Genomic DNA, 57,671 nt, shown 5'->3' with positions numbered 1-57,671 from the left:
GTTCAAATCGACACTCCAGAAGAATACCAAGGATCTGTTATCCAAAGCCTTTCTGAACGTAAGGGTGAAATGTTGGATATGATTTCAACTGGTAATGGTCAAACTCGTTTGGTCTTCTTAGTTCCTGCGCGTGGTTTGATTGGATACTCAACTGAGTTCTTGTCAATGACTCGTGGTTACGGTATCATGAACCATACCTTTGACCAATACTTGCCATTGATTCCAGGTGAAATTGGTGGTCGTCACCGTGGTGCCCTTGTTTCTATCGATGCTGGTAAGGCTACAACTTACTCAATCATGTCTATCGAAGAACGTGGTACGATCTTTGTCAACCCAGGTACTGAGGTTTATGAAGGAATGATTATCGGTGAAAACTCTCGTGAAAATGACTTGACAGTTAACATCACTAAGGCAAAACAAATGACCAACGTCCGTTCAGCTACTAAGGACCAAACAGCTGTTATTAAGACTCCTCGTATCTTGACGCTTGAAGAGTCTCTTGAGTTCTTGAACGACGATGAGTATATGGAAGTAACGCCTGAGTCTATCCGTTTGCGTAAACAAATCCTTAACAAGGCAGAGCGTGAGAAAGCTAACAAGAAGAAAAAATCAGCTGAATAAGAGCTAGAAAGAGATAAAGATGGTTTATTTAATCATAGGACTCCTCTTATTACTACTCTATGTATTTGCGACACCACAAAGCATTAGAGGGACAGTCAATATCGTCCTTGTCGTCTTTGCTTTCGTAGCACTCTTGATTTTGCTTATGTTGTCTATCCTGCAAATTTTTCAGCTACCGACAGAATTCTTTATCGCAATCACCATGCTCTTTCTAGCATACTTTAGCTTGCGAGATATTACCCTCATGTCGGTTAGTAAAAATAAAAGAAGATAAAAAGAGAGTTTTGGCTCTCTTTTTGCTTATTAGAATGCTGAATCTGAGCATTTTCGTTTAGAATTATTTCCATAAAAATGGTAAAATAGTAAGAGTAGAAATGGAGTTCGAGACATGAAAGTAATAGATCAATTTAAAAATAAGAAAGTCCTTGTTTTAGGTTTGGCTAAGTCTGGCGAATCTGCAGCTCGTTTGTTGGACAAGCTAGGTGCCATTGTGACAGTAAATGATGGGAAGCCTTTTGAGGACAATCCAGCTGCCCAAAGTTTGCTGGAAGAAGGGATCAAGGTTGTCACAGGTGGCCATCCTTTGGAACTCTTGGATGAAGAGTTCGCCCTTATGGTGAAAAATCCAGGTATCCCATACAGTAATCCTATGATTGAAAAGGCTTTGGCCAAGGGAATTCCAGTCTTGACTGAGGTGGAATTGGCTTACTTGATTTCAGAAGCGCCAATTATCGGTATCACAGGTTCGAACGGTAAAACAACCACAACGACCATGATTGGGGAAGTTTTGACTGCTGCTGGGCAACATGGTCTTTTATCAGGAAATATCGGCTATCCAGCTAGTCAAGTGGCCCAAACTGCGTCAGACAAGGACACGCTTGTCATGGAACTTTCTTCTTTCCAACTCATGGGCGTTCAAGAATTCCATCCTGAGATTGCAGTTATTACCAACCTCATGCCAACTCATATCGATTATCATGGTTCTTTTGAGGAATATGTAGCAGCCAAGTGGAATATCCAGAACAAGATGACAGTGGCTGATTTCCTTGTCTTGAACTTTAACCAAGACTTGGCAAAAGAATTGGCAAGAAAAACACAAGCTACAGTTGTACCATTCTCAACACAGGAAAAGGTTGATGGAGCTTATTTGGAAGATGGTCAGCTCTACTTCCGTGGGGAAGTGGTCATGGCAGCGAATGAAATCGGAGTTCCAGGTAGCCACAATGTGGAAAATGCCCTTGCGACGATTGCTGTAGCTAAGCTTCGTGGTGTAGATAACCAGATCATCAAAGAAACTCTTTCAGCCTTTGGTGGTGTCAAACACCGTCTCCAATTTGTGGATGAAATCAAGGGTGTCAAATTCTATAATGATAGCAAGTCAACCAATATCTTGGCTACTCAAAAAGCCTTATCAGGATTTGACAACAGCAAGGTCGTCTTGATTGCAGGTGGTTTGGACCGTGGTAATGAGTTTGACGAATTGGTTCCAGACATTACTGGACTCAAGAAGATGGTCATCCTGGGTCAGTCTGCCGAACGTGTTAAACGGGCAGCAGACAAGGCAGGTGTGGCTTATGTGGATGCGACTGATATTGCAGATGCGACCCGCAAGGCTTACGAGCTTGCGACTCAAGGAGACGTGGTTCTTCTCAGTCCAGCAAATGCCAGCTGGGATATGTATGCTAACTTTGAAGTACGTGGCGACCTCTTTATCGGCACAGTAGCGGAGTTAAAGGAATAATATGAAAAAAATTGTCTTTACAGGTGGGGGGACGGTTGGACACGTTACTCTCAACCTTTTGTTAATGCCCAAGTTTATCGAAGATGGCTGGGAAGTTCACTATATTGGGGACAAGCGTGGGATTGAACACCAAGAAATCCTCAAGTCGGGTCTTGATGTCACCTTCCATTCTATTGCGACTGGGAAATTGCGTCGCTATTTCTCTTGGCAAAATATGCTGGATGTCTTCAAAGTTGGTTGGGGAATTGTCCAATCGCTCTTTATCATGTTACGACTTCGTCCACAGGCTCTTTTTTCAAAGGGTGGCTTTGTCTCAGTACCACCTGTTATCGCTGCGCGTGTGTCAGGAGTGCCTGTCTTTATTCATGAATCGGACCTGTCTATGGGATTGGCCAATAAAATCGCCTATAAATTTGCGACGAAGATGTATTCAACCTTTGAGCAAGATTCAAGTTTGTCTAAGGTCGAGCATGTGGGAGCGGTGACCAAGGTTTCAAACCAAAACACTCCAGAACCAGATGAATTGGTGGATATTCAAACCCACTTTAATCCCAAATTGCCAACTGTATTGTTTGTCGGTGGTTCTGCAGGTGCTCGTGTCTTTAACCAATTGGTGACAGACCATAAGAAAGAGCTGACAGAGCGCTACAATATTATCAATCTAACTGGAGATTCTAGCCTGAATGAGTTGAGCCAAAATCTCTTTCGTGTTGACTATGTGACCAGTCTCTATCAACCCTTGATGGAATTGGCTGATATTGTTGTGACACGTGGTGGTGCCAATACGATTTTTGAGCTCTTGGCCATGGCAAAATTGCATGTTATTGTGCCACTTGGTCGTGAAGCTAGTCGTGGAGACCAGATTGAAAATGCAGCCTACTTTGTCAAAAAAGGCTATGCAGAAGAGCTTCAAGAAAGCGATTTGACCTTGGACAGTTTAGAAGAGAAGCTTTCTCACTTACTAAGTCACAAGGAATACTATCAAGCCAAGATGAAGGCTTCAAAGGAATTGAAATCTCTAGCAGATTTTTATCAATTGTTGAAAAAAGATTTATCATAAGGAAAGTAAATGTCAAAAGATAAGAAAAATGAGGGCAAAGAAATCCTCGAAGAATTTAAAGAGTTATCAGAATGGCAGAAACGAAATCAGGAATATCTAAAAAAGAAGGCTGAGGAAGAGGCGGCCCTAGCTGAGGAGAAGGAAAAGGAAAGACAGGCTCGAATGGCTTCAAAATCTGAAAAGTCAGATGCAACCGAGGAGCAAGAGAGTGAATCTGATTCAAAAGACTCAAAATCAGCTAAGAAAGAGTCTGAAGAAAAAGTAGAAGAGTCAGAAGACGTCAAAAAAGAAGTACCCAAAGAAGAACCAAAATCTAAAGAGCCAAAGAAACAGAATAAACAGGATAAAAAAATAGAGAAAAAGCCTGTAAAGGAAAAACAGGTCAAACCGAAAATTCCAGGAGTTCATATCTGGCGGGCTATCTCGATTTTGTTTCTCAGTCTGCTTTTATTGGTTGTCTCTGCCTACTTGCTCAGTCCTTATGCGACCATGAAGGATATTCGTGTTGAGGGAACAGTGCAAACTACAGATGATGATATTCGACAGGCTTCAGGCATTCAGGATTCGGATTATACGATTAACCTTCTGCTAGACAAGGCAAAATATGAAGAGCAGATCAAGTCTAACTATTGGGTTGAATCAGCTCAGCTTGTCTATCAATTTCCAACCAAGTTTACAATCAAGGTCAAGGAATATGATATTGTGGCCTACTATGTTTCTGGAGAAAGTCATTATCCAATCCTTGCAAGCGGTCAGCTTGAGACCAGTGCGGTAAGTTTGGTGAGTCTGCCAGAAACTTATATATCAGTTCTCTTTAATAACAGCGAACAAATCAAAGCCTTTACGTCAGAACTTGCTCAAATTAGTCCAGAACTCAAGGCGGCTATCCAGAAGGTGGAATTAGCCCCAAGCAAGGTTACATCAGATTTAATTCGATTGACGATGAATGATTCGGACGAGGTCTTGGTTCCCCTTTCTGAAATGAGTAAGAAATTGCCTTATTATAGTAAGATTAAGCCACAATTGTCAGAACCGAGTGTGATTGACATGGAAGCTGGAATTTACAGTTACACTGTGGCGGATAAATTAATTATGGAGGCTGAGGAGAAAGCCAAACAAGAGGCTAAGGAAGCTGAGAAGAAACAGAAAGAGGAAGAGAAGAAAAGGCTAGAAGAACAGCAGAAAAAATTGGAAGAAGATAAGAAAAAGCTGGAGGAAGAGAGCAATCGAAATCAAATAAGTCAGCGTTCATCGCGTCGCTAGGCTTAGCTTTTCTTCTATAGCTCTTTAGTTGCCATGGTAAGTGTCTAGAGTTTTGAGAAATGTAGAAAGCATATAAGTATATGCAATCCTTTCGTGTACCTGCATTTATTTATATGTAATTTTGGAGTTTCTCAAAAATCACGACACATACCGTGACCATGTTTTTACTTGACAAGTGCTAGTAGAAATAATAGAATAGAAAAAAACCTTTAAAGCAGTCCAGAGAGGCAGCTAAGGTTAGACGGTGAAAGGGTGGAGACTACCCATTTTTCGTGGAACCTTGCTGTTGGCAGGTTCCTTTTTTTGTGGCTTCTGTTGGCCAGACTCTCTCACTAGCAAAGGTAAAAGGAGAAACCTATGCGAGAACATCGTCCAGTCATTGCTCTTGATTTTCCTAGTTTTGAGGCGGTCAAGGAATTTTTAGCTCTTTTCCCAGCAGAAGAAAGCCTTTATCTCAAGGTAGGGATGGAGCTTTATTACGCAACGGGGCCTGAGATTGTGTCCTACTTGAAAGGCCTGGGTCACAGTGTCTTTTTGGATCTCAAACTTCATGACATTCCCAATACAGTCAAGTCAGCCATGAAGGTTCTGTCTCAGCTTGGTGTGGATATGACTAATGTTCATGCTGCTGGCGGTGTAGAGATGATGAAGGCTGCGCGTGAAGGTCTTGGAAGTCAAGCCAAATTGATTGCTGTCACTCAGTTGACCTCAACGTCGGAAGCCCAGATGCAGGATTTTCAAAATATTCAAACCAGCCTGCAAGAGTCTGTCATTCACTATGCTAAGAAGACAGCTCAAGCTGGCTTGGATGGTGTCGTTTGCTCAGCTCAGGAAGTAGAACTCATCAAGCAGGCTACCAAACCAGATTTTATCTGTTTAACGCCAGGAATTCGTCCACAGGGAGCTGCGGTTGGAGACCAAAAACGCGTGATGACGCCAGCGGATGCCTATCAAATCGGTAGTGACTATATCGTGGTGGGACGTCCCATTACCCAAGCTGAGGATCCTGTTGCAGCTTATCATGCCATCAAGGATGAATGGACACAGGACTGGAATTAAAGAACTAGATTATAAAAATAAAAGGAGAATACCATGACACTTGCTAAAGATATCGCTAGCCACCTATTGAAAATTCAAGCCGTTTACCTCAAACCAGAGGAGCCTTTCACTTGGGCATCTGGCATCAAGTCACCGATTTACACGGATAACCGTGTGACGCTTGCCTATCCAGAAACTCGTACCCTAATTGAAAATGGCTTTGTGGATGCTATTAAAGAAGCCTTTCCTGAGGTAGAAGTCATTGCAGGAACTGCAACAGCAGGGATTCCACACGGAGCTATTATTGCTGACAAGATGAATCTGCCTTTTGCCTATATCCGTAGCAAACCAAAAGACCACGGTGCTGGTAATCAAATCGAAGGCCGTGTAGCTCAAGGTCAAAAAATGGTAGTGGTTGAAGACCTCATTTCAACGGGTGGTTCTGTTCTCGAGGCCGTAGCAGCAGCCAAACGCGAAGGAGCTGACGTTCTCGGTGTTGTAGCGATTTTCAGCTATCAATTGCCAAAAGCGGATAAGAACTTCTCAGATGCAGGTGTCAAACTTGTGACACTTTCGAACTACAGTGAACTCATCCACCTAGCCCAAGAAGAAGGGTATATCACACCAGAAGGCTTGGATCTCCTAAAACGCTTTAAAGAAGACCAAGAGAATTGGCAAAATGCCTAAAACATAGAAAATCAGGTAGTCACTAGGGTTACCTGATTTCTTTTTGTGATGTTATTGGATCTTATACTCAATGAAAATCAAAAAGCAAACCAGGAAGCTAGCCGCAGATTGCTCAAAGCACTACTTTGAGGTTGTAGATAAGACTGACGAAGTCAGTCACATATATAATCTAAGGTGAAGCTGATGTGGTTTGAAGAGTATTACTTGGTTTATATTGTGAACAATGATAGGGAGAGTAGATAACGTAGATATTATGACATAAGAATAAATATTAGAACTAGATAAATGTGTTACGAATATTAGAATCGGGAGTTTCTTCGATAAATTCAACGATATCATTTGGAAGACAATCTAAAATCCGACATAGCTTTTCTAAAGTTAGTAAAGTTATGTTTTTATTTTTCTTTAGGCTGTCAAGAGTTTTATTATCAACTCCGGATTTTAATAACTTGTATTGAGAAACTTCTTTTTTCTTCATTGTAGCCCAGAGTGGGTTAAAACTGATTATCGTCATCAACTCCTTTTACTTAATTATAAGAAAAAAGTATCTGACTTCATATTGTGTATATATCCACAATATGATAAAATAACAAGGAAAGGAGACTTATGGATGAATAAGAATGATATTATTTCTCAAGAGGAGAATGAGTTAGATTATTTTTTAGGAATTATTCCGGATGAATCTAAGTCAGATTTGTTTGATGAATGGACTATTTGGGAAGCCTATGTAAAAGGGAGGTTACCAAATAAACATTGGTCTGAAGTTTTTGATAATGGTGCATACCATTCACTTGATGTCATTACTGCAGAAGGCAAAAAATATGAATATTATCCTATCGCTAATCCGCAATCATACCAGACTGTTTTACAAGAATATCTTTTGACAATAGAAGAGTCTAAACGTAGTAGAAACTTAATAGTTGAAGCTGCTATTTGGTCTAAAAGAGTAGAAGATCTGACTAAGTATTTTTATATAGTAGATGGAAAACATGTTTCTCTTATCAACCCGAAATTAAGTGTTTTGGGATGGATTTTCAGAATTTTAGGTTCATTGTTCTTAGTTGCCTATATAGATAGACTTGGTGAATTTTCTAGTTCTGGTTTAGGAATCTTAAGTAAACCTTTTGAATACTCCCTTTGGGTGGGAGCATGGGTTCTGCTATGGTCTCCAATTTATTTTGCTTATCAACGAGTGAAGCATGAAAAACCAATAGCAGATCAAGTAAAAAAACATAAGGATGAAGTTGCTCAAGCTAGAAACTATTGTATGGAGAAATTGAATAGTATTCCATTTGTTTATGCAAGGCAACAAGCAGGGTTAGATATTCATTTTGATGCTTTTGCTTATATGGTTAATGTAATTGATCAAGGTAGAGCCTATGACCTAGGACAAGCGCAAAATATGTATGAAGATATGATGAGGACAGAGCAATTAAATTATCAGTTTCAAGAATTACAAAGAAAAGTTGATTACAATAACAAAATGACAACAATTAATACATTTACAAATTTAATGAAATAATAGATTAGGAGAAATAAGATGTTTGGAAAACCGAAATATGAAAGTGATATTGATAAAACAGTTAGAGATATGTGGTGGGGTTTTGCCATTTTTATAACTGTAATGTACTTTTTAGTCAAAGCAACTTATTATGTCGCATTGCCGTTTTATACTTTATTTACTCATTTGTTTGAAGAAAAAGTCCAACAAAAAGAATATCTAAACTGGATGCGATTTTTACCTTTGACTTGGTTTATGAGTGGAGAGACCAAAGAAATGAGACGAGCTGCTGTGAGCTGTACTATACTGCCGATTTCGCTACCTTTATTTTTAATTTTTAATTATCTATATAGTATTAAAGTAATTGGCGATAGCTTTTCCATTTTTATTTTGATTTTATTTACATGTAGCCTAGGAGGCATTATAGGTACTGTTAGAAATTATCGTTTTTCTAAAAAATATATTAGATAGTGTAAGTATGTAAAAATATAATCAGTGAAAAGTCAGGAAAATAAAGATGGATAGACAAAATACTAATGAAAAAAAGACTTTGAAAAAAGGTAGAAGAGGTTGGGTAATCTCAGCAGCAATTGTAGCGCTTTTAGGAATTTCAGCTGGAACAGTTATGTTGCAAAATCAATCGAGTCAAAATCAAGGGCAATGTGAAAGTGTTACCGTTTCAGACTCTTCTTCAAAAGAAAAAGAATACACAACAACTGGTACTATTAAAGAAACAGAGAAGAGTTTTCTACCTAAAGTAGATGCCAAAGAGGAATTGGCTAAAGCATTTGTAGCTACTAAAAAAGTTGGTTCTGAAGATTCGATTAAATCTCTCGATAAATCATATGAAAAATTATCAGAAATAACGAAGGTAGAGGAAAAGCTTAAGTCACAGGTAAGAACTGAGGGTGAAGACGCAGTTGAGCAAGTTTCTAGATTAGAAGTAGCTAATAAAGATAATAAAATATTGGAAAAATCTGATAACCTAACTAAAAAGGTTGAAGTTAAAGATGATAAAGGCATCCCAGCAGTTCAGCCTAAACTGCCAGAATTGGTAATTATCGAAAAAGGCACTCCAGAAGTTCAACCTAAACTGCCAGAATTGGTAATTATCGAAAAAAGAACTCCTGAAGTTCAGCCTGCATTGCCTGAAGCTAAACCAGAAAAAGATAAGGTCTTAGATAAAAAGGAAGAGAAAAAAGAAGTTGAAACTAAAGTTACAACTCCAACTGTTCCAGAAAACAAAGACCAAACAACTGGTACTCTAACTAAAGAAGAAAAAACTTTAGAAGAGAAAAAAGATAAGGTTGAAGGTAGTAACCAAGCAACTTTACCAGGAAACAAAGAACAAGTTGAAACTGGTAAAACTAATACTGTAGTTGGTGAAAAAACAACTGAAGAAGTTATTAAACCTGCTACTCCAGCAAAACCAGAAGTGCCTGCTAAACCAGCAGAAGATGGAAAACCAGCTGTAGAAACTCAGCCAGCCATTCCAGCCCAGTCTGAAGTTAAAAAAGTTGTAACTACTCGAACTGAAGTAGAAACTTCTGTAATTGAACCTGGAGTCCAACATGTCCCAGATGCAAATCTTAATGTTGGTGAAACTCAAGTTGTTCAAGAAGGTGTTGCAGGAAAAACAGAAACAACTTACACAATTACCATTGAAAATGGTGTAGAAGTTAGTCGTACAGTAACAGGAACACAAACAACTCCTGCAGTTGATAAAGTTATCCATATTGGTACTAAAACTTCTAAAGAAATGGTTCGTACTACAAAAGAAGAGGTGGTTCGTACTCCTATTCTTCCAAGTACAGAATACGTTCCAGATGAAAACTTGGATGCTGGAGTAGAAAAAGAAGTGGAAGCCGGTCAAAATGGTGAAAAACTTGAAGTTTTCACTGTAACACTTGAAGATGGTGTTGAAACTGGTCGTACTCTTGTTTCATCTACTCAAAAAGAGGCAAAAAATCGAGTTGTTCATGTCGGAACAAAAGTTGCTAAGAAAAACATTGAAACTGTAACTCGTGAAAACCACAAGGTTGAACATAAAGTTACTAGCAACACAAATCCAGACCTTCCGAAAGGTGAGAAAAAAGTAATTCAAGCTGGTAAAGATGGTTCTTATGAACTTGTTACTACAGTTGTAACCACTCCAGACGGTACGGAAGTTTCTCGTGATGAAAAACGAGAAAATGAAGTTCCAGCAGTTGATGAAATTGTAGAAATTGGAACTGGTGAAAACTTGGAAACAAGTCGCACTTCTCGAACAGTTGAAGTAAATTACGAAACTGAAGAAGTTAAAGATGAGACATTAAATGAAGGAAAACGTGTAGTAGAAACTAAGGGTCAAAAAGGTTCTTATACTGAAACTACAATTGTTTACGGAAATGGTCGTTCATCTGTGGTTAAAAGTGATGAAGTAAAACCGGTTAAAGAAGTTGTTCGAGTTGGAACACATAAAGTTTTAACTGAAAACAAAACTCGAGTTGAGCGCAAAGCTGGAGAAAACTTCAATACTGTTGAAGTTAAAAGCGATAAACTTTTCAACGATCAACGAGTTGTTAAAACTAAAGGTAAAAACGGTGAAATCATCGAAAACTACAAAGATTACTATGAAGATGGCAAACTTGTTAAGAGTGAGCTAATCAATACTGAAACTGTTCCAGCAGTGGATGAAGTAGTCGAAGTTGGAACTAAAGAACGTTACACTTATGCTAACGAAGACAAAGTTATTACTGCTGAAGGTGAAAAACGAGTTGCTGATCCTGAACTTTTTGAAGGTGATGAGCGAGTTGAAGATGCGGTAAATGGTAAGGAAACTTACAAAGTTAAGTACATCAATGATGAAAATCAAAACCGTACAGAAGTAAGTCGTGAACTGATTAACACTGTTCCAGCAAAACAAAAAGTTGTTCATTATGGAACTAAGAAATTGATGTCTGAAGTTACTGAAGAAGAAACTGAAACAATTTCTCATGGTTCTCGTACTGAAAATGATTCTAACCTTTTCGAAGGTGAAACTCGTACTGAAAACGGACGTGATGGATTCAAACGTTATCGTAAAGTTATTTCAGTAAACAATAAAACTGGTGAACGAACTGTTAAAAGTCGTGAGCTAGTTGAAATTCAAGATGCAGTTGACACAATCACCTTTGATGGTACTAAGAAAAAACGTGTCGCTGACCCAACAGATGTTGTAGTTCCAACAAGTGATGAAAACTATGACATTGATGGCACTTGGAAAGACGTTAAGAGCCTAGGTGAAAATGGTTTGGATCCAAACAATGAAGATCACCGTAGTGCTAAGTATCTACACGACAATCTTTCTCAACCTGATAAAGACCGTGTGGCGGTTGATACAACAGATGATGAAGCTGAACTTCCTCGAGACAGTGGACTTATCTCAGTTTGGAAAGCATCTCGCCTCTCTCAAGCAGAACTTGATAAACTTGAACAAATTGTAGATAATCGTAAACTTAATGAACACTTCATGGAACTTCTTAATGAAGAACGTACTCGTAAAGGTTTGACTCCTGCAACAATTGCAGCGGATGATAGCGAACTAACTCTAGTTGCCAATATTCGTGCAAATGAAATGGCAGATCACGGTTCATTGCGTTACCAAGGTAAGAAGGAAGGTAAGCACAAACGACCTGATGGTTCTCGTTGGTCAACTGCTTATGATCCAGAATTCTACAAACAAACAAATGCAATGACGGAAAATGCAGCAGAAACAACTACTGTTTGGGATATTGTGAGTCTTACAAATGAAAAGGCACTAGCTCACTACTTCTATACTGTATGGAAACACTCTAAAGGTCACTATGCAGCTATGATGATGGGAGATGGTTATAGCCCAGCAAACAAGAATGTACAATTCCGTGTAGCTCTTGGGTTCGCAAATCATTCATTGACTTCTGATAATCCAACAAACGTTGTGGCAATAATGGAAATTGCATCTATGGTGGACTAGATAGAAAACGAACAAGATAGAGATTCTGATTACCAGAATTCTAGTCTTGTCCGTTTTTCTTTTTAAAACTTAGTCGACTTTTCCACCTTCAACAACTAGGTCATCTGCTTTAGCAGCGTCACCGTAGGTTGGGTGAAGTGTTTTTTCATAGGCCTTGTGGAAGAAGTTTTCCTTGCCTAATTTTTCAATATCTTTATTGATGAAGTCTAGCAGTTCTTGGTTGCCTTTTTGAACTGCTGCCGCAATGGTATCTGGATTACCGAGGGAAGTAATTCCTACTTCAAATCCTTTGTTTTCAAGCGCCCAAGCTAGGACTTCAGTATTGTCAGTAGAGAAGGCATCTCCACGTCCGTCAAGAAGGGCTTGGTAAGAGTCACTGTATTGGTCGTATTTTTGAAGTTTTACTTCTGGGTGATTTTTCTCAAAATAAGTTTCAGCGGTCGTTCCTTTTGTAACAATTAAGGTTTTACCTTCCAATTGTTTGACATCTGTAATAAGACCGGTCTTAGGCGATACGACTCCAAGAGAAACTTTCATGTATGGAAGGGCAAAATCAACTTGTTTCTTGCGTTCGTCAGTTACTGTAAAGTTGGCAAGTGTGATATCAACCTTGTTTGAAATCAAGTATTCCGCACGGTTGGCAGCATCGACTGAAACGTATTTAACCTTCACGCCAAGGTCCTGTGCCAGTTGGTTTCCAAGTTCAATATCGTAACCTTGGTAAGAACCGTCATTGTCAACGTAACCAAACGGTTTCTTGTCCCCGAATACGGCGATTCGCAGTTCACCGCTTTTTTTGATTTCATCGATTGTGCGAGCCTTGGCAGTGGTTTTACCAGACGATGAACCAGCGTTTCCACCTGAGCTACAAGCTGTGATAAAGATAAGGGCAAAGGCAAGTGCTAAAACAGTTAAAAGTGGTTTGAGTAGTTTCATAAAAATCTCCTTTATAGATATGAGCCAAATTGGCTAAAGTCAAAGACGTTTAAAAATTCCTGAGCTCGTTTGGTTTGAGGATTGGTAAAGAAGGCTTGAGCCGTTCCTTTTTCAGCGATTTTCCCTTGGTCGAGGAAGATAATGCGATCGGCAATGGCTTGGGCAAACTGCATTTCGTGGGTTACTAGAATCATGGTGCGCCCTTCTTGAGCTAAATCATTGATAAGTTCTAGAACCTCACGCACCATTTCTGGATCCAGCGAAGCAGTCACTTCGTCAAAAAGGATGATTTCTGGATGCATGAGGAGAGCACGGACAATTGCAACCCGTTGCTTCTGTCCACCAGATAATTGACGCGCAAAGCTATGTTGTTTATCCAGTAAACCAACACGTTCCAGTAGTTGCAGAGCTTCTTCAGTTACTTCCTTCTTGTCGCGTCCCTGAGCCTTGATAGGACCTAGGATGAGGTTTTGTAGGACATCCAGATGGGGAAAGAGTTCATAACTTTGAAAGACCATGCCAATCTTTTGGCGAACTAGGTGAAAGTCTTTTTTATTTTCAACGATAGACTGACCATCCAGCAGGATATCTCCACCTTGAATACTTTCTAAGCCGTTGAGACAACGAAGGAGGGTACTTTTCCCACAACCAGAGGGTCCTAGAATGACGACAACTTCCCCTTTATTGATTTGTAGGGATAGACCTTGGAGGATGGGATTGTCTCCGAAGGATTTTTTGAGTTCCTTGATTTCTAAGATAGTTTCAGACATTTAGTTCCTCCAATGTTTTTCTAGGTGAGTGGATAGTTTGGAAATAGGAAAGCAGACTGCGAAATACAAGATCAGAATGGTTCCATAAATCCAAAAAGAAGCAGTTGGGATAGTCAGGCGATTGCTATCGATGATTTGCTGTCCAACCTTGGTCACTTCAACTACCCCAATCAAGACAACCAAGGAAGTGGTTTTGATCATCCGAGTGACAAGGTTGATGGCTTGTGGTAGCAATCTTCTCAAGACCTGTGGGATGATGATGTGGTAGTAAAGTTGAACATTTGTCAAACCTAGTGCCTGTCCACTTTCAAACTGATGCTTAGGGAGGGAAGTGATGGCTCCACGGACCAAGTCCCCCATTTCAGCTGTTCCCCAGAGGGTAAAAACGATAATAGCTGAAGTCTCACCTGAGATATTAATATTAAAGTTTCGAGCCAAGCCGAAATAAACGATAAAGAGCAACACCAGCTGGGGCATGATACGGATAAATTCCAGATACAATCGTGTTAAAAATCGTATGATTCTAGAATGGGAGGTCATGATGATTCCCATGACTGTTCCGAACATCATGGATAAGAGGACAGACAGGATAGAAATGCCAATTGTGACACCTAATCCCTGTAAGATTCTCAGGAGATTATTTCCCTGAAAGAGTACTTGGATTCCCGAATCCTGCATGGCGGAGCCTCCTTTCTATCCAGCTAAAGACTAGTGAGATGGGTAGAAGCATCATCAGATAAGCAACTACCAACATAGTTAGCGCAATGTCTGTCTCATAGTAGAGCCCAATCAAGTCCTTGGCGACGTACATGAGGTCGGCCAAAGCTACTGCTGAGAAAACAGAGGTTTCCTTGATGAGGAAAATGACATTGGCACTAAAAGACGGTAGGGCCACCGCTGTTGCTTGCGGAAGAACCACATAGCGAAAGACCTGTAGAGGTGTCAGACCGATTGCTAATCCAATCTCCTGCTGGGTTTGACTGACGGATTCCAGCCCACTTCGGAAAGATTCTGCCATATAGGAGCCTCCTAAAAAGACCAGTCCTAAAGTGGCACAGACTTCTGAAGATAGGACAATCCCGATTCGGGGAAGACCGAAGTAGAGAAAGAAGAGTTGAATCAAAAGGGGCGTGTTGCGTGACAATTCAATGTAGGCTGTCGCCACTTGCGCCAGAACAGGGATTCGATAATGTCGGATGATACTAACGATTAAACCGAGCAGAAAGGATCCCAAAATTCCCCAAACTGCAATATGCAAGGTCAGAAAGAATGCCTTTTGATATAGTGGTAGATATTGTTCAACAATGGACCAATCCAAAAATAGAACCTCCCATCTAGAAATAATACAGTTATTGTAGCACTTAAAATCTCCTTTGAATAATATGTATTTTTTATTGCTGTTATAGGGATTTTTTATCATAGTCCTAGAATTTCTGAAATTTTCAAACAAAATATTTGAAAAATTTTGAAAAAAGAGTTAAGATATTTTTGTAATATACAAAGTAAACGCTTACTTATTAAGGAGGGCATTTTATGTCATACAAAACAAGCAATGCAGAAGGTCATGTAGATTTCATCAATACATATGATTTGGAGCCAATGGCGCAACAAGTTATTCCTAAAGCAGCATTTGGCTATATCGCTAGTGGGGCGGAAGATACCTTCACTTTACGTGAGAATATTCGTGCCTTTAACCACAAACTCATCGTTCCTCATACTCTTTGTGATGTTGAAAATCCAAGTACAGAGATTGAATTTGCAGGTGAAAAATTGTCTTCACCAATCATTATGGCGCCTGTTGCAGCTCATAAATTAGCAAATGAACAGGGTGAAGTGGCGACTGCGCGTGGTGTTCATGAGTTTGGTTCCCTCTATACAACTAGCTCTTACTCTACTGTTGACCTTCCAGAAATTACAGAAGCCCTTCAAGGGACACCTCACTGGTTCCAATTTTACTTTAGTAAAGATGATGGTATTAACCGCCACATCATGGACCGTGTGAAGGCTGAAGGCTACAAAGCGATTGTCTTGACAGCAGATGCGACTGTAGGGGGTAATCGTGAGGTGGACAAGCGTAATGGTTTTGTCTTCCCAGTTGGCATGCCGATTGTTGAGGAATATCTACCAGAAGGTGCTGGTAAATCAATGGACTTTGTTTACAAATCAGCTAAACAACGCTTGTCTCCACGCGATGTAGAATTTATCGCTGAATACTCAGGACTTCCTGTTTATGTCAAGGGACCACAATGCCGTGAGGACGTTGAACGTTCGCTTGCTGCAGGAGCTTCTGGTATCTGGGTGACTAACCACGGTGGTCGCCAAATTGACGGTGGACCAGCTGCCTTTGACTCACTTCAAGAAGTAGCAGAAGCAGTTGATAAACGCGTGCCAATCGTCTTTGACTCAGGTATTCGTCGTGGTCAACACGTCTTTAAAGCCTTGGCTTCAGGAGCAGACTTGGTAGCTATTGGTCGCCCTGTTATCTATGGTTTGGCTCTTGGTGGTAGTGTTGGTGTGCGTCAAGTCTTTGAACACTTAAATGCGGAATTGAAGACAGTCATGCAGTTGTCTGGAACTCAGACTATTGAAGATGTTAAACACTTCAAACTTCGTCACAATCCATACAACCCAACCTTCCCAGTTGACCCTCGTGACTTAAAATTGTATTGATAAAATAGCTTGCCTCCACATAATGTGGAGGTTTTTGCTTGTATTTTAAAAGTTTCAATGAGGGAAAATGTATCAAAAACTATAGAAATATATTTTTCAGTCAAATATCTTGCTAGGGCTTTCATTTTTTGCTATACTGGTGCAGTAATTAAATAATAAAGACATTTGGGGTGCTTTAGGCTGAGATGATACCCATTGAACCTGATACAGTTAAGACTGGCGAAGGGAAATGTGAACAGTTTTTTTCGTATGTCGAAATGAACAATCTAATCTTGTAAGCTAAACTCTAATTCTTGATTGTAATTGGAGTTTTTTTGTTTATATAAACTGGATAGGCTTGTTTATACTCAATGAAAATCAAAGAGCAAACTAGGAAGCTAGCCGCAGGCTGTACTTGAGTACGGTAAGGCGAAGCTGACGTGGATTGAATTTGATTTTCGAAGAGTATTAGGTATCTCTCTGCAAATGCCCTCGATGTTCTTTAAAAGTATCAGGTGGAATTACGATTTTGCTTTGTATTTCTTGGTGTTTTATTAATTACTAATGAGTAAAGAGAGGAGAAGTAAATATGGAAACACAAGACTATGCATTTGAGCCAGGTTTGACTGTTGGAGAATTATTAAAAAGCAGTCAGAAGGATTGGCAGGCTGCAATCAATCATCGTTTTGTTAAGGAACTTTTTGCGGGGAGAATTGAGAATAAGGTCTTAAAAGACTACCTAATTCAAGATTATCACTTCTTTGATGCCTTCTTATCCATGCTGGGTGCCTGCGTAGCCCACGCAGACCAGCTTGAATCCAAGCTTCGTTTTGCCAAGCAACTAGGCTTTCTTGAAGCAGATGAAGACGGTTATTTCCAGAAGGCTTTCAAAGAGTTAAAAGTATCTGAGAATGATTATCTGGAAGTGACCTTGCATCCTGTAACAAAAGCCTTTCAGGATCTAATGTATTCGGCAGTGGATTCATCAAACTATGCCCATCTTTTGGTCATGCTGGTTATTGCAGAAGGTCTCTATTTAGACTGGGGTTCTACAGATTTGGCTCTACCTGAAGCCTACATTCATTCGGAATGGATTAATCTCCACAGAGGTCCTTTCTTTGCAGAGTGGGTTCAATTTCTGGTTGACGAACTTAATCGTGTCGGGAAAGGTAGAGAGGATTTGACAGAACTTCAGGAACGTTGGAATCAAGCGGTTGCTTTAGAATTAGCCTTTTTTGATATTGGCTATGACGCCTAGAGAAGGTTTAGGATATTTACAAATTTGATGAGGTAAATTATTCAATGTAAATAAAAAAATTTCTTAACGAAAGATAGAGATAAATCGAAATCAGTAGATCGTATAAAGTGAAAAGGAAGGATTTCAATATGACAAGTTTAAAATTATTAAAAGAAAAAGCACCATTGGTTATCTGTATCACTAATGATGTAGTAAAAAATTTCACAGCAAATGGATTAGTAGCACTGGGTGCATCACCAGCTATGAGTGAGTTTCCTGCAGATTTAGAGGATTTGTTAAAGTATGCTGGAGGTTTATTAATAAACATAGGAACATTGACAGATGAAAATTGGAAATTATACCAAGCTGCTTTGAAAATTGCAGAGAAATATAATGTCCCAGCAGTTTTAGATCCTGTAGCCTGTGGAGCAGGAGAATATAGAAAAAAAGTAGCAGATGATCTAATTAACAATTACAAACTAGCTGCGATAAGGGGAAATGCTGGAGAGATAGCCTCTTTAGTAGGGATAAATGTGGCATCTAAAGGAGTAGATAGTGCGGGCGTAGATAATATTGACGAAATTGCTCTAGCAGCAAATGAGAAGCTCAATATTCCTATAATAGTAACAGGTGAAGTGGATGCTATTGCGGTTAATGGAGAAGTGGTAACGATTCATAATGGTAGTGCCATGATGCCAAAAGTTATTGGGACTGGATGTTTATTAGGTGCTGTAGTAGCAAGCTTTATCGGACTTGAAAAAGGTCAAGAATTGAAATCATTAGAAACAGCAATGTTGGTTTATAATATCGCTGGAGAAATGGCAGAAAAACGTCCAAATGGACATCTTCCTGGAACATTTAAAGTTGAATTTATAAATGCCTTATATGAGATTACAGATGAAGATGTAAAGGAATTCAAAAGAGTGAAGTAAGATGTTTCATAAAGAATTACTAAAACTATATTTTATTTGTGGAACGACTACTTACCAAGGAAAAGATCTATATACGGTCGTTGAGGAAGCCTTAAAAGGTGGTATAACCTTATTTCAATTCCGTGAAAAAGGGGAGGGAGCCTTAGAAGGTAAAGAAAAAGTCGAATTAGCAATTAAACTACAGGATCTTTGTAAAAAATACAATGTTCCGTTTATTGTTAATGATGATATTGATTTGGCGATGGAAATTGACGCTGATGGCGTACATGTAGGACAAGATGATCTTGGAGTTGATGAAATTAGAAAATTGATGCCAGATAAAATAATTGGTCTTTCTATAAAAAACGAGAAAGAATTTCAACAATCAAAAGTTGAATATGTCGATTATGTTGGTGTTGGTCCTGTATTTGATACCCAGTCAAAAGATGATGCTGGTGGTGCTATAGGTTATGAAGGTCTTAAATTGATGAGAAAACTATTGCCACGAATGCCCTTAGTTGCAATTGGTGGGATACAGACGCAACATATTAAAGACATTATGAAGACCAATGTTGACGGTGTTTCAATCATTTCAGCAATATCGTATGCAAAAAATATAGAAAAAACTGTTCGAGAAATGAGTGAACAATAGGTATCTATCTAACCAAAGAAAGATCTGCTGTATTTCCAGTTCAATTTCTTGAACTAGAATAAATCGTTTGTTATAATATTTATATAATTAAATAATAAAGACATTTGGGGTGCTTTAGGCTGAGATGATACCCATTGAACCTGATACAGTTAAGACTGGCGAAGGGAAATGTGAAATGGTTTTGTATTTTTAGAAACTAACCATCTAATCTTGTAAGCTGAACTCTAATTCCTATCTGTAATTAGAGTTTTTTCTTTTACGAAACTGGATGAAGATGATACAAAGCATTTAGGTAGCTCACCTTGTATGCCCCACTTTTCTTTAAAAAAGGAGTTTTTTATGTTGAAAAAATGGCAGTTAAAAGATGTTATCTTACTTGCTTTCTTGTCTATCTTTTTTGGTGGCGTTTTTGTGGGTTCAGGTTATCTGTTTGATATCCTCACCCTGATTTTAGCACCTCTTGGCTTGCAGGCCTTTGCCAATGAAATCCTCTTTGGTCTCTGGTGTATGGCTGCGCCTATTGCTGCAATCTTTGTTCCAAGAGTCGGAAGTGCAACGATTGGAGAAGTGCTAGCTGCACTTGCTGAAGTCCTTTATGGTAGCCAATTCGGTCTAGGTGCCCTTTTGTCTGGCTTGGTTCAAGGTTTGGGAAGTGAACTTGGTTTTATCGTAACCAAGAATCGCTATGAAAGTTGGCTCTCTCTAACTGCCAATAGTATTGGGATTACGCTTGTTAGCTTTGTCTATGAATACATTAAGTTAGGTTACTATGCCTTCTCCCTTCCTTTTGTCCTTTCCTTGCTTGTAGTACGTTTTATTTCCGTCTTTTTCTTCTGTACCATCTTGGTTCGTGCCATTGTCAAACTCTATCATCAGTTTGCAGCTGGAGGCAAGGCATAGATGGGGCTGGAACTACGAGCGATTCAGTCACCAATCTTCCCTGAGCCGCTTGATTTTACTTTTCATGCGCAAGCCTTTACCTTGTTAGTTGGGAGCAGTGGTTCAGGAAAATCCAGCCTCTTTCAAATGATTGCCCAAGTCAGTTCTCTTCCCTATAGCGGTCAAGTCCTGATAAATGGGAGCGAGGTCAGTCAGCTTTCTATCATCGAACGTGTCCAGACGGTTGGTATTCTCTTTCAAAATCCCAATCATCAATTTACCATGGAGAACTTGTTTGAGGAGCTGATTTTTACCTTGGAAAATATTGGGCATCCCGTTCAGGAAATTGATTCTAAAATAGCAGATGTGGTTCGACAATGTCGCTGCGAGAAGATCTTGCACCGTCCCATCCATCACTTATCAGGTGGGGAAAAGCAAAAGGCTGCTTTGGCTGTTCTCTTTGCTATGAATCCTAGGGTCTATCTCTTGGATGAGCCCTTCGCTTCCATTGACCGCAAGAGTAGGATAGAGATATTGGAGATTCTAAAAGAGTTGGCCTCTAATGGGAAGACAGTTATTTTGTGCGACCATGATTTATCTGACTATGAAGCCTATATCGACCATATGGTGGAGCTAAGAGACGGACAACTAACGAAAATAAATCAAATCCCTGCCTCTGAAATGACACAGGCTGTTTCAAAGGAGATTGCTTCTAGCCCAGAACTATTCCATATGGATCGAACAACTTGTGAGCTGGATAAGCATCCCCTCTTTTCAATTGCGGATTTCACATTTTACCAAGGGATTTCCTGTATCTTGGGTGATAATGGTGTCGGGAAATCAACCCTCTTTCGATCTATTCTTCAATTTCAAAAGTATAAGGGGCGCATTACCTGGAAGGGGACAGTCCTGAAAAAGAAAAAGAGTTTGTATCGTGACCTGACGGGTGTTGTTCAGGAAGCTGAGAAGCAGTTTATCAGAGTCAGTCTGCGAGAGGAACTGCAATTAGATAGTCCAGACTCTGAAAGAAATCAGCGGATTCTCCAAGCTTTACAATATTTTGATCTGGAGCAGGCATTTGATAAGAGTCCCTATCAATTAAGTGGTGGCCAGCAAAAGATTCTTCAGCTCTTGACCATCTTGACCAGCAAGGCGTCTGTGATTTTGCTAGATGAACCTTTTGCAGGTTTGGATGATAGAGCCTGCCATTATTTTTGCAAGTGGATTGTGGAGGAGAGAAATCAGGGAAGAAGTTTTCTGATCATTAGCCATCGTTTAGATCCCTTGATCTCTGTGGTTGATTATTGGATTGAGATGACTAGTCAGGGTCTCAGTCATGTGAAAAAAGTGACAATTACCAAACCACTCACATCTCAGAGTAGCAATACTCAAGGGGAGGTGAGATAGTATGGTCAAAGTAGCAACCCAGACACCGATTATCAGTCTCTTCTTGCTGATTTTATCCTTGGAAACATCTTTCATTCCTTCGATTGCTCTTAATCTCTCGGTAGTCGCATTTTGCATTCTCTTTATGCTCTATTACCGGCGATTTAAAGTATTGGCTTGGATGATTCTGCTCGCCATTTTGCCATCCTTGGCCAACTACTGGGCAGTTCAGTTACATGGGGATGCTTCGCAGGCAGTCATGCTTGGAACGAGGGCCTTTGTGACCGTTTGTATTGGTCTTGTCTTTGTTTCCTCTATTTCCCTAAAAGAGCTTCTCTTGTACTTGGCTCAAAAGGGGTTATCACGCTCTTGGGCCTATGCCTTGATTGTGGTATTCAATTCCTTCCCCCTTATCCAGCAAGAAATCAAGTCCCTCAAGGAAGCTTGCTTATTACGCGGTCAAGAACTACATTTTTGGTCGCCCTTGATTTACAGCAAGGTTCTGATGACAGTCTTTAGGTGGCGCCATCTTTACCTGAGAGCCCTATCGGCGCATGGATATGACGAACATGCACAGGCGGAGAATCGCTATCGGACTTTTTATATTCCTCAAAGGACACTATTCATCTACCTGCTTTTCTTTTTATTGCTTCAAACCAGTCTATTTTTATAAAGGAGTTATTATGGAATTTACAGATATTGCGATGGAATTATCCAAGGAAGCTTGGCAGACTTCCTTTCATCACCCCTTTGTTTTACAGTTGCAAGAGGGAAATTTAGACCTGTCCATCTTTCGCTATTACTTGATTCAGGATGCCTACTATTTGAAGGCCTTCTCAGAAGCCTATCACCTCTTGGCTGATAAGACTTCAAATCAAGAGATGAAAAGACTCTTGAAACAAAATGCTCAGAGTCTAGTGGAAGGTGAGTTATTTATCCGCCAACAATTTTTCAAGGAATTGGAAATCAGCGATCAGGAAATGGATGAGCATCCAATCGCTCCAACCTGCTATCATTATATCTCTCACATTTATCGGCAATTTGCAGAGCCAAACTTGGGTATTGCCTTTGCAAGCTTGCTGCCTTGTCCTTGGCTATATCATGATATAGGCAAATCACTTAATCTTAAACCATCACCAAATCCTCTCTATCAACAATGGATTGAAACGTATATTACGGATGAATTGGAGCAGCAGATCAGAGAGGAAGAGGCTCTGGTCAATCAACTCTATCGAGAAAGTGACGAGACAGACAAGAAAAAAATGCTAGATGCCTTCCACATCAGTGTTCATATGGAAGCTAAGTTTTGGGAAATGGCCTACCAACACCAGACATGGAAGAGCGATTTACAGTCTTTAGAAACAGGAGAAGAATAGAAACATGAGAAAGCACCAATTACAAGTTCACAAATTAACCATTTTATCCATGATGATTGCCCTTGATGTAGTCCTTACGCCTATCTTTCGGATTGAGGGAATGGCACCGATGTCCAGTGTAGTCAATATTCTAGCTGGAATCATGATGGGACCTGTTTATGCCTTGGCTATGGCTACAGTGACAGCCTTTATCCGTATGACGACTCAAGGGATTCCGCCTTTAGCTCTCACAGGAGCGACTTTTGGAGCCCTTCTAGCAGGTCTCTTTTATAAGTATGGTAGAAAATTTTACTTTTCTGCTTTGGGAGAAATTTTGGGAACAGGTATTATTGGTTCTATTGTTTCCTATCCTGTTATGGTACTCTTTACAGGATCGGCCGCTAAGCTTAGTTGGTTTATCTACACTCCTCGATTTTTCGGTGCAACCTTGATTGGTACAGCGATTTCCTTTATTGCCTTTCGATTTTTAATCAAGCAGGAATTCTTTAAAAAAGTTCAGGGATATTTCTTTGATGAAAGGATAGACTGATGCAGGCATTTACAAATCCTTTTCCTCTGGCAACGACTTCCCTCATTCACTGTATTACCAATGAGATTTCTTGTGAGATGCTAGCAAATGGGATTTTGGCTCTGGGATGTAAACCAGTTATGGCAGATGATCCCCGTGAGGTTCTTGATTTTACTAAGCAAAGCCAGGCACTCTTCATCAATTTGGGGCATTTGTCAGCTGAGAAGGAAAAAGCAATCCGTATGGCAGCTTCTTATGCAGATCAAGTTTGTCTTCCAATGGTAGTAGATGCGGTTGGCGTAACAGCTTCATCCATTCGTAAGAGCTTAGTTAAAGACCTTTTAGACTATAGACCTACGGTCCTTAAAGGAAACATGTCGGAAATCCGAAGTCTTGTTGGCTTAAAATACCACGGCGTTGGGGTCGATGCGAGTGCTAAAGACCAAGAAACTGAGGATTTACTTCAAGTCTTGAAAGACTGGTGTCAGCTTTATCCTGGTATGTCATTCTTAGTTACTGGCCCCAAGGACCTCATCGTTTCGAAGAATCAGGTCGCTGTACTGGGAAATGGCTGTGCAGAATTAGACTGGATAACAGGGACAGGAGACTTGGTTGGAGCTTTAACAGCTGTTTTTCTCAGCCAAGGAAAGACTGGATTTGAAGCTTCCTGCTTAGCAGTCTCTTATCTCAATATCTCTGCTGAGAGAATAGTTGTTCAAGGGATGGGATTGGAAGATTTTCGTTACCAAGTACTCAATCAGCTTTCGCTCCTCAAAAGAGATGAAAATTGGCTAGAAGCCATAAAAGGAGATGTTTATGAATAGAGAAGCACTTAGACTGTATCTGGTAACCAATCGCTACCAAGATTCCTTGGAAAGTTTTCTTGAAAAGATTGAGACGGCTTGCCGTTCAGGTGTTACCATAGTCCAATTACGAGAAAAAAATCTCACAACCAATCAATACTATCAACTAGCCAAACAAGTCAAGGAAATAACAGATGCCTATCAGGTACCCTTGATAATCGATGATCGCTTGGATGTCTGTCTCGCAGTTGATGCTGCTGGTCTGCATATCGGAGACGATGAACTACCAGTTTCGGTTGCCCGCAAAGTCTTGGGCCCTGACAAAATCCTCGGTGTCACAGCTAAAACTGTAAAAAGAGCCCTCGAGGCAGAAGAAGGAGGTGCGGATTACTTGGGGACAGGAGCCATTTTCCCGACTACGACCAAGGAAAATGCGCCTATCACCCTGATTTCAACCTTGAGGACAATTTGCCAAAGGGTCGCCATTCCAGTAGTTGCTATTGGAGGCTTGACGTCAGAGAATATTGACCAGCTTGTTGACACTGGCATAGCTGGTGTAGCTGTAGTGCGTGATTTGATGCAGGCAGAAGATATAGAGACAAAAACGCAAGCCTTTTTGACAAAGTTGGATGGCATTATTTTCTAATTAATACTCAATGAAAATCAAAGAGCAAACTAGGAAGCTAGTCGCAGGTTGCTCAAAGCACAGCTTTGAGGTTGCAGATAAAGCTGACGTCGTTTGAAGAGATTTTCGAAGAGTATAAAAACTCTCTAATTCCCTTAAAGTAGGAACTAGAGAGTTTTTTTAATCTTTAAAGCTTGTATGGTTAACTGGGCCAGAACCATGACCGAGTTGAGGGGCGTCTTGGATGGCTTTCGTGATAAAGGCCTTGGCCTTATCAACTGCATGGTAAAGACTTTTGCCCTTGGCTAGTTCAGCAGTAATCACTGCAGCAAAGGTACATCCAGTACCATGAGTGTGACAGGTTTGAATTCGTGGGCTTTCCCAGACAAATTGTTCATCCTTGGTAAAGAGGAAATCCTTGGCACCACCTTCGAGATGGCCACCTTTAATGACTACAGATTGAGGACCAAATTCTTTTAAAATCAGGCGACCGGCACGCTGCATGTCTTCAGGATCATGGATTGAAAAACCAACAATCTCTTCTGCCTCAGGAAGATTCGGAGTGATAATGGTTGCAAGGGGAAGTAGGTTTGTTTTTAGGTAAGTTCTGGCACTGGTATCAATCAGGGTGTCACCGCTTGTTGCGACCATAACAGGGTCAAGAACATAGGGACAGTCCAACTTTTTAAGATAGGGTTGGATGATTTCCATAATTTCGGTAGTTGCCAACATCCCAGTTTTTACAGCCTGAGGCTTGATATCCGAAAAGACACTCTCCAATTGGGCTTTCAACATTTGAGGAGAAACGTGCTCGATTAATTGAACGCCTCTGGTATTTTGAGCGACAAGACTGGTCACAACGGCCATTCCATAGACATCTCTAGCTTGGAACGACTTTAAATCAGCCATAATGCCAGCACCACCACTAGGGTCAGTCCCTGCAATGGTCAAAGCAACGGGTAAATAAGTCATCTAAAACCTCCCAACCAACTGAAGTTTGTATTCTTAAGAACAAGCTAGTCCGTTTCAGGAAGGCAATAGAAGACTGCTAGTCCCCATTATCATTTCCACTTCCATCAGCTAGCATTACCTAGATTGAGTCAAAGGGTCTAACAGTTGTTAATCTCAGCTTTACGCACCCCTAGTGGTTGTTTTCTTTTTTCTTTAGTATAGCATATTTTTATAGTTTATATAGTAAGATTTGACTGAAAATCCTTTATCAAATGGTTAAAATTCAAATTTTCAAAGAAAAGATTAATTTCATAGTTGACAAATGTAGATTTTGAGAGTATACTGATAATTGTAATTGACAAATGTAGATTTAGGAGGTGTGATGATGCAGATTTCAGATGCAGAATGGCAGGTCATGAAGATTATTTGGATGCAAGGAGAGCAGACAAGTACGGATTTGATCAGGGTTCTGGCGGAGCGGTTCGACTGGTCCAAGTCGACCATTCAAACTCTTTTGGCTCGTTTGGTTGAGAAAGAGTGCTTGACTCGGAAAAAAGAAGGCAAGTCCTTTGTCTATTCAGCTCTTTTAACTTTAGACCAAAGTCGGGATTTACTTGTCCAAGATATCAAGGACAAGGTTTGTTCTCGTAGGATTAAGAACTTGTTAGCTGATTTGATTGCTGAATGTGATTTTACTCTGGCTGACTTGGAAGACTTAGAAGCTGTGATTTCTAAGAAGAAATCAAGTGCTGTAACAGAAGTAAGATGTAATTGTATGTAAAGGAGACGTCATGTTAAATAGTATTGTAACCATTGTTTGTATTGCCCTTATCGCGTTTATCTTGTTTTGGTTTTTCAAAAAGCCTGAAAAATCTGGACAAAAAGCCCAGCAAAAAAACGGCTACCAAGAGATTCGAGTGGAAGTCATGGGGGGCTATACGCCTGAGTTGATTATCCTCAAGAAATCAGTGCCAGCCCGCATTGTCTTTGACCGTAAGGATCCTTCACCCTGTCTGGACCAAATTGTTTTTCCAGATTTTGGTGTACATGCGGACCTGCCAATGGGTGAAGAGTATGTAGTGGAAATCACGCCTGAGCAGGCTGGAGAGTATGGTTTCTCTTGTGGCATGAATATGATGCACGGCAAGATGATTGTAGAATAGGAGAATGATATGACTGAAATTGTAAAAGCAAGTCTTGAAAATGGTGTTCAAAAAATCCGTATCACGGCAGACAAAGGCTACCATCCAGCCCACATTCAACTGCAAAAAGGAGTTCCTGCTGAGATCACCTTTCACCGTGTGACACCTTCAAACTGTTATAAGGAAATTCTGTTTGAAGAAGAAGGCATCTTGGAACCAATCGGCGTAGACGAGGAGAAAGTCATTCGTTTTACACCTCAAGAATTAGGCCAACATGAATTTTCTTGTGGCATGAAGATGCAAAAGGGAAGCTATACAGTCGTTGAGAAGACTCGAAAATCTCTATCACTTTTACAGCGTTTTTGGATTACTAGTATCTTTACTGTGCCTCTTGTGATCCTCATGATTGGGATGTCGACAGGAGGAATTAGTCACCAAGTCATGCGTTGGGGCACCTTTTTAGCCACAACACCGATTATGCTAGTAGCAGGTGGTCCTTATATCCAAAGTGCTTGGGCTAGTTTTAAAAAGCACAATGCCAACATGGATACCTTGGTTGCTCTGGGAACCCTAGTGGCCTATTTCTATAGCTTAGTTGCCCTCTTCGCTGGTCTCCCCGTTTACTTTGAAAGTGCTGCATTTATCTTCTTCTTCGTTCTTATGGGAGCCGTTTTTGAGGAGAAAATGCGGAAAAATACTTCCCAAGCTGTGGAGAAATTACTTGACTTGCAGGCTAAAACTGCAGAAGTCTTGCGTGAGGATAACTATGTTCAAGTCCCTTTGGAGCAAGTCAAGGTAGGTGACCTGATTCGAGTGCGTCCCGGTGAAAAGATTGCGGTTGATGGTGTCGTAGTAGAAGGTATCTCTAGTATTGATGAGTCTATGGTGACAGGTGAGAGTCTGCCTGTGGACAAGACAGTTGGAGATACCGTCATTGGTTCAACCATCAATAATAGTGGAACACTTGTTTTTAGAGCAGAAAAAGTTGGTTCAGAGACTGTTTTGGCTCAGATTGTGGATTTTGTGAAGAAAGCTCAGACAAGTCGTGCGCCGATTCAGGACTTGACGGATAAAATTTCAGGGATTTTTGTTCCAGCAGTTGTCATTTTAGGGATTGTGACCTTTTGGGTTTGGTTCGTCTTGCTCAGGGATAGTGTAGTTGTGCTTGGAGCGAGCTTTGTGTCTTCGCTTCTCTATGGAGTAGCAGTTCTGATTATTGCCTGCCCTTGTGCATTGGGACTTGCAACACCGACAGCCCTTATGGTGGGGACAGGTCGCAGTGCCAAGATGGGAGTTCTCCTCAAAAATGGAACGGTTCTACAGGAAATCCAGAAAGTCCAAACTATTGTTTTTGATAAGACAGGAACTTTGACGGAAGGGAAACCTGTGGTCACAGATATCATCGGCGACGAAGTAGAAGTGCTTGGATTGGCAGCTTCCTTGGAAGAAGCTTCTCAACACCCATTGGCTGAGGCTATTGTTAAGCGAGCGACTGAAACTGGACTTGAGCTTCACACTGTGGAAAATTTCCAAGCCTTGCACGGAAAAGGTGTTTCAGGGCAAATCAATGGAAAACAAGTTTTGCTTGGAAATGCTAAAATGCTGGATGGCATGGATATTTCTAGCACTTATCAGGAAAAACTAGAACAACTGGAAAAAGAAGCTAAGACAGTTGTGTTCTTGGCTGTTGAGAATGAAATCAAAGGCTTGCTTGCTCTGCAAGATATTCCTAAGGAAAATGCTAAGCTTGCCATCAGTCAGTTGAAAAAACGAGGTCTTAAAACAGTCATGCTGACAGGAGACAATGCTGGTGTGGCGCGTGCCATTGCCGATCAGATCGGAATCGAAGAGGTCATTGCAGGTGTCTTGCCAGAGGAAAAAGCTCATGAAATCCATAAACTACAAGCGTCTGGCAAAGTAGCCTTTGTTGGGGATGGTATCAATGACGCTCCTGCCCTTAGTGTAGCAGATGTGGGGATTGCTATGGGAGCTGGAACAGATATTGCCATCGAGTCAGCAGATTTGGTGTTGACAACTAATAACCTCCTAGGAGTGGTTCGTGCTTTTGACATGAGTAAGAAAACCTTTAATCGAATTCTGCTCAATCTTTTCTGGGCCTTTATCTACAATGTCGCCGGAATTCCGATTGCAGCAGGAGTCTTTTCTGGTGTTGGACTGGCCCTCAATCCAGAACTAGCTGGTCTAGCCATGGCCTTTAGTTCTGTATCTGTTCTGACTAGTTCACTCTTACTAAACTTTAGTAAAATCGACTAAAAGTGGGCTTACTCGCTTTTTATTATAAAACAGAATTTAAAAACGTTTTCAAACTGTACTGTAATAGAGAATAAAAACTTCTGAGCAGATTCTTAGTAAACTAAAATTAAATGTGGTAAATTAGAATTGTAATAAATTTACTAAAAGCGTTTTCATAATTTATATGAATGTTTCTTAGTAAATTTAAAAATATTTGAAGGAGAGTTATCATTATGACTCAAGGGAAAATTACTGCATCTGCAGCAATGCTTAATGTATTGAAAACATGGGGCGTAGACACAATCTACGGTATCCCATCAGGAACACTCAGCTCATTGATGGACGCTTTGGCTGAAGACAAAGATATCCGTTTCTTGCAAGTTCGCCACGAAGAAACAGGTGCTCTTGCAGCGGTTATGCAAGCTAAATTCGGCGGCTCAATCGGGGTTGCAGTTGGTTCAGGTGGTCCAGGTGCGACTCACTTGATTAACGGTGTTTACGATGCAGCTATGGATAACACTCCATTCCTAGCAATCCTTGGATCACGTCCAGTTAACGAATTGAACATGGATGCTTTCCAAGAATTGAACCAAAACCCAATGTACAACGGTATCGCTGTATACAACAAACGTGTAGCTTACGCTGAGCAATTGCCAAAAGTTATTGACGAAGCTTGCCGTGCTGCAGTTTCTAAAAAAGGTCCAGCTGTTGTTGAAATCCCAGTAAACTTCGGTTTCCAAGAAATCGACGAAAATTCATACTACGGTTCAGGTTCATACGAACGTTCATTCATCGCTCCTGCTTTGAACGAAGTTGAAATCAACAAAGCTGTTGAAATCTTGAACAATGCTGAACGTCCAGTTATTTACGCTGGTTACGGTGGTGTGAAAGCTGGTGAAGTGATCACTGAATTGTCACGTAAAATCAAAGCACCAATCATCACAACTGGTAAAAACTTTGAAGCTTTCGAATGGAACTATGAAGGTTTGACAGGTTCTGCTTACCGTGTTGGTTGGAAACCAGCCAACGAAGTGGTCTTTGAAGCAGACACAGTTCTTTTCCTTGGTTCAAACTTCCCATTTGCTGAAGTTTACGAAGCATTCAAGAATACTGAAAAATTCATCCAAGTGGATATTGACCCTTACAAACTTGGTAAACGTCATGCCCTTGACGCTTCAATCCTTGGTGACGCAGGTCAAGCAGCTAAAGCTATCCTTGATAAAGTAAACCCAGTTGAATCAACTCCATGGTGGCGTGCAAACGTTAAGAACAACCAAAACTGGCGTGATTACATGAACAAACTCGAAGGTAAAACTGAGGGTGAATTGCAATTGTACCAAGTTTACAATGCAATCAACAAACATGCTGATCAAGACGCTATCTACTCAATCGACGTAGGTGACACTACTCAAACATCTACTCGTCACCTTCACATGACACCTAAGAACATGTGGCGCACATCTCCACTCTTTGCGACAATGGGTATTGCCCTTCCTGGTGGTATCGCTGCTAAGAAAGACAATCCAGATCGCCAAGTATGGAACATCATGGGTGATGGAGCATTTAACATGTGCTACCCAGACGTTATCACAAACGTTCAATACGACCTTCCAGTTATCAACGTTGTCTTCTCAAATGATAAATATGCCTTCATCAAGGACAAATACGAAGACACAAACAAACACTTGTTTGGTTGTGACTTCACAAACGCTGACTACGCTAAAATTGCTGAAGCTCAAGGAGCTGTTGGATTTACAGTAAACCGTATCGAAGATATCGATGCAGTTGTTGCAGAAGCTGTTAAATTGAACAAAGAAGGTAAAACTGTTGTTATCGATGCTCGCATCACTCCACACCGTCCACTTCCAGTAGAAGTACTTGAATTGGATCCAAAACTTCACTCAGAAGAAGCAATCAAAGCCTTCAAGGAAAAATACGAAGCAGAAGAACTCGTACCATTCCGTCTCTTCTTGGAAGAAGAAGGTTTGCAATCACGCGCAATTAAATAATTCCTTCGTGGAACTTAAAAAGATCGGAGTAATCCGGTCTTTTTATGGAGGATAGTAAATGAATTTAAATCAATTAGATATTATCGTTTCAGATGTTCCCAAAGCCTGTGCTGACTTGGAGCGTATTTTGGATAAAAAGTCCGATTATGTTGATGACAGTTTTGCTCAGTTTACGATTGGCAGTCACTGTCTGATGTTGTCCCAAAATCATTTGGTTCCTTTGGAATATTTTCAGTCAGGAATCATTCTTCATATCGAGGTTGAGGATGTAGACCAGAACTACCAACGATTAAAAGAGATCGGTGTCGAGATTTTACACGTCCCTTGTGAAACGGATTGGGGAACAGAGTCCTTATTAGTTAAAGGTCCTGCTGGTCTAGTGCTTGATTTTTATCGTATGAAATAGGACATAGTAGAGTTTGATCGCCAATAAAACTTATAGCATAAGAAGGGATTTATTCACTATTTTTATAAAATTTTCTCCCTACTTTATAAGATGTTAAAAAGAGTTCAATTCGAATTCTTTTTTTGCTATAATGAGGGGAGAAAAATCAGACAGGAGATTAAGATGTCAGAACCATTATTTTTACAATCAGTTATGCAAGAAAAAATCTGGGGTGGAACCAAGCTACGTGATGAGTTTGGCTACGACATCCCAAGTGAAAAAATAGGGGAATACTGGGCCATCTCAGCTCATCCAAATGGAGTTTCAAAGGTGGCAAATGGTCGTTACGAGGGAACAGATCTAGCTACTTTGTATGCGGAGCACCGTGAATTGTTTGGCAATCGTCCTGAGCCTGTATTTCCGCTTTTGACTAAGATTCTGGATGCCAACGACTGGCTCAGCGTCCAAGTTCACCCAGACGATGCTTACGGACTCGAGCATGAAGGCGAACTTGGAAAAACAGAATGCTGGTACATCATCGCTGCGGATGAAGGTTCAGAGATTATCTACGGTCACAATGCCAAGTCAAAAGAAGAACTCCGCCAGCAAATTGAGGACAAGAATTGGGATACTTTGTTGACAAAAGTACCAGTTAAGGCTGGAGATTTCTTCTATGTACCAAGTGGCACCATGCACGCTATCGGGGCAGGTATCTTAATCCTTGAAACCCAGCAGTCTAGCGATACCACCTATCGTGTCTATGACTTTGACCGTAAGGACGACAAGGGGAACTTGCGTGAACTTCACCTTGAAAAATCCATTGATGTATTAAACATTGGTGAGCCAGCAAATAGCCGTCCTGTAACTGTCAAAGCAGATGATTTGCGTTCAACTCTCCTTGTATCCAATGATTTCTTTGCAGTTTACAAGTGGGAAATTACTGGAAAAGTTGACTTCGAAAAGACAGCTGACTACAGCTTATTCAGTGTCTTGGCTGGTCAAGGTCAACTGACTGTTGACGGAAAAAACTATCCAATCCAAAAAGGTAGCCACTTTATCCTACCAAGTGATGTTGAAACTTGGACTCTGGAAGGGCAAGGTTTGGAATTGATTGCTAGCCATCCATAAAAAAAAGAAAGGGCCTGAGTTCACTACTCAAGTCCTTTTTGATTACATAAATTGGGCGATAAAGACCACGATGATGATGATTGGAATAATAAAGCGAAGAAGGAAGAGCCAGACTTGGAACAGTCCCTGTTTCCATGCTCTTTCATCGAGATGGAGTTCCTCCATAGCAAGAGCCTTTTTGAAGATGTAGCCTGTAAAAAGTGAAAGGCAGAGGGCTCCAAATGGCATGAGAAGATTGGAAACCAAGAAGTCCATAGCGTCAAAGAAGGTTTTACCGAAAATGTGAATATCTGCCATGACACCGTAAGAAAGGGCTGAAGGAATACCAAAAACAAAGGTCAAGATTCCTAAAATAGTACTCCACTTAGTACGTTTGCTGTTGTCCTGATTGGTGATATTGCCTACATTGATTTCCAACATAACGACAGAAGAAGTGACTGTCGCAAAGAGGAAGAGCAAGAGGAAGAGGATGTAGAAAATGGTTCCCAAAGGCATCTTGTCAAAGAGTTGAGGTAAGACGATAAATAGCAAGCTTGGTCCCCCTTCAGACTGGATATTGAAGGCTGACATGGCTGGGAAAATGGCGAGACCTGCCATGATGGACACCGAGATGTTCATTGCTACGATAGAAATTCCTGACTGGACTAGATTGGTTTTCTTATCCAAATAAGAAGCATAGGTCAGCATGGCTGTAACCCCTAGTGAGAGGGCAAAGAAAGATTGTCCCAGAGCATAGAGGAGGCCAGCACTGGTCAGTTTTGAAAAGTCTGGTTTGAGGAAGTAGAGAACGCCTTCCATGGCATTTGGCAAACTGAGAGAGCGCCCGATGATGACGACAAAGATGATAAAGAGTAGGGGCATCATAACCTTAGATGCTCTTTCAATCCCTTTCTGAACACCACGTGATACAATAAAGATATTCAACAGGATAAAGGCTGCTTGAGCTCCTAGGGCAATGACTGGATTGGAAATGATTGAAGTAAACAACTGAGCGTAATCACTCGTTTCACCAAGTTGGAACAATTTTCCAAACTCAATACCCAGATAAACCAGAATCCATCCTCCAATAACACTGTAGAATGATAAGAGGATAAAAAGGGCAAAGGCACCAATCCAACCGATAAAGTTGTATTTGCTATTCTTGCCTAGTTTTCCAAAGGTTTTAATCCCAGAGACACCAGCACTTCGGCCAAGGGCAAATTCAGCTAGCAAAAGAGGGAAACCGATTAGAATAGTGGAAATGAGAAAGACCAGTAAAAAGCCTCCACCGCCATTAGCAGCAGTCATGTAGGGGAATTTCCAAACGGCACCAAGTCCGATGGCTGAACCAGCAGATGCTAGGATAAATCCCAGTTTAGAACCCCATTGCGATTTTTCAGACATAGTTAAACTCCTAAAATTAGTGTTACAAAAGAAAAAGCTACTGCCCTTGGCAAATAGCCTCATCAGTACTCAAAGTGAGCGTTTCTTTTGATTGATAGACTTGACTATCCTATCATGTTTTCTAAGGTCTGTCAAGAAAACCATTTTCAAGTTTTCACACCTTTCTCAAAAAATTTAAAAAAATTCACAAAAACGCTTGACTCTGACCCAAGGGGAGGGGTTATACTATCAATGTAAGGAGAAAATCATGTACCATATAAAAGAAGCTGCGCAGCTTTCGGGCGTATCTGTCAAGACTCTGCACCACTACGACAAGATAGGACTTTTGGTTCCTTTAAAGTCGGAAAACGGTTATCGAACCTACAGTCAGGAGGATTTGGAACGCCTTCAGGTCATTCTTTACTATAAATATCTAGGCTTTTCTTTAGAAAAAATAGCAGAGCTATTAAAGGAAGAAAGGACAGATTTGTTGCCTCATTTGACTAGGCAGTTGGACTATTTGACTCGAGAAAGGGAACATCTGGATACCTTGATTTCCACCTTGCAAAAAACCATTCAAGAACATAAAGGAGAAAGACAAATGACCATTCAAGAGAAATTTGCAGGATTTAACTACCAAGACCATCAAAAGTACCACCACGAGGCGGTAGAGAAATATGGACAAGAAGTCATGGACCAGGCCATCGAGCGCCAAAAAGGTCACGAAGACGAGGCTACGTCTGCCTTCAATCAAGTCTTTCAAGCCTTGGCACAAAATCTTCAAGCTGGTCTACCGATAACAGCGTCTGAAAACCAAGAAGAAGCAGGCAAACTCTTGCAAGCCATCCGTACTTATGGATTTGACTGCTCTATTGAAGTCTTCGGCCATATTGGTAAAGGCTACGTCTATAACCCAGAGTTTAAGGAAAATATTGACAAATTTGGACTTGGTACAGCCCAGTACACATCAGATGTGATTGCCCACTATGTCCAAACTCAGACAAAATAAAATCGGAGGAGTATTCTTCCGATTTTTGCTAAATTCAAGCACTACTTGCTTAATAATTTTTCTACTACATTTAGTTTTCGCATGGTCAAATCTACATTGAAAAGCTTTTCAAGATAGTTGGTATGGAGTTTCTTTTGTTTTACAGTTCTAGGGAGATAGAGGTAAAGACAATGGTTACCGATACAAATTTCTTCTTCACCGTAATCAATTTTCAATTTTTCTAAAGGGAGACTTTGAATAGATTCTTGATAAAAAATCACGTGTATACGGTCATAAAGATAGTGTTCTCCAAACGGGTTTTCTTGGACAATTTTTTTAAAATCACTTTTGTTCTTGATTACCATTTTTAAGTCAGCACCAATATTTTCATTTATTAGAGTATGAACACGTTCTCGTATTGTTTCTAAATCTAAGTCACTTTCAAGAATGATATTCCCACTTTGAATATAGGTTCGAACTTGTTGAAAACCAGCTTCTGTTAAGATATCTACTAGATAAGACATTTTAGGGATAGCATTTTTTCCATTAGGAGTAACTCCCCTTAACAAAATAATATGTTCCAAAGTAGTTCCTTTCTTTTGGGGCTGATTTAGCCTAGCCATTGAATAATTTAGATTGGGTTTGATCCAGCCACCCAACCAGTGCAGAGAGCGGAAGTGATGTTAAAGCCACCTGTGTGGGCATTGATATCCAGTACCTCGCCCGCAAAGTGGAGGCCAGGTACCAGCTTGCTTTCCAGAGTTTTAGGGTTGATTTCCTTAAGACTGACGCCACCCTTGGTAACAAAGGATTTAGCTAAGGACATTTTACCAGTAACAGGAATTTTAAGTCCTTTGATGGACTGGAGAAGTTGTTCTTGTTCCTTTTCAGTCAACTGTTTGACTTTTTCAGGATATCCTTGCACAAGAAATTCTGCCAAGCGTTCTGGAAGCAAAGTTTTTAAGGCATTTTTTAGAGATTTTTCCCGATTTTCTTCTAGAAATGCAGCCAAGTCATTTTCAGAAAGTTGAGGCAAAACATCTAGCGAGAGAATCTCCCCACCCTTGACAAAACTAGACATACGCAGAGCAGCAGGACCTGACAAACCAAAGTGGGTAAAGAGTAAATCATGAGTGATGACATGCTTACCATAACTTAGGGTCACATCGTCCAGAGAAATTCCCTGCAAGGCTTTGTGTGGAAAATCTGTCAACAAAGGACTTTCAGCGGCCTCAAGCTCGGTGATGGTGTGTTTGAAATGGCGGGCAATCTCATGACCAAAACCAGTCGAACCAGTAGAAGGATAGGATTTACCACCTGTTGTGACAATGAGTTTCTCACAAGTGAAGGTTTGATCCGAGGACTTAAGGACAAACTGGTCATCTATCTTTTTAACCGAAACAATTTCTGTTTGAGTAGCAACTTGGCCACCTAGTTCAGTGATTTTCTTTTCTAAGGCCTCGATAATGGTTCGAGATTTGTCGCTGGCTGGAAAGACACGGCCGTGGTCTTCGACCTTAAGTTTAACACCATTTTCTGTAAAAAAGTTAATGATATCATGATTATCAAACTGAGAGAAGACACTGTAAAGAAAGCGTCCGTTCCCAGGGATGCCAGCTAGTAGGTCATCTAGAGTTCCGTTATTGGTTACATTGCAACGTCCCCCACCAGTCCCAGCTAATTTTTTTCCAAGTTTCCGATTTTTTTCGATGAGGAGGGTTTTCTGACCATAAAAGCTACTGGAAATAGTAGCCATCATGCCAGCAGGACCTCCACCGATGACAATAGTATCAAAATGTTTCATAGCTCTATTGTACCACAAAAAAACAAGAGATGATGGTCACCTCTTGTCAAGAATGCAATTAATCAATTTCATATCCCATCAGCAAACCACCATCTTCTGCATAAAAACTGCAGAGACCAGATGTTGGGAGAATTTTAATATCCGCCTGTGGGAAATTTTCACGGATTCGGTCTGAAAGCTGTTGGCAACATTTTTCGTTATTGCGTTGAGCCATGACAATACGACCACCAGCATATCCAGCTTTTATCAACTCTTCATAGGCTGCCTGAACTGATTTCTTTGGACCTCGTGCTTTTTGTAGTAATTCGAGGGTTCCAGTTTCACTAGCTTCTCCGACCATACGAATGTTGAGAAGGCCAACGACTGTACCGATAAGCTTGCTCAAACGGCCGTTTTTCACCAAGTTATCGACTTTGGCTAGAACAAAGAGCAACTTGGTTTTTTCTTGATAAGCTGTGATAGCTTTAACCACTTCTTCAAAAGATAGGCCCTGGTCAATTAAGTCATTTAATTTTTCTACGAGCAAGTCAACTTCACCGCCAGCAGACAAACTATCAATTACATGAATCTTAGTGTCAGGATGTTCTTCCAGATAAATATTCTTGGCTAGTTGAGCACTATTGTGACTGCCAGAAAGAGTACCAGTGATGGTTACTAGGAAAATGTTTTTGGCTCCTTCAAATGCTCGCAAATAATCATCTGGGCTTGGACAAGCTGATTTTGAAGCTTCTGCAGTTGCATACATGGTTTCCATCATATGGTTAATATCAAGATTGGCGTCATCAACAAAGACCTGATCAGCTACTTGAATGGTTAAGGGGACGCTTACAAAGGTCGTGTCAATAGCTGGTTTTGCCAGTTGACGATAATCACAACCAGAGTCAGCAATAATCTTCCAAGTCATAGAAATTCTCCATCTTTGCCATTTATACATTGACAAAGGTTCTGTCTTTTTTTACAATTATATCATGAAAGCCCTTGAAACAAAAGCCTTATCCGTCTGTTGTGACAAGTAGAAAGAAAATGTTATGTCTGAACGTAGAATCTCTGAAAAATCTCTTGAAAATCTCAGAAAATCAAACCAAGAATCCAATTTATTAACTAGAGAAGCTATTGAAACAGCCCTCTTGCAGCTCTTGGAAAAAAAGGACTTGACCAAGATTAGTATTTCTGAATTGGTCAAACGTGCAGGCGTTTCGCGTGCGGCCTTTTATCGTAATTATGATTCCAAAGAGGAAATTTTAGAGAGTGTCTTTAAACGGAGTGTCCACAATATCATGGAACAGTTGCATCATTATGATTTAAAGACAGACCTTTATCTGGTCTGGGTTCACCTTTTCCGAGAAGCAAGAAAGGAAGCCAGAGTGATTCAATTGGCCTTGGATTACCATCTGGAAAAAATCTTTGTCCAAGCCATGCAGGAATTTCTAGAAAAATACCATGGAAAATCAAAAGGTGTCAGCTCTTATCTTCATTCCTTCTGGAGCTCGGCCATCGTCTCTGTCCTACTAAAATGGATCAAGGATGGCATGAAGGTACCTGCTGAAAAGATTGCGGATTTACGGTTACCATTTTTTAAAAAATAGAGAAAAAGGAGAAAAGAGATGACTGAAAAAAGACTAGCCTGGGATGAGTATTTTGCAGCCCAAGCCCTACTAATTGCCAATCGTTCCACTTGTAAACGTGCCAAAGTGGGCGCGATTCTGGTAAAGGATAATAAGGTTATTTCTACTGGTTACAATGGTTCGGTGTCAGGAACCGAGCATTGCATTGACCACGAATGTCTGGTCATTGAAGGACACTGTGTTCGCACCCTTCACGCTGAGGTCAATGCTATCCTTCAAGGTGCAGAACGTGGTGTTCCCAAAGGCTTTACAGCCTATGTGACCCACTTTCCTTGTCTAAACTGTACAAAACAATTGCTGCAGGTCGGCTGCAATCGCGTGGTTTATATCAACCAGTATAGAATGGACGACTATGCCCAATATCTTTATCAAGAAAAGGGAACAGAATTGACTCATTTACCACTTGAGACAGTACAGGCCGCTCTTAAAGAGGCTGATCTAATGTAAAAATTATCAAAAATAAATGGTTTAGAAAGATTTTTAAACCGTTTTTTGGTATAATAAGAAGAATAAATTGAAAGAAGGAACTCCAAAAATGGGAAAAATTGAAGTTATTAATCACCCGCTGATTCAACACAAATTGTCAATCTTGCGTCGTACAGATACTTCTACAAAAGCTTTTCGTGAGCTAGTAGATGAGATTGCAATGTTGATGGGGTATGAAGTACTTCGTGATCTTCCACTAGAAGATGTGGAAATCGAAACACCAATTACAAAAACAGTTCAAAAACAATTGGCAGGTAAGAAATTGGCCATCGTTCCAATCTTGCGTGCAGGTATCGGGATGGTCGATGGGCTCTTGAGCTTGGTTCCAGCTGCTAAAGTTGGCCACATCGGTATGTACCGTGATGAAGAAACACTTCAACCAGTTGAGTACTTGGTGAAATTGCCTGAGGACATTGACCAACGTCAAATTTTTGTCGTAGATCCAATGTTGGCAACAGGTGGCTCAGCAATCTTGGCTGTTGACTCCCTTAAAAAACGTGGCGCATCAAATATTAAATTTGTCTGCCTTGTATCAGCACCAGAAGGTGTAAAAGCCCTTCAAGAAGCTCATCCAGATGTAGAAATCTTTACAGCAGCCTTGGATGAACGCTTGAACGAACACGGTTATATCGTTCCAGGTCTTGGAGATGCTGGGGACCGCTTGTTCGGTACGAAATAACATTAAAAAGAGATTAACTTGGAATAGGATTTCTAGTCGTGAAAGGAGGTTGAATTTTTGTTTCTGTCTGATGAAAACAGAGCAAAAATTTGACCTTTTTTGACCAAGATATTATAATAGTCTTATCTTCAGTCATTTGACAAACAAAAATAAAACTCAAAAGGAGAAATGAATGATTCCTGTAGTTATTGAACAAACAAGCCGTGGAGAACGTTCCTACGATATTTACTCACGTCTTCTCAAAGACCGCATCATTATGCTAACAGGTCCTGTTGAGGACAATATGGCTAACTCTGTCATTGCCCAATTGCTTTTCTTGGATGCCCAAGATAGTACAAAAGATATTTACCTTTATGTCAATACACCTGGGGGTTCTGTTTCAGCTGGTTTGGCAATCGTTGATACCATGAACTTTATCAAGGCAGATGTCCAAACCATCGTTATGGGAATGGCTGCATCTATGGGGACAGTCATCGCATCAAGTGGAGCAAAAGGCAAACGTTTCATGCTTCCAAATGCAGAATATATGATTCACCAACCAATGGGCGGTACAGGTGGTGGTACCCAACAAACTGATATGGCGATCGCTGCAGAACACTTGCTTAAAACTCGTAATACCTTGGAAAAAATCTTGGCTGAAAATTCAGGTCAGTCAATTGAAAAAGTCCATGCAGATGCAGAACGCGATAATTGGATGAGCGCTCAAGAAACACTTGAATATGGCTTCATTGATGAAATCATGGCTAACAATTCATTGAATTAATGTTGATAGAAGGCAAACTCGACGGGGTTTGCTTTTTTTGGTATAATAGGGAGAGATTTCTTAGAAAGAGGATTTATCATGTTTGAAAAAGTCAATCGATCTGGCTTGATTATCTATCTTTACTATAATCGTGATGCAAAAAAACTGCAGGATTATGGAGATATTACCTATCATTCCAAGAAACATCGTTACTTACAACTCTATGTTCCAACTCAAGAAGTGGAGCAATTGGTCGGGCGCTTGAGCAAGGAAAAATTTATTAAAAAAGTTAGAGCTTGTCATATCCAAGAGTTGGAAACACCTTTTGTGGGCAATCTTTATCGAGAGGAAAACGTTATCATCGACAAAGTTCAAGAAAAGTGTTGACAATTTTCTGATAATTCGGTATATTCTTAACATGCTATTTATTTAAGAAATAAGGAGACAAAAAAGATGAAGAAAAAATTTGCCCTATCGTTTGTGGCGCTTGCAAGTGTAGCACTTCTTGCGGCTTGTGGAGAAGTGAAGTCTGGAGCGTCAAACGCTGCTGGTAACTCAGTAGATGAGAAGACAATCAAAATCGGATTTAACTTTGAAGAAACTGGTGCCGTAGCAGCCTACGGAACATCTGAACAAAAAGGTGCTCAACTTGCCGTTGATGAAATCAATGCAGCAGGTGGTATCGACGGAAAACAAATCGAAGTAGTTGATAAAGATAACAAGTCTGAAACAGCTGAAGCAGCTTCTGTTACAACCAACCTTGTAACCCAATCTAAGGTATCAGCAATCGTAGGACCTGCGACATCTGGTGCAACTGCAGCTGCGGTAGCGAACGCTACAAAAGCAGGTGTTCCATTGATTTCACCAAGTGCGACTCAAGATGGATTGACTAAAGGTCAAGATTACCTCTTTATTGGAACTTTCCAAGATAGCTTCCAAGGAAAAATTATCGCAAACTATGTTACTGATAAATTGCAAGCTAAGAAAGTCGTTCTTTACACTGATAATGCCAGTGACTATGCTAAAGGTATTGCTAAATCTTTCCGCGAATCATACAAGGGTGAAATCGTTGCAGATGAAACTTTCGTAGCAGGTGATACAGACTTCCAAGCAGCCCTTACAAAAATGAAAGGGAAAGACTTTGATGCTATCATTGTTCCTGGTTACTATACTGAAGCTGGTAAAATTGTAAACCAAGCGCGTGGTATGGGAATTGACAAGCCAATCGTTGGTGGTGATGGATTCAACGGTGAAGAGTTTGTACAACAAGCAACCCCTGAAAAAGCATCAAACATCTACTTTATCTCAGGCTTCTCAACTACTGTAGAAGTTTCAGCTAAAGCAAAAGCCTTCCTTGAGGCTTACCGTGCTAAGTACAATGAAGAGCCTTCAACATTTGCAGCCTTGGCTTATGATTCAGTTCACCTTGTAGCAAACGCAGCAAAAGGTGCTAAAAACTCAGGTGAGATTAAAGATAATCTTGCTAAAACAAAAGACTTTGAAGGTGTAACTGGTCAAACAAGCTTCGATGCAGACCACAACACAGTCAAAACTGCTTACATGATGACCATGAACAATGGTAAGGTTGAAGCAGCAGAAGTTGTAAAACCATAATAGAAAAATGTTGAAATAGGGAATGAGCCTCTGACTCACTCCCTGTTTCGATGTTTAAGAACCTATCAAAAAGTGAGGGGAAGCCCTCGGAATTATAAATAGAAAGAGTGAATCTTATGCTCCAACAACTAGTAAATGGTTTGATCCTAGGTAGTGTTTACGCGCTGTTAGCCCTAGGATATACCATGGTTTACGGAATTATCAAGCTCATCAACTTCGCCCACGGTGATATTTATATGATGGGAGCCTTTATCGGTTATTTCTTGATTAATTCTTTCCAAATGAATTTCTTTGTAGCGCTTATTGTAGCTATGCTAGCGACGGCCATTCTTGGTGTCGTGATTGAGTTCCTTGCTTACCGACCTTTGCGTCACTCTACTCGTATTGCTGTTTTGATTACAGCTATTGGGGTTTCTTTCCTATTGGAGTATGGAATGGTCTATCTGGTTGGTGCTAATACCCGTGCCTTTCCTCAAGCGATTCAAACAGTTCGCTATGATTTGGGACCAATTAGCTTAACGAATGTACAGTTAATGATTTTGGCGATTTCCTTGATTTTGATGATTTTGTTACAAGTCATTGTCCAAAAGACTAAGATGGGGAAAGCCATGCGTGCAGTATCAGTAGATAGCGATGCGGCGCAATTGATGGGGATCAATGTAAACCGTACCATCAGCTTTACCTTCGCTTTGGGTTCAGCTCTTGCGGGTGCGGCAGGTGTTCTGATTGCCCTCTATTATAACTCTCTTGAGCCTTTGATGGGGGTTACTCCAGGTCTTAAATCTTTCGTTGCCGCTGTACTTGGTGGTATCGGAATTATTCCTGGTGCGGCTCTTGGTGGTTTTGTGATTGGTCTATTGGAAACTTTTGCGACAGCCTTTGGAATGTCAGACTTCCGTGATGCCATTGTTTATGGAATCTTGTTGTTGATCTTGATTGTCCGTCCAGCAGGTATCCTTGGTAAGAATGTGAAAGAGAAGGTGTAAACGATGAAAGAAAATTTAAAAGTTAATATTCTATGGTTACTCCTTTTGTTAGCTGGCTATGGCTTGATTAGTGTACTGGTTTCAGTCGGAGTACTCAACCTATTCTATGTACAGATTTTACAACAAATTGGAATTAATATTATTCTGGCTGTTGGTCTCAACTTAATCGTTGGTTTTTCAGGACAATTTTCACTTGGACATGCTGGTTTCATGGCGATTGGTGCCTATGCCGCAGCTATTATTGGTTCTAAATCACCAACCTACGGTGCCTTCTTTGGAGCCATGCTTGTAGGTGCTTTGCTTTCAGGAGCAGTTGCCTTACTTGTCGGAATTCCAACCTTGCGCTTGAAAGGGGACTATCTTGCGGTAGCAACTCTCGGTGTTTCTGAAATTATCCGTATCTTTATCATCAATGGCGGAAGCCTTACAAATGGTGCGGCAGGTATCTTGGGAATTCCTAATTTTACAACTTGGCAAATGGTTTACTTCTTTGTCGTGATTACAACCATTGCAACCTTGAACTTCTTGCGTAGTCCAATTGGTCGTTCAACCCTCTCTGTTCGTGAGGATGAAATCGCTGCTGAGTCAGTTGGGGTTAATACGACTAAAATTAAAATCATCGCCTTTGTCTTTGGTGCTATTACTGCAAGTATTGCAGGGTCACTTCAGGCAGGATTTATTGGATCTGTCGTACCGAAAGATTACACCTTTATCAACTCAATCAACGTTTTGATCATTGTTGTATTTGGTGGACTTGGTTCCATTACAGGTGCCATCGTTTCAGCTATTGTTCTTGGAATTTTGAATATGCTTCTCCAAGATGTCGCCAGCGTGCGTATGATTATCTACGCATTGGCCTTGGTCTTGGTAATGATTTTCAGACCAGGTGGACTCCTTGGAACATGGGAATTGAGTCTATCACGTTTCTTTAAAAAATCTAAGAAGGAGGAACAAAACTAATGGCATTACTTGAAGTAAAACAGTTAACCAAACATTTTGGCGGTCTAACAGCTGTTGGAGATGTGACTCTTGAATTGAACGAAGGGGAACTGGTTGGACTAATCGGTCCAAATGGAGCTGGGAAAACGACCCTTTTCAACCTCTTGACGGGTGTTTATGAGCCAAGTGAGGGAACAGTAACCTTAGATGGTCACCTTTTGAATGGAAAGTCACCTTATAAGATTGCTTCTTTGGGACTTGGACGTACTTTCCAAAATATCCGTCTCTTTAAAGATTTAACCGTTTTGGACAATGTTTTGATTGCTTTTGGCAACCATCACAAACAACATGTTTTTGCTAGTTTTTTGCGCTTACCAGCTTTTTACAAGAGTGAAAAAGAATTAAAGGCTAAAGCCTTGGAATTACTTAAAATCTTTGATTTAGATGGTGATGCAGAAACTCTAGCTAAAAATCTTGCCTACGGCCAACAACGTCGTTTGGAAATTGTTCGTGCCCTCGCTACGGAACCTAAAATTCTCTTTTTAGATGAACCAGCAGCAGGTATGAACCCACAGGAAACAGCGGAATTGACTGAGTTAATTCGTCGTATAAAAGATGAATTTAAGATTACGATCATGCTGATTGAACACGATATGAATCTGGTCATGGAAGTAACAGAACGTATCTACGTACTTGAATATGGCCGTTTGATTGCACAAGGAACTCCAGACGAAATTAAGACCAATAAACGCGTTATCGAAGCTTATCTAGGAGGTGAAGCCTAATGTCTATGTTAAAAGTTGATAATCTTTCTGTGCATTACGGTATGATCCAAGCAGTCCGTGATGTAAGCTTTGAAGTTAATGAAGGAGAAGTAGTTTCCCTTATCGGTGCCAATGGTGCAGGTAAAACAACTATTCTCCGTACCTTGTCTGGTTTAGTTAGACCAAGTTCTGGAAAGATTGAATTTTTAGGTCAAGAAATCCAAAAAATGCCGGCTCAGAAAATCGTAGCAGGTGGTCTTTCACAAGTACCAGAAGGACGCCACGTCTTTCCTGGCTTGACTGTTATGGAAAATCTAGAAATGGGAGCTTTCTTGAAGAAAAATCGTGAAGAAAATCAAGCTAACTTGAAGAAGGTTTTCTCACGCTTTCCTCGTCTTGAAGAACGGAAGAACCAAGATGCAGCCACTCTTTCAGGGGGGGAACAACAAATGCTTGCCATGGGACGGGCTCTTATGTCAACACCAAAACTTCTTCTCTTAGATGAACCCTCAATGGGACTTGCCCCAATCTTTATCCAAGAGATTTTTGATATCATTCAAGATATCCAGAAACAAGGAACAACCGTCCTCTTGATTGAACAAAACGCTAATAAAGCACTCGCAATCTCTGACCGAGGCTATGTATTGGAAACAGGGAAAATCGTTCTATCAGGAACAGGAAAAGAACTCGCCTCATCAGAAGAAGTCAGAAAAGCATATCTAGGTGGCTAAAAAGGTCCAAGGAACCTTTTTAGTCGGCAGATGTAGATTACGTAAGCAATCTTCGCATAGTCTAGGAGACTAGTTTAGGTTGCAAATAAAGATTACGAAGTAATCCTCATTAACAGTCCAGGGAACCTTTTTAGTCGGCATATTTAGATTGCAAACAAATCTACATCTACACTGAAAGATGAATTTCCAATAATTGAAAAAATCGAATGAAACGCTTCTTATCTTCATCACAGAGCTCGATTTTAGAGCTCTTTTTGCTAGCTTATTCATACTTTTATGAATTTTGAAAAAGAAATGTAAGCGTTTGATAGATTTACAAAAAGATTGTATAATAGGGATAAGAACAGAAAAGGAGAAGTCTCATGGCAGTTAAAGATTTTATGACCCGCAAGGTAGTGTATATTAGTCCAGATACAACAGTATCTCATGCAGCAGATTTGATGAGAGAGCAAGGATTGCACCGCTTGCCTGTTATCGAAAATGATCAATTGGTTGGTTTGGTGACTGAGGGAACCATTGCCCAAGCTAGTCCATCCAAGGCAACAAGTCTTTCTATCTATGAGATGAATTATCTTCTAAATAAGACAAAAGTAAAAGATGTCATGATCCGCGATGTTGTCACTGTTTCAGGTTATGCGAGTCTAGAGGATGCAACTTATTTGATGTTGAAAAATAAGATTGGTATTCTTCCTGTTGTTGATAACCATCAAGTATACGGAGTTATTACTGACCGTGATGTTTTCCAAGCCTTTCTTGAAATTGCTGGTTATGGTGAGGAAGGAATTCGTGTGCGTTTTGTTACAGAAAATGAAGTTGGTGTACTCGGAAAGATTGTTTCTTTGATTGTAGAAGAAAATTTGAATATCTCACATACAGTAAATATCCCACGTAAGGATGGTAAGGTGATTATCGAAGTTCAAATCGATGGTTCAATTGATTTACCAGCCTTAAAAGAAAAATTTGAAGCAGAAAATATTCAAGTAGAAGAGATTAGTCGAACTTCTGCTAAAATTTTGTAAGAATGGAAGCCGTAAGGCTTCTTTTTTCATGAAAAGAGAATTAGAGAAAAAAATGGAAAGAAATGAATGAAAATCTGAAATATTACCTTTTGATTTAGAGTAAAGATAATTTAAAATTTAAAGATTTTTAAATTTTCTAAATATTGACAGAAGTAATAAATCGAAAAAATTATGATTTGAGTTTTAAATCGTAACAATTATGTTGTATTTTATAAGTAACTATTTATTGTATTCTATATGACTTTAATTATGGATTAATACTATAAATTTTTTTCCAAAAATCCTTGATTCGTATATAAAATAATGTTATAATAAAATAAAAAATATAGGAGTAAAAATATGTCAGGACAAATTCGTGTATCTCCAGAAACCCTCCAATCACGTGCACGTGATTATGGAAAAGCTGCAAACGATATCAGAGTTATTTTGAGCAATCTTCAACGCTTGCAGGATACCTTGCGTTCGGAATGGGAAGGTGCTGCGTTCCAAGGCTTTGATCAACAATTCTCTGAATTGAAACCAAAGGTTGAAAACTTTGCTGATTTAATGCAACAAATCAATACACAACTTGATAAGACTGCTCAAGCGATGCAACAAAATGACCAAGACTTATCTAGAAACTTTGGTCTTCAATAATCTAAAGTTGAGGTTGAGGAGAAATCCTCAACTTTTTTACTATATTTAATTAAGGAGAAAATGTGAGAAAGAAAGTTTTATTTAGCTTAGGGATGCTATTGTTATTTGTTACAATGATAGTATCCTTCTTTGCAATTGTAAAACCAACACCTATCAGCCGAACGAACTCAGATTCCTCGGTGCGACAAGCCCCTATCAAAGTAGCTATTGTTAATGAAGATACGGGTAAGGTATATAATGGACAACCGATTAACATTGCGAATACTTTAGTAAACTCGTTCATAGCTAAAAATAATTACAAAGTAGAAGTTGTTTCTCGGTCAATCGCTGAAAACGGTCTAAAAAATGAGACTTATCAGTTGATGATAGTCTTGCCAAGTAAATTTTCAGAAGAAGCTTTAGCAATTGAATCAACTTCCCCTGTTCAGGCGAAGTTTCAATATCAAATTCAATCAAGTGATCAACTGACTGTCAAACAGGCTGAACAAGCAGTAGTAGCTTTCAAAGAGCTCTTTAATAAGGATTTGATTAATATTTATTTCACTAGTATTATCGGGAATTTGAAAACAGCACAAGGCCAGGTTGCTGATGTGGTTACAAATGAACATGAGTCACTAACGTCCTTTAATAATAAGTTAGTGGATCCTCTTGTTCAATATGGTCAACAGTTTAATGGGTTGAGTTCATCACCGAATAATCTCTTATCATCGTATTCGTCATTTAACAAGACCTTGTTAAATACAAATGATGCCTTTAAATCAATTGATTCTGTTAATAAGACATATGAGGGAACAATAAATGGAATAGATAAGCAACAAAAAAAATGGAATACTTCCTTGGATGATAGAGAAAAGTCTTTGGCCAACTATGATAAGGAATTTTCTAAATTATCAGTTAAGGAACAATTAACTCAATTAGTTGCTATAAACACTCAAGTTACTGAGAAGTTATCAGAGCCAGCTATTTGGAAAGAAACTACTGATAAGGCTTCTTCCTATAATCAAGATATCGCAAAACTTCTCGAAAGCTTGAAGAATAATAACAAGGAAATTGATGATACCTTATCAAATTATGATACAAAGATTAGAGGAGCAGTAGAGTCTTCCTTGGCTAAAAACCCCTCAGCGGTAGATGGAGCTAATAAAACTCTTGGAAGTTATATCAAGTCGTTAAATAATAGTATGCAAAATCAAATTACTAGTAAATGGCCAAGTGTATACTACGATGATGCAACTATAAATAATCTCTCTTTGTCAGATGCTGATAAACAACATTTGAAAAATATTAGTGCTTTTATAAGGTGGTATAGTAAGAATATAGGGAAAGATTTGCCAACTTTGCAATCTACAACACTTGAAAATGAAGAGTTCTCTCAGTTAAAGAATGACATTAAATCTAAGAGCACAACAAAACGTGATCTAACATTGCCTTCATTTGAAGGGAAAATTTCAAAATTAACGTTAACAGTACCAAGCGGATACTATCTTAAAGAATCAAACTATGGATTTTCTGATCTTGGAGGAGGGAGTTATCAGGTATCTATCCCTAGTGAAGCATCTCCAGGTATGACTATTTCATACACACTAGGAATCAAGAATGAAAATGATCTCAATGTCTTATCACCTGTGCTTGTTAAGTATCAATTAGATACGACAGAAGATGTAAAAGTTATAAAGGAAGATGCTCCTTATGTAGAAAAAGATAAAATAGAGAATGAGACAGTTCATGCTGCGCCTGTTAGTCCAGCTACTGCTGTAACGTCAAGTTCCTCTACGTCTGATGTGCAGAAACCAACAGAAATTATCACAATTACGAAGACCATCACGACTACTAAGATAAATCAAACAGAAAAAAAAGTTTTGAATCGTCATTATGAGATGCAAGACATTATTTCTAACTGGGAGTACAACCCTACCAAGCTAACTCAAGCGGTTTATAAAGATGTTGAGGCGTATCTACAGTTATCAGGACTTGTTACTGCGTATTACGGCTTAGATTTATCTAAAAATACGTACACAGACACTACGTTTGTTCCGGCAGAAAGTTCTCTTGCTGCCTTAGCAAATAATGGTGACCTCAAGACTATTGTGACCAATCTAATCAAAGCAACTACAGTAGAAGCTCTAAAATCAGATTTGAAGATTTCTGATAAAAAATTGACGGATATTCAGTCTCGATTAGCCAATGCTGAGAAATTAACCTCTAACATTGAACAGCTGAGAACAACAACCAAAGATTTAATGACCCAGTTAAGTCAGTTAATTGAACAGACCAAATCAGTGGATAAAACGATTAAAGGTAAACCTAGTTTTGTTGAAACAGAAAAAGTAGATAATACTAGTATGGTTAATGTTAGTATGGATATGAACAGGGACCTAGGTACACTGATGTCAGCTAGTAAAACCTTGATGGACAATACAAAAGCAAACCAAGCTGTTTCTGAGACGATACAAGCTACTATGACTCAGTTGACGAATGATGTTAATACATTGGAAAAAGACGGAAAATCATTAAGTGCACGCGTTTCTGAATTGAAAAATATCATGTCTAGTGAATATGGTTCAAACGAAGAATTCCTTAAAAACTTTTCTACTGTTTTGAGCAATACTAGAACGGGTAATACCAAAAATGATGCAGTCTATGAATATTTGTCGAATCCTGTTGATGCTTCTAAAATTGGGAATGTCGTATCAGCTGCGACCAATAGACCGTCACAGACGAATCGTCAAGATGAGAGATCAGGACTCCTTGTTATCTTAATCAGCTATCTTGTTAGCCTAGTTGTTGCCTATCTTTTCCAACATGCAGATAAAGAAGAATTGCAAAAATTAATCAGTTTGAAGGACCGTTTGTCATGGAGAAATTCTTCTGGACCAATGTTCTTCCTAAGTGTGATTTCAGTAGCTGTTGGTTCTATAATTGCGATTGTTTCTGGAGTTAAACTTGCTTTCTCTGTAAGTCAATTAAGCTGGTTTGTAATGCTTCTTGTCTTGGTGAGTCTAATGATGACATATAGTCTGAATATCCTTCTTGATAAACTAAAAAGTCTTGGATTTTTGATAAGCATAAGTCTATTACTGCTTTATATCATTTCAGCAACTCAATTATTTGATGAATATTATGTGAATCCAGCTCCTATTTTAACAACTCTTTCTCCGTTAACATATCTTGAAGGTGTAGTGAGATTATTCATTAATCAGCAAAACGGAGTTGTTCAGTCAGTAATGGTAATTGTTGTTCTAACAATTGCTTTGGGACTTGTAAATATTTTCTTGTATCGCCAAGTTAAGGATAGCAAGTAATATGAAAAAAAACATTGTCTTTATCTTTCTATTGTTTTCAATTTTTACAAAAGGTAGTGTTGCTTTTGCAAACGATGGATCTTTGCAAATAGATACGTCTTTAGATAAGAATACCAAGAAAACAGAGATTCAGTACTTTGAACAGGAGAGTAATTTGACAAAGTTATTTCATCCTGAGACATATAAATTGATTGATACAACTAAAAAATTGGATAAAGAAAAGTATCAATTAGTTAAAACAAACTTATTTAGCACTAAAGTGGAATCGGAGAATATCGTTAATGAGTATCAGTCTGCTTTATTTACCAATCAGATTCAAATCAACCACAGTGATAAAAAGACTGTTTCACTTAAAAACGTAAAGTCTCCTGTTTCTTGGACTGCAATTTTATTGTTTATACTAGGGATGATTGTCACAATTTACTCGCTCTTTTATAAAAAGTTACATATAGCTAAACAATAAAGTCGATAGAAAAATACATAAAGGGAGATACAAAATGTATCTCTTTTTATAAATAGAAAGTTCTTTAATATTCATGTTTTGCGTGATATAATAGGCATAGCATAATAGATTTAGGAGTTTTATATGGAAGAGTACATCAATATTAGTCTGGATTGTTCGCCTTTTTTATCTAAAATATTAGATTTAAGGGTCCCTACTGAGTTAACGATTAAAGAATTGATACAAATCGTCTCAGATACTTATGGTATTGGAATTAAGGTAATGAATCCAAGTGTAAGAAATCAACAGTCAGGAGAAATTCTTGCTAGTACGAGCAGTCTAGTATTAGTGAAAGACGGAGTTTTATTAAACCTGGAAAGAATATAGTAAGGGAGTCAGGTATGGAAGTTCAAAAAATTGAATTAGTAGTTGGAGATATCAAGGGAAATCGTGAAATAGCTTATGCTTTATTAACAGCAATACAACCTTATTTTGTGAATCAAAATGTTATTGAGGAAGAAGGTAAACTAACGATTGAAAGTCTATTGACTGATGAATATTATTCTTGGGATAAGCTGACTACGATGATTGAGGAAGAAAAATTACGTCATCTGATCAATGTTGGTCAATTATTTAACTCGCTGAAGGATTCAATTTATACTTATGAATTATCACCTAGTAATTTAGTGTTTTCACGAAATGGGAACCCTCTATTCATTTTTCGTGGTGTTAAAGGGCAAGTGCCTCCCTATGATGCATTGAAGCTGGAGGCGTTTACAGTTAACTTTAAAGCTATGATAGTATCTCTATTAGATAAAAAGGTAAGTTATGAAAAATTAGTGGAGGGACAGTCGCCATTTTATAAAGGAAAACTGTTTTGTGAGACTATCATGAAGTCTGAAAACTTGGATGAAATTATAGCATTACTACTAGAAAAATACTTAGAAGAAAAGGAACAAAATAAAGAAAAATTCTCACGTGTTCCTAATAAACTTGTGTCGCGGTTGAAGTGGACTACCATTATTGCATCATTTATTGGAGTGCTATCAATTGTTGGAGTGTTTTACTTTGCATTGTTCGCTATGCCTAATCAACAAATGATTTCAGATTTACGTTTGGCTTTTGTAAACCAAGATTATTCATCGGTTGTATCTACTGTTAAAAATACAGATTCTAAATCACTTAGTCAAGATGATGCTTATATGGTGGCTTATTCCGTCATTAAAACAGAGCCTTTAACAGAAGCGCAAAAGACAGAGCTATCCAAAATATCAAGTCAATCAAGTACAGACTATCTTCGTTACTGGGTCTTAATTGGGCAGTCGAAAGTTGATGAAGCTATAGATATTGCAAGTTACTTAGATGACCCACAATTATTGATGTATGGTCTTACCAAAAAGGTTGATGAAGTTCAGAGAAATCCTAACCTCACATCTGAACAACGTACTGAGCAACTAAACAATTATAAGAGTAAATTGGAAGAATTGAAGAAAAACTACCTAACACCAGAGGCGAATAAGTCGAATACGCCTTCAACTTCAACAGAGTCAAGATAGGAGTGGTCTATGAATTATTTATTTTTTGAAGACAATGTTTATCCACTCTATACAGGAAATACCTATCAACTGGGGCCTTCTATAGCTTCTAATATCTATCTTCCTATTCTTGAAAATGTGGTGTTGGAAGTCAAGGAAACGGGAGTTGAACTGCTCGGAGAGACTTATTCTTATGGGTATCATTTGGTTTCCATAGCTGAAGATATAAGTGTATCCTTATTGATTATTAAAAACACCGAGTATTACCTTCTTCCCGAAAAAATACTATATTTATCAGATAAGAAAGAAGCGACTATTCGCTTAGTTGATTTTCCTATAGAAATCATTTTGAGCTTTGATGGGACAAATAAGACGATTTATAGTGCTAGTCCATATTATCTTAATGGTGAAAGAAGAACAGGGACGCAAAATATTCAAGATATGGACCAACTTGTTTTTGAACAAGGTCTAGCTTTATCCGTTCAAAAACAAATCTTATCGATTCATTCACTATTTTCTATTGAGACGAGCTTACTGCCTTTTTCTGAAGTAATGGTTGAGGATCGTTCAAAAGAATTTCATCGCTCTCCACGGATTATTCTGAGAGAACCCGAGGATAAAGTAACGATTGCTTCGGCACCAACAGATGATGAAGGTAACAAACAATCGTTACTAAGATTGATTATTACCCCTTTGGCGATGATTGTCTTTACGATACTAACGGTTTACTTCACACGTAGTGGTGGCATGATGTTCATGATGATGGGGATGTCTGTCATTACTATTGGAACTTCCATTCATACTTATTTTTCTGATAAAAAATCACATAAGGAACTTCAAGAACAGAAAATTGTTGATTATATGGAATATTTGGAAACCAAATATTCACAGTTAGCTGACTTACATGACGAACAAGTTGGAGCTCTGTTTTATCATTTCCCTGATACAGTTCATATTTTGGAAATGGTAGAAAAGACTGATCGACGAATTTATGAGAAAACACTCTATCACTTCGATTTCTTATCTTATCGCTTAGGATTGGGCGAAGTTAACTCTAGTTTTTCTATTGAGTATTCAGATTCTGAATTAACAAAATATAATGTAGCTGCTAACCAAAAAATTCAAGAACTACTTTCCTACTATCGTGTGACTAAGCAGGTACCTATTACACATACATTAACAAATCCTACGGGTTATATCGGGACACGGCAAATAGTGATTGAACAAGTTCAACAGATGATGATGCAATTAGCGACTTTCCAAAGTTACCATGATTTGCAGTTTATTCCAATTTTCCGAGAGGAAGAGTTTGAGTTATGGAATTGGAGCCGATGGTTACCTCATACGAAAATAAAAGCACTAAATAGCCGTGGTTTTGTTTACAATCAACGTACTCGAGATCAACTATTAACGTCGCTCTATCAAGTTATTAAAGATAGAAAGTTAGATAGTGAGCAGGATAAAGGGAAAGAAAAGCAATACAGTCCTCATTATATTCTCTTTCTTACAGATTTAAGCCTGATGTTGGATCACAACATTATGGAGTACATCAATGAAGATTTATCCCATTTAGGGATTCATTATGTATTCGTAGAAGAAGTACTTGAAAGTCTACCAGAACACGTTAAGACAGTTGTTGACTATCGAGGAGATAAAAAAGGTACAGTATTACTTCAGGATGGCAATTATACAAATAAAGAAATTATGCCTCTTCCTCCTATAAGTTTATCGGAAAAGGAAAACTTTGCGAGAAATCTTGCGGGTATTCATCATGTTCAGACTTTGCGTAATTCGATTCCGAATAGTATTACCTTCCTAGAGATGTATGGAGTCAATAAGGTAGAGGAACTAGAACTTTTAAAACGATGGCAAGACAATGAAACTTTCCAAACAATGGCTGTTCCTCTAGGAGTTCGAGGTAGAGATGATATTCTTTATCTAAACATCCATGAGAAGGCGCATGGACCTCATGGATTGATTGCTGGTACGACGGGATCAGGGAAGTCTGAGCTTATTCAGTCCTACATTCTATCTTTAGCTGTGAACTACCATCCGTATGAGGTTGCTTTCCTCTTGATTGACTATAAAGGTGGAGGGATGGCTAATCTCTTTGCAGACCTACCTCATGTTGTTGGTACGATTACAAACTTGGATGGCAACCAGGCCAATCGAGCTCTGGTATCTATCAAAGCTGAACTTAAGAAGCGTCAGCGTATTTTTGCAGAAAATGATGTCAATCATATCAACCAGTACATGAAACTCTTCAAAGAAGGGAAGGTCAAAGAACCATTACCACATCTATTAATCATTAGTGATGAGTTTGCAGAGTTGAAGGCGAATCAACCTGATTTCATGGACGAATTGGTCTCTACGGCTCGTATTGGTCGATCATTGGGGGTTAAATTAATTTTAGCAACCCAAAAACCTAGTGGGGTTGTCAACGATCAAATTTGGTCGAACTCTAAGTTTAAAATAGCTCTTAAAGTACAGGATGCTGCAGATTCTAGAGAAGTAATCAAAACACCTGATGCCGCAGAAATCACCCAGACAGGTAGAGCCTATCTTCAAGTCGGAAACAATGAAATCTATGAGCTATTCCAAAGTGCTTGGTCAGGCGCGGATTATAATCCAGAAGGACGAAATCATGTTCAAAAAAACACAACTGTGTATGAGATTACAAGTAATGGTCAATACAATGCCATTAATAAAGATTTGAGTGGTTTAGTCAATAAAAAAGAAGCAAAGGCTGTTCCAACAGAATTAGACGCCATTGTAGAAAAAGCCCGTGAAGTCTTTGATGGTCTTCATATTCATCAGGTAGCCAGTCCTTGGTTGCCACCACTTGAAGAGAAGATATATGCTAAAGATACACAATCGACTAACTACAAGGATTATTGGGGACGTTCAGAGGCGTTGCAACCTATTTTAATTGGGTATCAAGATATTCCAGAAAGACAGGAACAATCTCCCCTTTACTTCAATATGGAACAAAGAGGTCATATTTTGTTGGTTTCTAGCCCGGGATTCGGTAAGTCCACTTTTCTACAGAACTTTGCGATGGATGTGATTCGTAAGCACACACCAGAACAGGTCCATTTCTACCTCTATGATTTTGGTACCAGTGGCTTAATCTCTATTTCAGATTTTCCTCATGTTGCAGATTATTTCACCTTGGATGAAACTGAGAAAATCATGAAATCCCTTCGATTCTTGAATAGAGAGATAAAAACTCGGAAACATGCTCTTTCGCAAGCAAGAGCCACAAATCTAAGGCAATACAATCAGTTGTCAGATGAGAGTTTTCCAACTATTTTCATAGAGATAGATGGTTTTGATAGTGTAATGGATGCCCCGTTTGTCGATGCCTTTTATGATACTTTAAATGTCATTTCTCGAGATGGTGCCTCTCTAGGGATCTATCTGGTTGTAACACTTTCTCGTCTCAATGCGATGCGTCTACAGCTACAATCGAACTTTAAGACCAAGATTTCTCTCTTCTTATTTGATACCAGTGACTTATCAGGTGTAGTAGGACGTTCAAATATTCCACTCGATGAAATCAAAGGCCGTGCCATAGCTAAATTGGATGATATTGTCCAATTCCAAGTGATGTTGCCATACAGCAGTGAACATTATACGGACTACATAAAAGAAGTTCGTACAGAACAAGAAGCAATGGCTATGGCATACGATGGCCCACTTCCTGCAGGTATCCCAATGTTACCAGAAAAGGTAACCAAAGAGGTGATGTCAGAAATCTTAGAAAGCAGTCAAGACTTTATCTTGGGTCTTGAAAGAGAAGCCGTTGTTCCAGCAACCTTTAGTTTTGAACACCCTCTTCTTATAGCCTCAGACAGTCCTGCTTTTGTAACGAATTACTATAAATTACTAGAATATCACCTAAACCGTTTATCAGGAGTGTATAATACTGTTATTTTAGATCCTAGTCAGCGTATTAACAATCAGTTCTTTGATGGTATTCAACGATTTGATACTTCTTTAGAGGTTGATAATGTCATGAAGACGATATTAGAAGACTTTAAGAAACGGGTTGCGTCTCCGAGTCAGGACTATCCAAAATGGTTAATTTTGATACCTGATATTGCTGCGACGGCTATGGCGGCTGGAGTGAGTGAAGTGGACTTCAAGCAACTCCTTAGTGAAGGAGCTCAGTATGGAGTAACCTTGCTCTTTATAGGCGCCTACCAAGATCTAGTAGCGAACAATTACGACAATTTTGTCAAACTAGTTAATCAGCTAGTAGAACAAGTCTTTCTCGGTGTACGTATTAGCGATCAAGATCATACTCGCTATCCTTATATCATGAATGAACCTGCACTGAAACCGAACCAGGGTTACATTCTTTATCCAGATCATTATGAATCCGTTCAATTATTAGAAATTTAGAGAGGTTATTTATGTCAGATACTAAATTATTACCACTAGGCAGTGTTATTGTTTTAAAGGGAAGTACTAAAAAGATGCTCATCATTGCTCGTGTGATTGCAGCACCCGTCAAAGGAGATCTCTACCGTTTTGATTACGGAGCCTGTCTCTATCCAGAAGGAATGGTAGGAGATAGCCTTATCTACTTTAATCATGAAGATGTTTTTAAGGTTGTTCAAGAGGGCTATAGCGATGATGATAATGAGCTTATGTTAGAACATATTGCTTCGGTTGTCTCTACAACAGATATTCCTAAAGGGAATGTTGCTGAGTTGAATGAAGTAAATGAACTAGGAGGCTAATACATGGGGCAAATAGACTATGATCAAATCTATTATCTTCAAGGTAGAGTGAATGCCTACTCCGCCAGCATCTCCTCTGCCCAATCACGGATTACTTCCATCGATGAAAAATTGGAACGTCTTCGTACGGCCAAGAAGTCTGTAGGGGAAATCCAACAAAATGTTCACAATATCAAGTATCCCATCATGCACCGAAATATTCAGCCAGAATGGCAAGGCAAACAAAAGGATGATTTCACCAAGCAGTGGGAAACCTTCTCTAGTGACTATACGAGTTTTCAAACGGAGATGAATACCTTCTATGATGCCATCTGTGATGAAATCACTAGGTTGGAAAACCAAAAAAATGAAGAACATGGCATTATTGGTTGGTGCCAAAGTCAGATTAACAATCTGGGAAATTTCATCGAGAAGTTACTACATACGAAGGAGGGGTAAGGTCATGTATGGAACGATTCAATTATCTGAGGTTCTGTTTAACGCGCACATCAGTAGTTTGACCAAGGCTCAGGCTAGTTTGGCTGGAGTGAGTAAGCCAAACTTCAACACGACATCGGAATCCAAGGTGCTCGATTTGTATCAGGAACAATTCAATGAGCTCTATCAGTTGATGACGAGCTATACGTCCTTATTGGGAACAGACATCGCCTTGATGTCCGCTACAGGAAAAGAGTTGGCCCGTACAGATACAGTATTGGGACAAACAATGTTTTCTGGCTTGCAGTAGGGAGGTTCTATGAGTTACAAGATAAAATTTGATGATATTACCTCTGTTCAAGTGGAAA

At 39.4% G+C, this 57,671-nt stretch carries 58 protein-coding genes and 3 riboswitches (1 of these 61 running past the window's edge); of the genes, 48 read left to right on the top strand and 10 right to left on the bottom strand.

The window, feature by feature from the left end; all coding sequences use genetic code 11:
* From typA to pyrE, 7 genes are all read left to right on the top strand, one after another.
* Window positions 1-621, top strand: the final stretch of a protein-coding gene (gene typA / locus FBF73_RS05240; RefSeq protein WP_000164111.1) for a translational GTPase TypA. The gene continues 1,221 nt to the left of window position 1, outside the view; only the last 621 of its 1,842 coding nucleotides appear in the window; its start codon lies off the left edge, out of view; its stop codon occupies window positions 619-621.
* A 19-nt stretch (window positions 622-640) separates the two neighbouring features.
* Window positions 641-895, top strand: coding sequence for a DUF3165 family protein (locus FBF73_RS05235; protein ID WP_078351945.1), 255 nt, complete (start codon window positions 641-643; stop codon window positions 893-895).
* A gap of 114 nt (window positions 896-1,009) precedes the next feature.
* Complete coding sequence (gene murD, locus FBF73_RS05230; protein ID WP_136937171.1) at window positions 1,010-2,362, top strand: UDP-N-acetylmuramoyl-L-alanine--D-glutamate ligase; 1,353 nt, start codon at window positions 1,010-1,012, stop codon at window positions 2,360-2,362.
* Between the two features lies 1 nt (window position 2,363).
* Window positions 2,364-3,422, top strand: coding sequence for a UDP-N-acetylglucosamine--N-acetylmuramyl-(pentapeptide) pyrophosphoryl-undecaprenol N-acetylglucosamine transferase (locus FBF73_RS05225; protein WP_136937170.1), 1,059 nt, complete (start codon window positions 2,364-2,366; stop codon window positions 3,420-3,422).
* Window positions 3,423-3,431: 9 nt separating this feature from the next.
* Window positions 3,432-4,685, top strand: a complete 1,254-nt coding sequence (locus FBF73_RS05220) for a cell division protein FtsQ/DivIB (protein WP_136937169.1) — start codon at window positions 3,432-3,434, stop codon at window positions 4,683-4,685.
* A gap of 357 nt (window positions 4,686-5,042) precedes the next feature.
* Complete coding sequence (gene pyrF, locus FBF73_RS05215) at window positions 5,043-5,744, top strand: orotidine-5'-phosphate decarboxylase (RefSeq protein WP_102210675.1); 702 nt, start codon at window positions 5,043-5,045, stop codon at window positions 5,742-5,744.
* A 33-nt stretch (window positions 5,745-5,777) separates the two neighbouring features.
* Window positions 5,778-6,410, top strand: coding sequence for an orotate phosphoribosyltransferase (gene pyrE, locus FBF73_RS05210; RefSeq protein WP_004261667.1), 633 nt, complete (start codon window positions 5,778-5,780; stop codon window positions 6,408-6,410).
* A gap of 277 nt (window positions 6,411-6,687) precedes the next feature.
* Here the strand turns inward: pyrE and FBF73_RS05205 are convergent, their stop codons facing one another.
* On the bottom strand, window positions 6,688-6,924 hold the full coding sequence (locus FBF73_RS05205; RefSeq protein WP_000152611.1) for a helix-turn-helix domain-containing protein: 237 nt from the start codon (window positions 6,922-6,924) through the stop codon (window positions 6,688-6,690).
* 96 nt (window positions 6,925-7,020) lie between these two features.
* Here FBF73_RS05205 and FBF73_RS05200 point away from each other — a divergent pair, with 96 nt between their 5' ends.
* The 3 genes from FBF73_RS05200 to FBF73_RS05190 are packed head-to-tail and all read left to right on the top strand — an operon-like array spanning window position 7,021 to window position 11,884.
* A complete protein-coding gene (locus FBF73_RS05200) occupies window positions 7,021-7,932 on the top strand; it encodes a hypothetical protein (RefSeq protein ID WP_125410877.1) in 912 nt (303 codons plus the stop codon).
* Between the two features lie 18 nt (window positions 7,933-7,950).
* Entirely contained in the window at window positions 7,951-8,382 is a 432-nt protein-coding gene (locus tag FBF73_RS05195; RefSeq protein WP_049552085.1) for a hypothetical protein, read from the top strand.
* A gap of 46 nt (window positions 8,383-8,428) precedes the next feature.
* Window positions 8,429-11,884: a G5 domain-containing protein gene (locus tag FBF73_RS05190; protein ID WP_136937168.1), complete on the top strand. Its 3,456-nt coding sequence runs from the start codon at window positions 8,429-8,431 to the stop codon at window positions 11,882-11,884.
* Between the two features lie 69 nt (window positions 11,885-11,953).
* Here FBF73_RS05190 and FBF73_RS05185 read toward each other — a convergent pair whose 3' ends face one another.
* The 4 genes from FBF73_RS05185 to FBF73_RS05170 are packed head-to-tail and all read right to left on the bottom strand — an operon-like array spanning window position 11,954 to window position 14,908.
* Window positions 11,954-12,820 (bottom strand): cysteine ABC transporter substrate-binding protein, encoded by an 867-nt coding sequence (locus FBF73_RS05185; RefSeq protein ID WP_101784602.1) that lies wholly within the window; start codon window positions 12,818-12,820, stop codon window positions 11,954-11,956.
* An 11-nt stretch (window positions 12,821-12,831) separates the two neighbouring features.
* The gene (locus FBF73_RS05180) at window positions 12,832-13,590 is read right to left on the bottom strand and encodes an amino acid ABC transporter ATP-binding protein (RefSeq protein WP_136937167.1); all 759 of its coding nucleotides are present in this window, start codon (window positions 13,588-13,590) and stop codon (window positions 12,832-12,834) included.
* Complete coding sequence (locus FBF73_RS05175; protein ID WP_136937166.1) at window positions 13,591-14,268, bottom strand: amino acid ABC transporter permease; 678 nt, start codon at window positions 14,266-14,268, stop codon at window positions 13,591-13,593.
* Window positions 14,228-14,908 (bottom strand): amino acid ABC transporter permease, encoded by a 681-nt coding sequence (locus tag FBF73_RS05170; RefSeq protein ID WP_136937165.1) that lies wholly within the window; start codon window positions 14,906-14,908, stop codon window positions 14,228-14,230. The genes FBF73_RS05175 and FBF73_RS05170 overlap by 41 nt, the downstream gene beginning before the upstream one ends.
* 215 nt (window positions 14,909-15,123) lie before the next feature.
* On the opposite strand from FBF73_RS05170, the gene lctO reads away from it, so the two are divergent.
* The 11 genes from lctO (at window position 15,124) to thiE (FBF73_RS05110) (ending at window position 24,637) form a co-directional block, all read left to right on the top strand.
* Window positions 15,124-16,260 (top strand): L-lactate oxidase, encoded by a 1,137-nt coding sequence (gene lctO / locus FBF73_RS05165; RefSeq protein WP_000120714.1) that lies wholly within the window; start codon window positions 15,124-15,126, stop codon window positions 16,258-16,260.
* A gap of 156 nt (window positions 16,261-16,416) precedes the next feature.
* Window positions 16,417-16,505: riboswitch (TPP riboswitch) on the top strand.
* Between the two features lie 323 nt (window positions 16,506-16,828).
* Window positions 16,829-17,497: a TenA family protein gene (locus FBF73_RS05155; protein ID WP_136937164.1), complete on the top strand. Its 669-nt coding sequence runs from the start codon at window positions 16,829-16,831 to the stop codon at window positions 17,495-17,497.
* A 128-nt stretch (window positions 17,498-17,625) separates the two neighbouring features.
* Entirely contained in the window at window positions 17,626-18,408 is a 783-nt protein-coding gene (gene thiM / locus FBF73_RS05150; RefSeq protein WP_049500173.1) for a hydroxyethylthiazole kinase, read from the top strand.
* Between the two features lies 1 nt (window position 18,409).
* Window positions 18,410-19,039: a thiamine phosphate synthase gene (thiE, locus tag FBF73_RS05145; protein ID WP_136937163.1), complete on the top strand. Its 630-nt coding sequence runs from the start codon at window positions 18,410-18,412 to the stop codon at window positions 19,037-19,039.
* Between the two features lie 95 nt (window positions 19,040-19,134).
* Window positions 19,135-19,223: riboswitch (TPP riboswitch) on the top strand.
* A 155-nt stretch (window positions 19,224-19,378) separates the two neighbouring features.
* Window positions 19,379-19,939: an ECF transporter S component gene (locus tag FBF73_RS05140; RefSeq protein WP_000915275.1), complete on the top strand. Its 561-nt coding sequence runs from the start codon at window positions 19,379-19,381 to the stop codon at window positions 19,937-19,939.
* Window positions 19,940-21,325 carry an ATP-binding cassette domain-containing protein gene (locus FBF73_RS05135; RefSeq protein ID WP_000522084.1) on the top strand — a complete coding sequence of 462 codons (1,386 nt, stop codon included), beginning with the start codon at window positions 19,940-19,942 and terminating at the stop codon, window positions 21,323-21,325.
* Between the two features lies 1 nt (window position 21,326).
* Window positions 21,327-21,977 (top strand): energy-coupling factor transporter transmembrane component T, encoded by a 651-nt coding sequence (locus FBF73_RS05130; RefSeq protein WP_000241384.1) that lies wholly within the window; start codon window positions 21,327-21,329, stop codon window positions 21,975-21,977.
* Window positions 21,978-21,987: 10 nt separating this feature from the next.
* Window positions 21,988-22,680 (top strand): thiaminase II, encoded by a 693-nt coding sequence (gene tenA, locus FBF73_RS05125; RefSeq protein ID WP_000397203.1) that lies wholly within the window; start codon window positions 21,988-21,990, stop codon window positions 22,678-22,680.
* 4 nt (window positions 22,681-22,684) lie between these two features.
* Window positions 22,685-23,209, top strand: a complete 525-nt coding sequence (gene thiW / locus FBF73_RS05120; RefSeq protein WP_001225552.1) for an energy coupling factor transporter S component ThiW — start codon at window positions 22,685-22,687, stop codon at window positions 23,207-23,209.
* Window positions 23,209-24,012 (top strand): hydroxyethylthiazole kinase, encoded by an 804-nt coding sequence (locus FBF73_RS05115; RefSeq protein ID WP_136937162.1) that lies wholly within the window; start codon window positions 23,209-23,211, stop codon window positions 24,010-24,012. Before thiW ends, FBF73_RS05115 begins: the two co-directional genes overlap by 1 nt.
* Window positions 24,005-24,637 carry a thiamine phosphate synthase gene (thiE, locus tag FBF73_RS05110; RefSeq protein WP_136937161.1) on the top strand — a complete coding sequence of 211 codons (633 nt, stop codon included), beginning with the start codon at window positions 24,005-24,007 and terminating at the stop codon, window positions 24,635-24,637. Before FBF73_RS05115 ends, thiE (FBF73_RS05110) begins: the two co-directional genes overlap by 8 nt.
* Before the next feature lie 159 nt (window positions 24,638-24,796).
* Here the strand turns inward: thiE (FBF73_RS05110) and thiD are convergent, their stop codons facing one another.
* On the bottom strand, window positions 24,797-25,588 hold the full coding sequence (thiD, locus tag FBF73_RS05105; RefSeq protein WP_136937160.1) for a bifunctional hydroxymethylpyrimidine kinase/phosphomethylpyrimidine kinase: 792 nt from the start codon (window positions 25,586-25,588) through the stop codon (window positions 24,797-24,799).
* A gap of 83 nt (window positions 25,589-25,671) precedes the next feature.
* A riboswitch (TPP riboswitch) is annotated at window positions 25,672-25,769 on the bottom strand.
* Window positions 25,770-25,952: 183 nt separating this feature from the next.
* Between thiD and FBF73_RS05100 the strand changes: the two genes are divergently transcribed.
* The 6 genes from FBF73_RS05100 (at window position 25,953) to manA (ending at window position 32,484) form a co-directional block, all read left to right on the top strand.
* Window positions 25,953-26,348, top strand: a complete 396-nt coding sequence (locus FBF73_RS05100) for a CopY/TcrY family copper transport repressor (RefSeq protein WP_049511579.1) — start codon at window positions 25,953-25,955, stop codon at window positions 26,346-26,348.
* Between the two features lie 10 nt (window positions 26,349-26,358).
* Window positions 26,359-26,730 (top strand): cupredoxin domain-containing protein, encoded by a 372-nt coding sequence (locus FBF73_RS05095; protein ID WP_000935077.1) that lies wholly within the window; start codon window positions 26,359-26,361, stop codon window positions 26,728-26,730.
* Window positions 26,731-26,739: 9 nt separating this feature from the next.
* Window positions 26,740-28,983, top strand: a complete 2,244-nt coding sequence (locus FBF73_RS05090; RefSeq protein WP_084886859.1) for a heavy metal translocating P-type ATPase — start codon at window positions 26,740-26,742, stop codon at window positions 28,981-28,983.
* A gap of 212 nt (window positions 28,984-29,195) precedes the next feature.
* Window positions 29,196-30,971, top strand: coding sequence for a pyruvate oxidase (gene spxB, locus FBF73_RS05085; protein WP_000191823.1), 1,776 nt, complete (start codon window positions 29,196-29,198; stop codon window positions 30,969-30,971).
* Window positions 30,972-31,029: 58 nt separating this feature from the next.
* The gene (locus FBF73_RS05080; RefSeq protein WP_124787760.1) at window positions 31,030-31,377 is read left to right on the top strand and encodes a VOC family protein; all 348 of its coding nucleotides are present in this window, start codon (window positions 31,030-31,032) and stop codon (window positions 31,375-31,377) included.
* 162 nt (window positions 31,378-31,539) lie between these two features.
* On the top strand, window positions 31,540-32,484 hold the full coding sequence (manA, locus tag FBF73_RS05075) for a mannose-6-phosphate isomerase, class I (protein WP_124787759.1): 945 nt from the start codon (window positions 31,540-31,542) through the stop codon (window positions 32,482-32,484).
* Window positions 32,485-32,526: 42 nt separating this feature from the next.
* On the opposite strand, the gene FBF73_RS05070 is transcribed toward manA, so the two are convergent.
* On the bottom strand, window positions 32,527-33,867 hold the full coding sequence (locus FBF73_RS05070; RefSeq protein ID WP_124787758.1) for a sodium-dependent transporter: 1,341 nt from the start codon (window positions 33,865-33,867) through the stop codon (window positions 32,527-32,529).
* Window positions 33,868-34,114: 247 nt separating this feature from the next.
* Between FBF73_RS05070 and FBF73_RS05065 the strand changes: the two genes are divergently transcribed.
* Complete coding sequence (locus FBF73_RS05065) at window positions 34,115-34,855, top strand: MerR family transcriptional regulator (protein ID WP_124787757.1); 741 nt, start codon at window positions 34,115-34,117, stop codon at window positions 34,853-34,855.
* A gap of 41 nt (window positions 34,856-34,896) precedes the next feature.
* On the opposite strand, the gene FBF73_RS05060 is transcribed toward FBF73_RS05065, so the two are convergent.
* From FBF73_RS05060 to FBF73_RS05050, 3 genes are read right to left on the bottom strand one after another with little or no spacing between them, the layout of a single operon-like run.
* Window positions 34,897-35,418 carry a DUF1697 domain-containing protein gene (locus FBF73_RS05060; RefSeq protein WP_124787756.1) on the bottom strand — a complete coding sequence of 174 codons (522 nt, stop codon included), beginning with the start codon at window positions 35,416-35,418 and terminating at the stop codon, window positions 34,897-34,899.
* A 47-nt stretch (window positions 35,419-35,465) separates the two neighbouring features.
* On the bottom strand, window positions 35,466-36,638 hold the full coding sequence (locus tag FBF73_RS05055) for an NAD(P)/FAD-dependent oxidoreductase (RefSeq protein WP_124787755.1): 1,173 nt from the start codon (window positions 36,636-36,638) through the stop codon (window positions 35,466-35,468).
* Between the two features lie 58 nt (window positions 36,639-36,696).
* The gene (locus FBF73_RS05050; RefSeq protein WP_124787754.1) at window positions 36,697-37,542 is read right to left on the bottom strand and encodes a DegV family protein; all 846 of its coding nucleotides are present in this window, start codon (window positions 37,540-37,542) and stop codon (window positions 36,697-36,699) included.
* Window positions 37,543-37,666: 124 nt separating this feature from the next.
* On the opposite strand from FBF73_RS05050, the gene FBF73_RS05045 reads away from it, so the two are divergent.
* From FBF73_RS05045 to FBF73_RS04945, 20 genes are all read left to right on the top strand, one after another.
* A complete protein-coding gene (locus FBF73_RS05045) occupies window positions 37,667-38,224 on the top strand; it encodes a TetR/AcrR family transcriptional regulator (protein WP_000004132.1) in 558 nt (185 codons plus the stop codon).
* Window positions 38,225-38,242: 18 nt separating this feature from the next.
* On the top strand, window positions 38,243-38,710 hold the full coding sequence (locus FBF73_RS05040) for a deoxycytidylate deaminase (protein WP_124787753.1): 468 nt from the start codon (window positions 38,243-38,245) through the stop codon (window positions 38,708-38,710).
* An 88-nt stretch (window positions 38,711-38,798) separates the two neighbouring features.
* Window positions 38,799-39,428, top strand: a complete 630-nt coding sequence (upp, locus tag FBF73_RS05035) for a uracil phosphoribosyltransferase (RefSeq protein WP_000515974.1) — start codon at window positions 38,799-38,801, stop codon at window positions 39,426-39,428.
* Window positions 39,429-39,600: 172 nt separating this feature from the next.
* Window positions 39,601-40,191, top strand: coding sequence for an ATP-dependent Clp protease proteolytic subunit ClpP (gene clpP, locus FBF73_RS05030; protein ID WP_000613475.1), 591 nt, complete (start codon window positions 39,601-39,603; stop codon window positions 40,189-40,191).
* Window positions 40,192-40,269: 78 nt separating this feature from the next.
* Complete coding sequence (locus FBF73_RS05020; RefSeq protein WP_124787752.1) at window positions 40,270-40,557, top strand: YlbG family protein; 288 nt, start codon at window positions 40,270-40,272, stop codon at window positions 40,555-40,557.
* A 66-nt stretch (window positions 40,558-40,623) separates the two neighbouring features.
* The gene (locus tag FBF73_RS05015; RefSeq protein WP_124787751.1) at window positions 40,624-41,784 is read left to right on the top strand and encodes an ABC transporter substrate-binding protein; all 1,161 of its coding nucleotides are present in this window, start codon (window positions 40,624-40,626) and stop codon (window positions 41,782-41,784) included.
* Between the two features lie 116 nt (window positions 41,785-41,900).
* Window positions 41,901-42,770, top strand: coding sequence for a branched-chain amino acid ABC transporter permease (locus tag FBF73_RS05010; RefSeq protein ID WP_000941421.1), 870 nt, complete (start codon window positions 41,901-41,903; stop codon window positions 42,768-42,770).
* Window positions 42,771-42,773: 3 nt separating this feature from the next.
* The gene (locus FBF73_RS05005) at window positions 42,774-43,730 is read left to right on the top strand and encodes a branched-chain amino acid ABC transporter permease (protein WP_000662290.1); all 957 of its coding nucleotides are present in this window, start codon (window positions 42,774-42,776) and stop codon (window positions 43,728-43,730) included.
* Window positions 43,730-44,494 (top strand): ABC transporter ATP-binding protein, encoded by a 765-nt coding sequence (locus FBF73_RS05000; protein WP_001185997.1) that lies wholly within the window; start codon window positions 43,730-43,732, stop codon window positions 44,492-44,494. The genes FBF73_RS05005 and FBF73_RS05000 overlap by 1 nt, the downstream gene beginning before the upstream one ends.
* Window positions 44,494-45,204: an ABC transporter ATP-binding protein gene (locus FBF73_RS04995; protein WP_000062200.1), complete on the top strand. Its 711-nt coding sequence runs from the start codon at window positions 44,494-44,496 to the stop codon at window positions 45,202-45,204. The genes FBF73_RS05000 and FBF73_RS04995 overlap by 1 nt, the downstream gene beginning before the upstream one ends.
* A 362-nt stretch (window positions 45,205-45,566) precedes the next feature.
* Complete coding sequence (locus tag FBF73_RS04990) at window positions 45,567-46,223, top strand: CBS domain-containing protein (protein WP_125410886.1); 657 nt, start codon at window positions 45,567-45,569, stop codon at window positions 46,221-46,223.
* 339 nt (window positions 46,224-46,562) lie between these two features.
* On the top strand, window positions 46,563-46,859 hold the full coding sequence (locus tag FBF73_RS04985) for a WXG100 family type VII secretion target (RefSeq protein WP_125453222.1): 297 nt from the start codon (window positions 46,563-46,565) through the stop codon (window positions 46,857-46,859).
* Window positions 46,860-46,921: 62 nt separating this feature from the next.
* Window positions 46,922-50,161, top strand: a complete 3,240-nt coding sequence (gene esaA, locus FBF73_RS04980) for a type VII secretion protein EsaA (protein WP_136937159.1) — start codon at window positions 46,922-46,924, stop codon at window positions 50,159-50,161.
* Between the two features lies 1 nt (window position 50,162).
* Entirely contained in the window at window positions 50,163-50,624 is a 462-nt protein-coding gene (gene essA, locus FBF73_RS04975) for a type VII secretion protein EssA (protein WP_004261567.1), read from the top strand.
* Window positions 50,625-50,747: 123 nt separating this feature from the next.
* Window positions 50,748-50,990: a type VII secretion protein gene (locus tag FBF73_RS04970; RefSeq protein WP_125453220.1), complete on the top strand. Its 243-nt coding sequence runs from the start codon at window positions 50,748-50,750 to the stop codon at window positions 50,988-50,990.
* Window positions 50,991-51,004: 14 nt separating this feature from the next.
* Window positions 51,005-52,159, top strand: a complete 1,155-nt coding sequence (gene essB, locus FBF73_RS04965) for a type VII secretion protein EssB (RefSeq protein ID WP_136937158.1) — start codon at window positions 51,005-51,007, stop codon at window positions 52,157-52,159.
* 9 nt (window positions 52,160-52,168) lie between these two features.
* On the top strand, window positions 52,169-56,545 hold the full coding sequence (essC, locus tag FBF73_RS04960) for a type VII secretion protein EssC (RefSeq protein WP_136937157.1): 4,377 nt from the start codon (window positions 52,169-52,171) through the stop codon (window positions 56,543-56,545).
* A gap of 11 nt (window positions 56,546-56,556) precedes the next feature.
* Window positions 56,557-56,886: a DUF4176 domain-containing protein gene (locus FBF73_RS04955; RefSeq protein WP_049486988.1), complete on the top strand. Its 330-nt coding sequence runs from the start codon at window positions 56,557-56,559 to the stop codon at window positions 56,884-56,886.
* 3 nt (window positions 56,887-56,889) lie between these two features.
* On the top strand, window positions 56,890-57,324 hold the full coding sequence (locus FBF73_RS04950) for a YwqH-like family protein (RefSeq protein ID WP_120769975.1): 435 nt from the start codon (window positions 56,890-56,892) through the stop codon (window positions 57,322-57,324).
* A gap of 4 nt (window positions 57,325-57,328) precedes the next feature.
* Window positions 57,329-57,613, top strand: a complete 285-nt coding sequence (locus tag FBF73_RS04945) for a TIGR04197 family type VII secretion effector (protein ID WP_120769979.1) — start codon at window positions 57,329-57,331, stop codon at window positions 57,611-57,613.
* The last annotated feature ends 58 nt before the right edge of the window (window positions 57,614-57,671 follow it).

This window comes from Streptococcus mitis (genome assembly GCF_005144795.1).
Taxonomy (GTDB): domain Bacteria; phylum Bacillota; class Bacilli; order Lactobacillales; family Streptococcaceae; genus Streptococcus; species Streptococcus mitis_BB.
This window is presented reverse-complemented; position numbering and strand designations above follow the sequence as displayed.

Bases quoted from the DNA above. Each gene is read 5' to 3' on its own strand.
- FBF73_RS05235 (WP_078351945.1), top strand. From the start codon at position 641: ATGGTTTATTTAATCATAGGACTCCTCTTATTACTACTCTATGTATTT.
- murD (WP_136937171.1), top strand. From the start codon at position 1,010: ATGAAAGTAATAGATCAATTTAAAAATAAGAAAGTCCTTGTTTTAGGT.
- FBF73_RS05225 (WP_136937170.1), top strand. From the start codon at position 2,364: ATGAAAAAAATTGTCTTTACAGGTGGGGGGACGGTTGGACACGTTACT.
- FBF73_RS05220 (WP_136937169.1), top strand. From the start codon at position 3,432: ATGTCAAAAGATAAGAAAAATGAGGGCAAAGAAATCCTCGAAGAATTT.
- pyrF (WP_102210675.1), top strand. From the start codon at position 5,043: ATGCGAGAACATCGTCCAGTCATTGCTCTTGATTTTCCTAGTTTTGAG.
- pyrE (WP_004261667.1), top strand. From the start codon at position 5,778: ATGACACTTGCTAAAGATATCGCTAGCCACCTATTGAAAATTCAAGCC.
- FBF73_RS05205 (WP_000152611.1), bottom strand. From the start codon at position 6,924: ATGACGATAATCAGTTTTAACCCACTCTGGGCTACAATGAAGAAAAAA.
- FBF73_RS05200 (WP_125410877.1), top strand. From the start codon at position 7,021: ATGAATAAGAATGATATTATTTCTCAAGAGGAGAATGAGTTAGATTAT.
- FBF73_RS05195 (WP_049552085.1), top strand. From the start codon at position 7,951: ATGTTTGGAAAACCGAAATATGAAAGTGATATTGATAAAACAGTTAGA.
- FBF73_RS05190 (WP_136937168.1), top strand. From the start codon at position 8,429: ATGGATAGACAAAATACTAATGAAAAAAAGACTTTGAAAAAAGGTAGA.
- FBF73_RS05185 (WP_101784602.1), bottom strand. From the start codon at position 12,820: ATGAAACTACTCAAACCACTTTTAACTGTTTTAGCACTTGCCTTTGCC.
- FBF73_RS05180 (WP_136937167.1), bottom strand. From the start codon at position 13,590: ATGTCTGAAACTATCTTAGAAATCAAGGAACTCAAAAAATCCTTCGGA.
- FBF73_RS05175 (WP_136937166.1), bottom strand. From the start codon at position 14,268: ATGCAGGATTCGGGAATCCAAGTACTCTTTCAGGGAAATAATCTCCTG.
- lctO (WP_000120714.1), top strand. From the start codon at position 15,124: ATGTCATACAAAACAAGCAATGCAGAAGGTCATGTAGATTTCATCAAT.
- FBF73_RS05155 (WP_136937164.1), top strand. From the start codon at position 16,829: ATGGAAACACAAGACTATGCATTTGAGCCAGGTTTGACTGTTGGAGAA.
- thiM (WP_049500173.1), top strand. From the start codon at position 17,626: ATGACAAGTTTAAAATTATTAAAAGAAAAAGCACCATTGGTTATCTGT.
- thiE (WP_136937163.1), top strand. From the start codon at position 18,410: ATGTTTCATAAAGAATTACTAAAACTATATTTTATTTGTGGAACGACT.
- FBF73_RS05140 (WP_000915275.1), top strand. From the start codon at position 19,379: ATGTTGAAAAAATGGCAGTTAAAAGATGTTATCTTACTTGCTTTCTTG.
- FBF73_RS05135 (WP_000522084.1), top strand. From the start codon at position 19,940: ATGGGGCTGGAACTACGAGCGATTCAGTCACCAATCTTCCCTGAGCCG.
- FBF73_RS05130 (WP_000241384.1), top strand. From the start codon at position 21,327: ATGGTCAAAGTAGCAACCCAGACACCGATTATCAGTCTCTTCTTGCTG.
- tenA (WP_000397203.1), top strand. From the start codon at position 21,988: ATGGAATTTACAGATATTGCGATGGAATTATCCAAGGAAGCTTGGCAG.
- thiW (WP_001225552.1), top strand. From the start codon at position 22,685: ATGAGAAAGCACCAATTACAAGTTCACAAATTAACCATTTTATCCATG.
- FBF73_RS05115 (WP_136937162.1), top strand. From the start codon at position 23,209: ATGCAGGCATTTACAAATCCTTTTCCTCTGGCAACGACTTCCCTCATT.
- thiE (WP_136937161.1), top strand. From the start codon at position 24,005: ATGAATAGAGAAGCACTTAGACTGTATCTGGTAACCAATCGCTACCAA.
- thiD (WP_136937160.1), bottom strand. From the start codon at position 25,588: ATGACTTATTTACCCGTTGCTTTGACCATTGCAGGGACTGACCCTAGT.
- FBF73_RS05100 (WP_049511579.1), top strand. From the start codon at position 25,953: ATGCAGATTTCAGATGCAGAATGGCAGGTCATGAAGATTATTTGGATG.
- FBF73_RS05095 (WP_000935077.1), top strand. From the start codon at position 26,359: ATGTTAAATAGTATTGTAACCATTGTTTGTATTGCCCTTATCGCGTTT.
- FBF73_RS05090 (WP_084886859.1), top strand. From the start codon at position 26,740: ATGACTGAAATTGTAAAAGCAAGTCTTGAAAATGGTGTTCAAAAAATC.
- spxB (WP_000191823.1), top strand. From the start codon at position 29,196: ATGACTCAAGGGAAAATTACTGCATCTGCAGCAATGCTTAATGTATTG.
- FBF73_RS05080 (WP_124787760.1), top strand. From the start codon at position 31,030: ATGAATTTAAATCAATTAGATATTATCGTTTCAGATGTTCCCAAAGCC.
- manA (WP_124787759.1), top strand. From the start codon at position 31,540: ATGTCAGAACCATTATTTTTACAATCAGTTATGCAAGAAAAAATCTGG.
- FBF73_RS05070 (WP_124787758.1), bottom strand. From the start codon at position 33,867: ATGTCTGAAAAATCGCAATGGGGTTCTAAACTGGGATTTATCCTAGCA.
- FBF73_RS05065 (WP_124787757.1), top strand. From the start codon at position 34,115: ATGTACCATATAAAAGAAGCTGCGCAGCTTTCGGGCGTATCTGTCAAG.
- FBF73_RS05055 (WP_124787755.1), bottom strand. From the start codon at position 36,638: ATGAAACATTTTGATACTATTGTCATCGGTGGAGGTCCTGCTGGCATG.
- FBF73_RS05050 (WP_124787754.1), bottom strand. From the start codon at position 37,542: ATGACTTGGAAGATTATTGCTGACTCTGGTTGTGATTATCGTCAACTG.
- FBF73_RS05045 (WP_000004132.1), top strand. From the start codon at position 37,667: ATGTCTGAACGTAGAATCTCTGAAAAATCTCTTGAAAATCTCAGAAAA.
- FBF73_RS05040 (WP_124787753.1), top strand. From the start codon at position 38,243: ATGACTGAAAAAAGACTAGCCTGGGATGAGTATTTTGCAGCCCAAGCC.
- upp (WP_000515974.1), top strand. From the start codon at position 38,799: ATGGGAAAAATTGAAGTTATTAATCACCCGCTGATTCAACACAAATTG.
- clpP (WP_000613475.1), top strand. From the start codon at position 39,601: ATGATTCCTGTAGTTATTGAACAAACAAGCCGTGGAGAACGTTCCTAC.
- FBF73_RS05020 (WP_124787752.1), top strand. From the start codon at position 40,270: ATGTTTGAAAAAGTCAATCGATCTGGCTTGATTATCTATCTTTACTAT.
- FBF73_RS05015 (WP_124787751.1), top strand. From the start codon at position 40,624: ATGAAGAAAAAATTTGCCCTATCGTTTGTGGCGCTTGCAAGTGTAGCA.
- FBF73_RS05010 (WP_000941421.1), top strand. From the start codon at position 41,901: ATGCTCCAACAACTAGTAAATGGTTTGATCCTAGGTAGTGTTTACGCG.
- FBF73_RS05005 (WP_000662290.1), top strand. From the start codon at position 42,774: ATGAAAGAAAATTTAAAAGTTAATATTCTATGGTTACTCCTTTTGTTA.
- FBF73_RS05000 (WP_001185997.1), top strand. From the start codon at position 43,730: ATGGCATTACTTGAAGTAAAACAGTTAACCAAACATTTTGGCGGTCTA.
- FBF73_RS04995 (WP_000062200.1), top strand. From the start codon at position 44,494: ATGTCTATGTTAAAAGTTGATAATCTTTCTGTGCATTACGGTATGATC.
- FBF73_RS04990 (WP_125410886.1), top strand. From the start codon at position 45,567: ATGGCAGTTAAAGATTTTATGACCCGCAAGGTAGTGTATATTAGTCCA.
- FBF73_RS04985 (WP_125453222.1), top strand. From the start codon at position 46,563: ATGTCAGGACAAATTCGTGTATCTCCAGAAACCCTCCAATCACGTGCA.
- essA (WP_004261567.1), top strand. From the start codon at position 50,163: ATGAAAAAAAACATTGTCTTTATCTTTCTATTGTTTTCAATTTTTACA.
- FBF73_RS04970 (WP_125453220.1), top strand. From the start codon at position 50,748: ATGGAAGAGTACATCAATATTAGTCTGGATTGTTCGCCTTTTTTATCT.
- essB (WP_136937158.1), top strand. From the start codon at position 51,005: ATGGAAGTTCAAAAAATTGAATTAGTAGTTGGAGATATCAAGGGAAAT.
- essC (WP_136937157.1), top strand. From the start codon at position 52,169: ATGAATTATTTATTTTTTGAAGACAATGTTTATCCACTCTATACAGGA.
- FBF73_RS04955 (WP_049486988.1), top strand. From the start codon at position 56,557: ATGTCAGATACTAAATTATTACCACTAGGCAGTGTTATTGTTTTAAAG.
- FBF73_RS04950 (WP_120769975.1), top strand. From the start codon at position 56,890: ATGGGGCAAATAGACTATGATCAAATCTATTATCTTCAAGGTAGAGTG.
- FBF73_RS04945 (WP_120769979.1), top strand. From the start codon at position 57,329: ATGTATGGAACGATTCAATTATCTGAGGTTCTGTTTAACGCGCACATC.